Origin of the sequence: Synechococcus sp. R50.1 (genome assembly GCF_047462115.1) — a bacterium.
Classification (GTDB): domain Bacteria; phylum Cyanobacteriota; class Cyanobacteriia; order Thermostichales; family Thermostichaceae; genus Thermostichus.
Genome location: NZ_JANSIN010000003.1, coordinates 1 through 57284, shown reverse-complemented (window position 1 = coordinate 57284; position 57284 = coordinate 1). Strand labels below are relative to the sequence as shown.

General features: G+C 58.5%; 53 protein-coding genes (1 of these 53 running past the window's edge). 25 read left to right on the top strand and 28 right to left on the bottom strand.

The genetic code is table 11. The features are described 5' to 3' along the window. Nucleotides 1-1000, top strand: partial view of a ferredoxin:protochlorophyllide reductase (ATP-dependent) subunit N gene (locus NW870_RS01655; RefSeq protein ID WP_414373572.1) — the 3' portion only. It extends 401 nt beyond the left edge of the window; the window shows 1000 of its 1401 coding nt (coding positions 402-1401); its start codon lies off the left edge, out of view; its stop codon occupies nucleotides 998-1000. Here NW870_RS01655 and NW870_RS01650 read toward each other — a convergent pair. The 3 genes from NW870_RS01650 to NW870_RS01640 all read right to left on the bottom strand — a co-directional run bounded on the left by NW870_RS01650 (nucleotide 997) and on the right by NW870_RS01640 (nucleotide 2942). Then, nucleotides 997-1239 carry a hypothetical protein gene (locus NW870_RS01650; protein WP_414373570.1) on the bottom strand — a complete coding sequence of 81 codons (243 nt, stop codon included), beginning with the start codon at nucleotides 1237-1239 and terminating at the stop codon, nucleotides 997-999. The two genes, NW870_RS01655 and NW870_RS01650, sit on opposite strands and share 4 nt — an antisense overlap. A gap of 38 nt (nucleotides 1240-1277) precedes the next feature. Continuing rightward, a complete protein-coding gene (hemL, locus tag NW870_RS01645; RefSeq protein ID WP_011432645.1) occupies nucleotides 1278-2588 on the bottom strand; it encodes a glutamate-1-semialdehyde 2,1-aminomutase in 1311 nt (436 codons plus the stop codon). Between the two features lie 78 nt (nucleotides 2589-2666). Beyond that, a complete protein-coding gene (locus NW870_RS01640; RefSeq protein WP_011432644.1) occupies nucleotides 2667-2942 on the bottom strand; it encodes a DUF4404 family protein in 276 nt (91 codons plus the stop codon). 201 nt (nucleotides 2943-3143) lie between these two features. On the opposite strand from NW870_RS01640, the gene NW870_RS01635 reads away from it, so the two are divergent. The 5 genes from NW870_RS01635 (at nucleotide 3144) to NW870_RS01615 (ending at nucleotide 7279) form a co-directional block, all read left to right on the top strand. Further along, the gene (locus tag NW870_RS01635; protein WP_414373568.1) at nucleotides 3144-3455 is read left to right on the top strand and encodes a hypothetical protein; all 312 of its coding nucleotides are present in this window, start codon (nucleotides 3144-3146) and stop codon (nucleotides 3453-3455) included. A gap of 30 nt (nucleotides 3456-3485) precedes the next feature. Then, on the top strand, nucleotides 3486-4232 hold the full coding sequence (locus NW870_RS01630; RefSeq protein WP_414373565.1) for an SIMPL domain-containing protein: 747 nt from the start codon (nucleotides 3486-3488) through the stop codon (nucleotides 4230-4232). A 393-nt stretch (nucleotides 4233-4625) separates the two neighbouring features. Next, nucleotides 4626-5816 (top strand): response regulator, encoded by a 1191-nt coding sequence (locus NW870_RS01625; protein ID WP_414356583.1) that lies wholly within the window; start codon nucleotides 4626-4628, stop codon nucleotides 5814-5816. A 47-nt stretch (nucleotides 5817-5863) separates the two neighbouring features. Beyond that, nucleotides 5864-6367, top strand: a complete 504-nt coding sequence (locus NW870_RS01620) for a hypothetical protein (RefSeq protein ID WP_414344808.1) — start codon at nucleotides 5864-5866, stop codon at nucleotides 6365-6367. Between the two features lie 45 nt (nucleotides 6368-6412). Then, entirely contained in the window at nucleotides 6413-7279 is an 867-nt protein-coding gene (locus NW870_RS01615) for a shikimate dehydrogenase (RefSeq protein ID WP_414356614.1), read from the top strand. Between the two features lie 63 nt (nucleotides 7280-7342). On the opposite strand, the gene glnT is transcribed toward NW870_RS01615, so the two are convergent. Beyond that, the gene (glnT, locus tag NW870_RS01610; RefSeq protein WP_414373563.1) at nucleotides 7343-8641 is read right to left on the bottom strand and encodes a type III glutamate--ammonia ligase; all 1299 of its coding nucleotides are present in this window, start codon (nucleotides 8639-8641) and stop codon (nucleotides 7343-7345) included. 368 nt (nucleotides 8642-9009) lie between these two features. Between glnT and ribH the strand changes: the two genes are divergently transcribed. Beyond that, the gene (gene ribH / locus NW870_RS01605; protein ID WP_414349754.1) at nucleotides 9010-9594 is read left to right on the top strand and encodes a 6,7-dimethyl-8-ribityllumazine synthase; all 585 of its coding nucleotides are present in this window, start codon (nucleotides 9010-9012) and stop codon (nucleotides 9592-9594) included. On the opposite strand, the gene htpG is transcribed toward ribH, so the two are convergent. Continuing rightward, nucleotides 9588-11447, bottom strand: a complete 1860-nt coding sequence (gene htpG, locus NW870_RS01600; protein WP_414373562.1) for a molecular chaperone HtpG — start codon at nucleotides 11445-11447, stop codon at nucleotides 9588-9590. The genes ribH and htpG overlap by 7 nt on opposite strands. A gap of 107 nt (nucleotides 11448-11554) precedes the next feature. Next, nucleotides 11555-13018 carry an LCP family protein gene (locus NW870_RS01595; RefSeq protein WP_414373560.1) on the bottom strand — a complete coding sequence of 488 codons (1464 nt, stop codon included), beginning with the start codon at nucleotides 13016-13018 and terminating at the stop codon, nucleotides 11555-11557. Nucleotides 13019-13043: 25 nt separating this feature from the next. Between NW870_RS01595 and NW870_RS01590 the strand changes: the two genes are divergently transcribed. The 4 genes from NW870_RS01590 to NW870_RS01575 all read left to right on the top strand — a co-directional run bounded on the left by NW870_RS01590 (nucleotide 13044) and on the right by NW870_RS01575 (nucleotide 18295). Beyond that, nucleotides 13044-13766: a 4'-phosphopantetheinyl transferase family protein gene (locus tag NW870_RS01590; RefSeq protein WP_414373558.1), complete on the top strand. Its 723-nt coding sequence runs from the start codon at nucleotides 13044-13046 to the stop codon at nucleotides 13764-13766. 105 nt (nucleotides 13767-13871) lie between these two features. Further along, complete coding sequence (locus NW870_RS01585) at nucleotides 13872-14321, top strand: plastocyanin/azurin family copper-binding protein (protein WP_414356592.1); 450 nt, start codon at nucleotides 13872-13874, stop codon at nucleotides 14319-14321. A gap of 66 nt (nucleotides 14322-14387) precedes the next feature. Beyond that, nucleotides 14388-16874: an HD family phosphohydrolase gene (locus NW870_RS01580; protein WP_414373556.1), complete on the top strand. Its 2487-nt coding sequence runs from the start codon at nucleotides 14388-14390 to the stop codon at nucleotides 16872-16874. Nucleotides 16875-17071: 197 nt separating this feature from the next. Next, a complete protein-coding gene (locus tag NW870_RS01575; protein ID WP_414373553.1) occupies nucleotides 17072-18295 on the top strand; it encodes a glycosyltransferase in 1224 nt (407 codons plus the stop codon). Between the two features lie 111 nt (nucleotides 18296-18406). Here NW870_RS01575 and NW870_RS01570 read toward each other — a convergent pair whose 3' ends face one another. Next, nucleotides 18407-20152 (bottom strand): peptidoglycan D,D-transpeptidase FtsI family protein, encoded by a 1746-nt coding sequence (locus tag NW870_RS01570; protein ID WP_414373550.1) that lies wholly within the window; start codon nucleotides 20150-20152, stop codon nucleotides 18407-18409. A gap of 636 nt (nucleotides 20153-20788) precedes the next feature. Between NW870_RS01570 and NW870_RS01565 the strand changes: the two genes are divergently transcribed. Then, entirely contained in the window at nucleotides 20789-22375 is a 1587-nt protein-coding gene (locus tag NW870_RS01565; RefSeq protein WP_414373547.1) for an ArnT family glycosyltransferase, read from the top strand. A 24-nt stretch (nucleotides 22376-22399) separates the two neighbouring features. Here the strand turns inward: NW870_RS01565 and NW870_RS01560 are convergent, their stop codons facing one another. From NW870_RS01560 to NW870_RS01540, 5 genes are all read right to left on the bottom strand, one after another. Next, nucleotides 22400-23764 carry a gluconeogenesis factor YvcK family protein gene (locus NW870_RS01560; RefSeq protein WP_414373544.1) on the bottom strand — a complete coding sequence of 455 codons (1365 nt, stop codon included), beginning with the start codon at nucleotides 23762-23764 and terminating at the stop codon, nucleotides 22400-22402. Beyond that, on the bottom strand, nucleotides 23757-24740 hold the full coding sequence (gene rapZ, locus NW870_RS01555; protein ID WP_414373542.1) for an RNase adapter RapZ: 984 nt from the start codon (nucleotides 24738-24740) through the stop codon (nucleotides 23757-23759). The genes NW870_RS01560 and rapZ overlap by 8 nt, the downstream gene beginning before the upstream one ends. Before the next feature lie 110 nt (nucleotides 24741-24850). Then, nucleotides 24851-25555: an endonuclease III gene (gene nth / locus NW870_RS01550; RefSeq protein WP_414373540.1), complete on the bottom strand. Its 705-nt coding sequence runs from the start codon at nucleotides 25553-25555 to the stop codon at nucleotides 24851-24853. A 6-nt stretch (nucleotides 25556-25561) separates the two neighbouring features. Beyond that, nucleotides 25562-26659: an RIP metalloprotease RseP gene (rseP, locus tag NW870_RS01545; RefSeq protein ID WP_414373538.1), complete on the bottom strand. Its 1098-nt coding sequence runs from the start codon at nucleotides 26657-26659 to the stop codon at nucleotides 25562-25564. 124 nt (nucleotides 26660-26783) lie between these two features. Continuing rightward, nucleotides 26784-27026, bottom strand: a complete 243-nt coding sequence (locus tag NW870_RS01540; protein WP_414373537.1) for a NifU family protein — start codon at nucleotides 27024-27026, stop codon at nucleotides 26784-26786. Nucleotides 27027-27243: 217 nt separating this feature from the next. Between NW870_RS01540 and NW870_RS01535 the strand changes: the two genes are divergently transcribed. From NW870_RS01535 to sppA, 5 genes are all read left to right on the top strand, one after another. Then, a complete protein-coding gene (locus NW870_RS01535; RefSeq protein ID WP_414373535.1) occupies nucleotides 27244-28377 on the top strand; it encodes a PIN/TRAM domain-containing protein in 1134 nt (377 codons plus the stop codon). A 44-nt stretch (nucleotides 28378-28421) separates the two neighbouring features. Next, nucleotides 28422-30161, top strand: a complete 1740-nt coding sequence (locus NW870_RS01530) for a sensor histidine kinase (protein ID WP_414373533.1) — start codon at nucleotides 28422-28424, stop codon at nucleotides 30159-30161. After that, a complete protein-coding gene (gene rsmA / locus NW870_RS01525; RefSeq protein ID WP_414373532.1) occupies nucleotides 30158-31054 on the top strand; it encodes a 16S rRNA (adenine(1518)-N(6)/adenine(1519)-N(6))-dimethyltransferase RsmA in 897 nt (298 codons plus the stop codon). The genes NW870_RS01530 and rsmA overlap by 4 nt, the downstream gene beginning before the upstream one ends. A gap of 105 nt (nucleotides 31055-31159) precedes the next feature. Beyond that, nucleotides 31160-31864, top strand: a complete 705-nt coding sequence (fabG, locus tag NW870_RS01520; protein ID WP_414373529.1) for a 3-oxoacyl-ACP reductase FabG — start codon at nucleotides 31160-31162, stop codon at nucleotides 31862-31864. A gap of 74 nt (nucleotides 31865-31938) precedes the next feature. Beyond that, nucleotides 31939-32751: a signal peptide peptidase SppA gene (sppA, locus tag NW870_RS01515; RefSeq protein WP_414355892.1), complete on the top strand. Its 813-nt coding sequence runs from the start codon at nucleotides 31939-31941 to the stop codon at nucleotides 32749-32751. 338 nt (nucleotides 32752-33089) lie between these two features. Here the strand turns inward: sppA and NW870_RS01510 are convergent, their stop codons facing one another. Further along, nucleotides 33090-33581 carry a hypothetical protein gene (locus NW870_RS01510; protein ID WP_414355894.1) on the bottom strand — a complete coding sequence of 164 codons (492 nt, stop codon included), beginning with the start codon at nucleotides 33579-33581 and terminating at the stop codon, nucleotides 33090-33092. A gap of 335 nt (nucleotides 33582-33916) precedes the next feature. On the opposite strand from NW870_RS01510, the gene NW870_RS01505 reads away from it, so the two are divergent. From NW870_RS01505 to NW870_RS01495, 3 genes are all read left to right on the top strand, one after another. After that, entirely contained in the window at nucleotides 33917-35053 is a 1137-nt protein-coding gene (locus NW870_RS01505; protein ID WP_414330694.1) for a citrate synthase, read from the top strand. Between the two features lie 67 nt (nucleotides 35054-35120). Next, complete coding sequence (locus NW870_RS01500) at nucleotides 35121-36188, top strand: permease (protein ID WP_414341727.1); 1068 nt, start codon at nucleotides 35121-35123, stop codon at nucleotides 36186-36188. Between the two features lie 331 nt (nucleotides 36189-36519). Beyond that, nucleotides 36520-36954, top strand: a complete 435-nt coding sequence (locus NW870_RS01495) for a DUF29 domain-containing protein (protein WP_011433505.1) — start codon at nucleotides 36520-36522, stop codon at nucleotides 36952-36954. A 158-nt stretch (nucleotides 36955-37112) separates the two neighbouring features. Here the strand turns inward: NW870_RS01495 and NW870_RS01490 are convergent, their stop codons facing one another. From NW870_RS01490 to purB, 7 genes are all read right to left on the bottom strand, one after another. Then, nucleotides 37113-38480, bottom strand: coding sequence for an FAD-binding oxidoreductase (locus NW870_RS01490; protein WP_414373527.1), 1368 nt, complete (start codon nucleotides 38478-38480; stop codon nucleotides 37113-37115). 112 nt (nucleotides 38481-38592) lie between these two features. Then, nucleotides 38593-39390 (bottom strand): phosphate ABC transporter ATP-binding protein PstB, encoded by a 798-nt coding sequence (gene pstB / locus NW870_RS01485; RefSeq protein ID WP_099883872.1) that lies wholly within the window; start codon nucleotides 39388-39390, stop codon nucleotides 38593-38595. 70 nt (nucleotides 39391-39460) lie between these two features. Beyond that, a complete protein-coding gene (gene pstA, locus NW870_RS01480; RefSeq protein WP_011433508.1) occupies nucleotides 39461-40354 on the bottom strand; it encodes a phosphate ABC transporter permease PstA in 894 nt (297 codons plus the stop codon). A gap of 38 nt (nucleotides 40355-40392) precedes the next feature. Next, a complete protein-coding gene (gene pstC / locus NW870_RS01475) occupies nucleotides 40393-41376 on the bottom strand; it encodes a phosphate ABC transporter permease subunit PstC (protein WP_414373526.1) in 984 nt (327 codons plus the stop codon). Between the two features lie 148 nt (nucleotides 41377-41524). Further along, entirely contained in the window at nucleotides 41525-42586 is a 1062-nt protein-coding gene (gene pstS, locus NW870_RS01470; RefSeq protein ID WP_414373524.1) for a phosphate ABC transporter substrate-binding protein PstS, read from the bottom strand. A 510-nt stretch (nucleotides 42587-43096) separates the two neighbouring features. After that, complete coding sequence (locus tag NW870_RS01465) at nucleotides 43097-44077, bottom strand: aspartate carbamoyltransferase catalytic subunit (protein WP_011433512.1); 981 nt, start codon at nucleotides 44075-44077, stop codon at nucleotides 43097-43099. A gap of 9 nt (nucleotides 44078-44086) precedes the next feature. Further along, a complete protein-coding gene (purB, locus tag NW870_RS01460) occupies nucleotides 44087-45382 on the bottom strand; it encodes an adenylosuccinate lyase (protein ID WP_414373522.1) in 1296 nt (431 codons plus the stop codon). A 133-nt stretch (nucleotides 45383-45515) separates the two neighbouring features. Between purB and NW870_RS01455 the strand changes: the two genes are divergently transcribed. Together NW870_RS01455 and NW870_RS01450 are read left to right on the top strand one after the other, a co-directional pair. Further along, nucleotides 45516-46097: a Uma2 family endonuclease gene (locus NW870_RS01455; RefSeq protein WP_011430559.1), complete on the top strand. Its 582-nt coding sequence runs from the start codon at nucleotides 45516-45518 to the stop codon at nucleotides 46095-46097. A gap of 291 nt (nucleotides 46098-46388) precedes the next feature. Next, a complete protein-coding gene (locus NW870_RS01450; RefSeq protein WP_414373521.1) occupies nucleotides 46389-46838 on the top strand; it encodes a tetratricopeptide repeat protein in 450 nt (149 codons plus the stop codon). Here the strand turns inward: NW870_RS01450 and lipB are convergent. Then, nucleotides 46835-47569, bottom strand: a complete 735-nt coding sequence (gene lipB / locus NW870_RS01445) for a lipoyl(octanoyl) transferase LipB (protein WP_414373518.1) — start codon at nucleotides 47567-47569, stop codon at nucleotides 46835-46837. The genes NW870_RS01450 and lipB overlap by 4 nt on opposite strands. Nucleotides 47570-47603: 34 nt before the next feature. Next, entirely contained in the window at nucleotides 47604-47924 is a 321-nt protein-coding gene (trxA, locus tag NW870_RS01440) for a thioredoxin (protein WP_414373515.1), read from the bottom strand. A gap of 236 nt (nucleotides 47925-48160) precedes the next feature. Here trxA and NW870_RS01435 point away from each other — a divergent pair, with 236 nt between their 5' ends. Then, nucleotides 48161-49420, top strand: coding sequence for a hypothetical protein (locus NW870_RS01435; protein WP_414373513.1), 1260 nt, complete (start codon nucleotides 48161-48163; stop codon nucleotides 49418-49420). Here NW870_RS01435 and NW870_RS01430 read toward each other — a convergent pair. The 4 genes from NW870_RS01430 to NW870_RS01415 all read right to left on the bottom strand — a co-directional run bounded on the left by NW870_RS01430 (nucleotide 49398) and on the right by NW870_RS01415 (nucleotide 53156). Then, entirely contained in the window at nucleotides 49398-51212 is a 1815-nt protein-coding gene (locus NW870_RS01430; protein WP_414373510.1) for a SulP family inorganic anion transporter, read from the bottom strand. The genes NW870_RS01435 and NW870_RS01430 overlap by 23 nt on opposite strands. Next, nucleotides 51209-51784: a rhodanese-like domain-containing protein gene (locus NW870_RS01425; protein ID WP_414373507.1), complete on the bottom strand. Its 576-nt coding sequence runs from the start codon at nucleotides 51782-51784 to the stop codon at nucleotides 51209-51211. Before NW870_RS01425 ends, NW870_RS01430 begins: the two co-directional genes overlap by 4 nt. A gap of 56 nt (nucleotides 51785-51840) precedes the next feature. Next, nucleotides 51841-52308, bottom strand: coding sequence for a DUF29 domain-containing protein (locus NW870_RS01420; protein WP_414355907.1), 468 nt, complete (start codon nucleotides 52306-52308; stop codon nucleotides 51841-51843). 131 nt (nucleotides 52309-52439) lie between these two features. Then, nucleotides 52440-53156, bottom strand: coding sequence for an MBL fold metallo-hydrolase (locus NW870_RS01415; protein ID WP_414373504.1), 717 nt, complete (start codon nucleotides 53154-53156; stop codon nucleotides 52440-52442). Between the two features lie 129 nt (nucleotides 53157-53285). Here NW870_RS01415 and NW870_RS01410 point away from each other — a divergent pair, with 129 nt between their 5' ends. After that, nucleotides 53286-53666, top strand: coding sequence for an ArsR/SmtB family transcription factor (locus NW870_RS01410; protein WP_414373502.1), 381 nt, complete (start codon nucleotides 53286-53288; stop codon nucleotides 53664-53666). A gap of 49 nt (nucleotides 53667-53715) precedes the next feature. Here the strand turns inward: NW870_RS01410 and NW870_RS01405 are convergent, their stop codons facing one another. Together NW870_RS01405 and NW870_RS01400 are read right to left on the bottom strand one after the other, a co-directional pair. Beyond that, entirely contained in the window at nucleotides 53716-54663 is a 948-nt protein-coding gene (locus NW870_RS01405) for a UDP-glucuronic acid decarboxylase family protein (RefSeq protein ID WP_414373499.1), read from the bottom strand. Nucleotides 54664-54686: 23 nt separating this feature from the next. Then, nucleotides 54687-56093 carry a UDP-glucose dehydrogenase family protein gene (locus NW870_RS01400; protein WP_414373498.1) on the bottom strand — a complete coding sequence of 469 codons (1407 nt, stop codon included), beginning with the start codon at nucleotides 56091-56093 and terminating at the stop codon, nucleotides 54687-54689. Nucleotides 56094-56228: 135 nt separating this feature from the next. Here NW870_RS01400 and NW870_RS01395 point away from each other — a divergent pair, with 135 nt between their 5' ends. Continuing rightward, complete coding sequence (locus tag NW870_RS01395; protein ID WP_414373496.1) at nucleotides 56229-57134, top strand: cation diffusion facilitator family transporter; 906 nt, start codon at nucleotides 56229-56231, stop codon at nucleotides 57132-57134. Nucleotides 57135-57284: the final 150 nt, after the last annotated feature.

Here is a 57284-nt window from a genome sequence, read left to right as displayed (position 1 = left end):
GGTGGCCCGGGCCAATGGCCTCGACTACGCCTTTACCCAAGGGGAAGATACGGTTTTGGCCTCGATGGCTCAGCGCTGCCCAGAGCAGGTGCGGGCAGAGGAGCAGGAAACCCGCGGGGGTCTCCAGGCCCTTTTCTACGGGCTCCGCTCCGGAAAAAAGAAAGAGGAGGAAGGCTTCCACAAGCATCCCCCCTTGGTGATCTTCGGCTCGGTGCCCGATCCGGTGGTGACCCAACTCACCCTGGAGCTGAAAAAACACGGGATCCGCGTCTCCGGCTGGTTGCCGGCCAAACGCTATGGGGAGCTGCCGGCCATCGAGCCGGGCACCTACGTGGTGGGGGTGAATCCTTTCCTCAGCCGCACGGCCACCACGCTGGTACGCCGTAAAAAGGCTAAGCTCATCACCGCTCCTTTTCCCATCGGGCCGGATGGCACCCGCGCCTGGATAGAAGCCATTGCCCGCGAATTGGGGATCCCAACTCAAGGCTTGGCAGAGCGGGAAGCGGAAGTGTGGAGCCATCCCCAAGTTCGGGATTATCTGGAGCTGGTGCGAGGCAAAAGCGTTTTCTTCATGGGCGATAACCTGCTGGAGATCTCGCTGGCCCGTTTCTTGGTGCGCTGCGGCATGACGGTGCAGGAAATCGGGATCCCTTACATGGACAAACGCTACCAAGCGGCTGAGCTGGCCCTCTTGGAGCGCACCTGCGAAGAGATGGGAGTGCCCAAGCCCACCATCGTAGAAAAGCCGGATAACTACAACCAAATCCAGCGCATCAAGGCCCTGCAGCCGGATCTGGTGATCACAGGTATGGCCCACGCCAACCCCCTAGAGGCGCGCGGGATAACCACCAAGTGGTCGGTGGAGTTTACCTTCGCTCAGATCCACGGCTTCGGCAACGCCCAAGCTCTGCTGGAGCTGGTGACCCGACCGCTGCGGCGCAATGCAGCCCTCAAAGGCTTGGGTTGGGAACGGCTGGTGCGAGAAGAAGCCCCTATCTAACCTTCCGGCTCCTCATTGTCAAACAGTAGACCGTCTAGGTGATCTGGCAGTTGCTGCCGGTCGATCCAGACCATGCCCGCCAGAATAGCTTCGGCCTCGTTTTGAAAGTAGCCGTAGGCTTTGGTGCCAATCTCCGACTCGCAAGAGCCATCTTGCTGGAGCAGCCGGCAGCGAAAGATAAACCCCTTCTCTGTAGCTTGGGTGGTGATGCTCCAGTTGCGATGGATATGCTCGGCCATAGCAGGGATCCCGCCTCGAAAGAGGGTGAATTGCAGACTCAGAGGGTGCTCAACACCTCTCGCGCGGCGGCTAGAGTTTTCTCCACATCGGCCTCTGTGTGGGCCAGGGAGGTGAAGCCGGCCTCAAATTGCGAGGGCGCCAGATAGACTCCCCGCTCCAACATGCCGCGATGGAAGCGGGCAAATTTCTGCAGATCGGAAGTCTTGGCCTCTTCGTAGTTGCGCACCGGGCCGGCAGTAAAAAAGAAGCCAAACATGCCGGGCAGATAGCCCCCACACATCTCATGCCCTGTTTCCCGTGCGATCTGCAATAGCCCCGTCGCCAACTTCTCGGTAATCCGCTCCAGGTACTCGTAGGTGCCCGGACGACGCAAAATATCCAGCGTCTGGATCCCTGCTGTCATGGCCAGGGGGTTGCCGGAAAGAGTCCCTGCCTGATACATCGGCCCCGCTGGAGCCACCATTTCCATAATTTCTCGCCGACCGCCGTAGGCCCCCACCGGCAGGCCGCCGCCGATGACCTTGCCCAGGGTCGTTAAATCGGGGATGACCCCAAACTTGGCCTGTACACCGCCATAGCTGATGCGAAAGCCGGTCATCACCTCATCAAATACCAGTAGGGCTCCGTACTTTTGGGTGAGATCCCGCAACCCTTCCAAAAAGCCCGGCTGAGGGGGAATGAAGCCGGCATTGCCCACCACCGGCTCTAGGATGACTCCGGCAATGGAGTCGGGGTGCTGTTCAAACAGGGCCTTGACTGCCTCCAGGTCGTTGTAGGGAGCCGTCAGCGTAGCGCTGGTAGCTGCCTTGGGCACCCCAGGCGAGTCTGGCAAGCCCAGCGTGGCCACCCCCGAACCGGCTTTCACCAAAAACATATCCGCATGGCCGTGGTAGCAGCCCTCAAACTTGATCACCTTTTCCCGACCGGTATAGGCCCGCATCAAGCGCAGCACCGCCATGCAAGCTTCGGTGCCGGAATTGACAAAGCGCACCATCTCCACACTGGGCACCGCCTCAATGACCCGCTCCGCCAGCTCATTTTCCAGAACGCAAGGGGCGCCGAAGCTGGTGCCTTTCTCCAAAGCTCGGCGCAGAGCCTCAATGACCTCGGGGTGAGCGTGGCCAACAATCGCCGGCCCCCAACTGCCGATGTAGTCGATGTATTGGTTGCCGTCCACATCCCAGGCGTAGGCCCCTGAGACGCGGTCGAACACTACGGGATCCCCGCCCACCGACTTGAAGGCCCGTACCGGAGAACTAACCCCCCCCGGCATGAGGCTTTGTGCCCGGGCAAAAACCTGCTTGGAGCGGGTGGTGTTAAACGAGGTGGAGTGGAGAGTGCTGGTCATAGAGCAGGAGCTTTCAACGCATTACCAAGGCTAGCAAGCAAGGGAGCTTTCTGGTGAGCCCTTTTACCGACCATGAACCTACAAACCCATTCCCGCCAGCGTGTCGATCACCTGCTCCAGGATCAGGGTGAGGTTGGGATGGGAGGTCTCGAACAGGCCCAGCGCCTCTCCAATGCGATCTCTATGCCCTTGGCTCTGTTTGCTCTCGGTTCGGGATCCCAGCTCGGCCAGCACCGCTTCCACTTCCTGGCGAATGGTGGCAATGTGCTGCCGCTGCTTTTCGTCCAGGCCAGGGGTTTTTTGCAGCTCAACATCCAGATCGCGCAGCAGTTGTCGCAGTTTCGATTCCGCCATTCTTAAAGAGACCTTAACAAATTGAGAACAAATTAAGTTTTGACCACCCTGCCTCGATCATACGGCCTGATGGGTTGAAGCAGGGATCCCTCTATCTAGGGTCTAAGAGCGGGTAAGCGGCGAAGGTTAACTTTTGCAGCCGGGGATCCCAGCATTGGAGCAACTCACATAGGATGGGCAGTAGCCTTGCTGTCTACCCCCATGTCTGAGCTGGCATTGACCCTAGTATGGGTAGCGGTTGCTGTTGCCCTTTTCATGGGAATTTTTGTCTGGGAACAAAGACGCAGCCAAGAGCTGCTGCAGCGGTGGGCGGCAAAGCATGGCTACTCCATTTTGAGCCAGGAGGCACGGTACTGGCGGCTGGGGCCTTTTTCCGGGAGCACTTCCAAGTATCGACGGGTATTCCGTGTGCGGATACGGGATCCGTGGGGGCAAGAACGCACCGGCTGGGTGAGGTTAGGGAACTGGTGGCTGGGGCTTTTGTCGGATCAGGCTGAGGAGCGGTGGGAGTAGGCTGGGATTAAACCACAGAAGGGGAAAGCAATGAACGGGATCAGGGGTTGGAAAGGGCTGAAGGGGGTGGCGTGGCTGGGCCTGGTACTGGCGGTGGCCCTGTTGGGTTGGAACATAATCGCCGGAGGTGGAGCGATGGCCAGTCCCGCTGAGGGATCCCGAATGTTGACGGTTACAGGACAGGGATCGGTCTCTGTAGAGAACTCCATTGCCCTCATTCGCTTGGGGGTGGTGATCCAGGGGGAGACGGCGCAATCGGTACAACAACAGGTGGCAGAACGCTCAGAGCGGCTGGTCAATCGCCTCAAGGAGCTGCAAGTAGGCGCTCTACAAACCACCGGCATTTCCCTCTACCCGCAATACGACTACCGGGATGGCCAACCTCGCCTAACGGGTGTACAGGGGCAAAACAGTCTGCAATTCGAGGTGCCTGTGGCCAGAGCCGGGCAAGTGCTGGACGAAGCTGTGGCCGCCGGAGCCACCCAGGTGGAATCGGTCAGTTTCCGGGCCGATGAAGCCACCCTGTTGGAGGCGCGCAGCCGCGCCCTAACCCAAGCCGTGAAAGATGCCCAACGTCAAGCCCAGGATGTGCTGGGGGCCTTGAACCTGAGCATCCGTTCCGTCGAGCGCATCCAGATTCAGAGCGATGGCTACATGATCCCGCCGCCGATCCCCTTTGCCCGCGCCGACTATGCCCGTCTAGAAACGGCATCCACACCGGTGGAGGGGGGACAGCAAACCGTGCGCGCCCAAGTCACCCTCGAGATCCGTTACTGAGCCTCTGCTTTGCTGCCTCGAATAATTCACAAATGTTCACCACATAGATTTCAGCTCTCCCGCCAAAAGATTCCTACTCAGGGCAAGCCTTGGGCAGCAACAGACAGCGGCTCTGGACGAGCGAAGTCTCAGTGATTCAAGAGTGATTCAATCCATCTAACCAACTCGGCAAAGTGGAAGCGGCTGCTGTTTGCTACCGCATTAGAATAACGATGGAAAGTTGCGGGTAGTTTGCTTTCCCGGATTTTCTCGCCATCCTGCCTCAGTTTGTCTATGGATCCCAGACCGGAGAGCGCTAGTGCAGCTCCTGCGCCTGAGAAGGCGAAACTCGGCTCTGGCAGAAGCCAAGACGGCAGTCTGCAAGCCCGTGTACTGATCGTGGATGATAGCTACATGGTGGCAGAGATGCTGTCCAACTTTTTGGGCAAGCAGGGCTGCAGTATTTCTTATGCTTTGGATGGCCTCTCCGCGCTGGAGCAAATTCGCCGCCAACCCCCAGATCTGATCATTGCCGATTGGGTCATGCCCTCCCTGAACGGCCTGGACCTGTGCCGTCAACTGCGGCAACTGCCGGAATATGCTTGGGTGTACTACATCATTATGACTGCCCGCGAGGGCAACGATAGCATGGAGCGGGCTTTGGAGGCAGGCGCCGATGAGTTTCTTTCCAAACCCTTTCAGGCTGCAGAGCTGCTGACGCGGGTGCGGGCAGGGCTGCGCATTGTAGAAAGTCGCCGCCAGCAATATCTGCTCAAAACTGGGCAAAAATCTCCTCCCTCTCCCCCCAAGTCGATTGGTTTGGAGGTGGGTAACCGTCAGGATTTGGTGGCTCGTTTGCCGCTGCGGGTGGCCCAGGCCCGTGCCCAATCGGAACCCCTCAGCTTGTTTGTGCTGCGCTTGGCCAACCTCGGTTCTCTGGCACAAGGGCTGGATGCTGACGGTCGGGCTGATCTGCTCAAACTGTTTAGGGAGCGTTTGGCCAATAACCTGCGCGATGGAGACGACCTGTTTTGCTACGACGAGGGGCAGTTTATCATTCTGCTCTCCGGGAGCACCTTGGCTGCTGCGCAAATGGCTGCCGAACGCTGCTGTCAGCGGATGATTCAGGATCCCTTTGTGGTGAATGGGCGGGCGCTGCCGGTGCAGCTCCAGTTTGGAGCGGCCAGCCTCATGGACAGCGATGATCCCAAGGGGGTGGCTCTGTTGCGTCGGGCTGCCCAGGCTATGCGAGATAGCAGGAATGTGCACAGCTCGGTGGTGACTGCTCCCCATCCCATCCCAGTTTCCGACCGCGTCAGCGGAACGGAGTCCTCAGAGCTGCTGAAACGCCTGCAGCGTCTGGAAAAAGAAAACGCCGAACTGCGCCGAGAGCTGGAGACTCGCCTCAGGCAGATTGAGGATCTCCGCCAACACCATCAAGAGCTCAGCCAAAAAATGCAGGCTTCTGCACCGGAACTGTCCACAGCGGGATCCCTGGCCCATAGACCCTTGCGCTTGCGGCGGCGAAAACTCCGGCAGCTTTGTCTGAAGCGTCAACTGAGCCGTAGAAGACCGCGCCTGGCTTTGGGACGGCTGAGCAGGTAGCGATGGGCTGAGCGAACGGGAGAGACGGAAGGGAGGTGCAAAAGGCTATGATGGGCATTCTTCAGGGTCAAGTGGCCGGATCTGGGATCTGGAGACCAGCAGGAAGATGGTTCCTAAACAACATTGAGCTAGTCTTGACAGCGGTGGGAATAGGGGTGATTCTGCTAAGTGGTTTTGTGGCCAGCCGCAGCGCTTTTTCGCTAGAAACGGCAACGGCGGTCAGCGCCACTTTGGTGGGGGTTATCCACGGGATCCTCTTTTGGCTGTTGCGACGGCGGCAGAGACAGGTGAGGCGGGAGGCAATCGGGCAAATTCGGGAAATGCTGGAAGATTTGGGCAAAAACCGCCTGCAAACCATCAAGATGAGCTTGTACATGGTGCAGGCGCGTCAACCGGAACAGGAAGAGCGAACCCGACAAAGCTTTGACCGCGTTTACCAGATCCTGGCGGAGATGAGCACCTTGATCGACCACATTTCGGAAGAATCTCTGGCCGGCTGGCGCCATCGCTACCGGCAGACTCTGCAGCGGGTTGAGTCGGAGTCTCAGTAGTCTTTAAAGTGACTTCAGGGATCCCTTGAGGAGTTGGCTGAGCCGGTGGACGGTCGGATTTCGGGAAGCACCCAATTGCTCGGTCTAATCGGGGATCCGGTGGCCCACAGCTTATCCCCAGCCATGCACAATGCTGCTTTGGCAGCTATGGGGGAAAACTATTGCTATGTGCCGTTTCCGGTGGCTCCAAAACACTTGGCGGCGGCGGTGGCAGGGCTAGCGGCCATTGGGGTGCGGGGGTTTAATGTGACGATTCCTCACAAACAGGCCATTCTCCCTTTGCTCGATCAGATTGAATCGCGGGCAGCAGCGGTGGGGGCGGTGAATACGGTTTACCCCTTGCCAGAGGGCGGGTGGGCGGGCACCAATACCGATATCGATGGCTTTGTGCAGCCTTTGCTGGGTCTGGAAAAAGGGATCCCTACTCTCATTCTGGGATCCGGGGGGGCAGCGCGGGCGGCCATCCAAGGCTGTTTGGAGTTGGGGCTGGGGCCGGTGCGGGTGGCGGGGCGATCCCCCAACTCATTGCTGGCCTTGCAACAGACCTGGCCTCAGGTGGAGACGGTGAACTGGGCGGAGTTGAATTGCTACCTGTCTCAGACGCGGCTTTTGGTCAACACCACCCCCGTGGGCATGCACAAGCCGGGATCCCCTGGCGGTCAGGAGCTCTCTCCCCTGAGCCGGGAGCAACTGGGCCTGCTGTCTCCGGGTGCCATCGTCTACGACCTGATCTATGTGCCGGATCCCACTCCTCTGCTGCGGATGGCCGCCGAGTTGGGACATACCCCCATCAGTGGACTAGAGATGCTGGTTCACCAGGGGGCCAAGGCTCTATCGCTTTGGCTGGGAGGCAAGCCTGTGCCAGTAGAGGTGATGCGGCAGGCAGCTCAACACCAGTTGGCCCAGGTTTAGGGTCACTCCAGGCCAGTTGGAAGCCCTCTCTCAAGGTGTAATGAGATAACAACAACTACCGGGCTAGCAATCCAAGGTTGTTTCCCGCTCCCAGGGCGTGATCTGACGGTTGTATTCCTGCCACTGTTGGCGTTTGAGCTTGAGGTAGGCATTCACAAAGGGATCCCCCAGCCTGCTACGGAACAGGGTACTTTGGTCTAAGTGGTTGAGGGCTTCGACCAGAGAGCCGGGCAACGTTGGGGCATTGGGGAGGGGATCCGTGTAGGTGTTGTTGTCGCAGCGGGGGCCAGGATCCCGTTGGTGTTGGATCCCGTCCAGACCGGCGGCAATGAGACCAGCAGCCAAAAGATAGGGATTGGCGGCAGCATCGGCCAAACGCAATTCAAACCGCCCGGCATCCGGGATCCGAATGGCGTGGGTGCGATTATTGCCGCTGTAGCTGATCGTATTGGGAGACCAGGTGGCTCCAGAGAGGGTGACAGGGGCATTGAGGCGACGATAAGAATTGACCGTTGGGTTGGTGAGGGCACACAAAGCAGGTGCATGGTGCAGCACCCCGCCGATGAAGTGATAGGCCAGTTGAGAAAGCCCCAATTCCCCTTGGGGATCGGCGAATAGGTTTTGCTCCCCCTGCCAAAGAGAAATATGGGTGTGGCAGCCGTTGCCCGTCAGATGGGCAAAGGGTTTGGGCATGAAGGTAGCTCGATAGCCATGCTTTTCGGCAATGCTTTTCACCATGTATTTGAAAAAGGCGTGGCGATCAGCCGTAACTAGGGCATCGTCAAACCGCCAGTTCATTTCAAATTGGCCGTTGGCATCTTCGTGATCGTTTTGATAGGGATCCCAGCCCAGCTTCTGCATGCCATCGCAGATGTCCCGGATCACCGAGAAACGCCGCATCAAACTTTGCTGGTCATAGCAGGGCTTGGCCTGCTGGTCGCGCTCATCGGAAATGGCCCACTCTTCTGGCGACAGAAGCATGAACTCGCATTCGATCCCCGTCTTGACTTGAAAGCCCATAGCTTCTGCTTGGGACAACACCTTCTTCAATACCCAGCGGGGGGTTTGTGGCAAGGGATCCCCGTTGACCTGGACTAGATCGGCAGGCATCCAGGCCACTTCCGGCTGCCAGGGCAGTTGAAACAGGCGCTCGCGCTCCGGCTGGGCAAACACATCGGGATCCGCTGGAGTCAAGTCCAACCAGGCAGCAAACCCGGCAAATCCAGCCTGACCCTCTGCCATGAAGTCGATAGCTGAGGCAGGCACCAGCTTGGCCCGTTGGATCCCAAACAGGTCGGTAAAAGAGAGCAGAAAGTAGCCGATCCCTTGGGCGCGGGCAATTTCAGAAAGCGGCTGTGTCATGCACCCAAGCTAGGTCTTGGCCTCAGGTAGAGGTGTGTCTTTCCGCACAAAAATAGATCTTTATCAAAAGAAACGGCCAGGAAGACAAACACCGCCATTTGTATTCGCCCAGGGTTGCGCAGCAATGGGAAAATTCTCCCCTGGCCAACAATTACCCGTTGATGTTCCTTCCCGCTTTTGAGTCAGCCCAGATGGTTGCCAAGGCGGGGTGGAAGTTGAATGCCAAGAGGGCCAGCAAGCCATCGTTTCGAGCAGTACCTCTGGGCATGAAGGCCGGGGCGTCTGCGCCGTGGCTCCCTCAGTGAATTAGGATGGGAGAGCGTGGTTTTCCGCTTGTTCTTCTCTTGGGTAGATCTGGAGCAGCGTAGATGGCAGTTTACGAGGGCAATTTTGTTCAGACGGAGGATCTGCGTCTAGCCATCGTCATCAGTCGGTTTAACGACCTGATCACCGGCAAATTGTTAGAAGGGTGCCAGGACGCGCTGAAGCGGCATGGTGTGGATGTCGGCCCGGAGAGCAAGCAAGTGGACTACTACTGGGTGCCCGGCAGTTTTGAGGTGCCTTTGCTGGCTCACCAACTGGCCCAATCTCGCCGTTATGATGCCATCATCTGTCTGGGGGCAGTGATTCGCGGGCAAACTCCCCACTTCGACTATGTGGCAGCGGAGGTCTCCAAGGGCATTGCGGCGGCAGGATTTCGTACCGGCGTGCCGGTTATTTTCGGGATCCTCACCGCCGATACCCTGCAGCAGGCTCTGGAGCGGGCCGGGGTCAAGAGCAACAAAGGTTGGGAATACGCCATGAGTGCCCTGGAGATGGCGACGCTGATGCGCCAAGTTGCCCCCGTGCTCCAAGGCAGCTACGGCCACAGCGGCAACGGGGCCGGATCCCGTCCGTCTCTGCCCGGTGGAGCGGAAGCCCTGCAGTCTACCCTGGACAGCGCTGCCTATTGAGGGCGGGTGAGCCGAGTCAGCACTTCGTTGGAGCGCTGCACAAAGGCCCGCGCGGCTGCCGGGTCAAAGCTTTTCTGGGTAATCAAAGCCAGATCGTAGATGTGATTGCAGATGAGGTGAACCAAGTCGGGATCCCGACCCTGATCGGCAAGAGACTGCAGGTTTTGGATGAGGGGATGGGCCGTGTTCAGAACCAGGGTGTGCTCTTCCAGAAACTCCAGCGGCTTTTGCTGGATGACGGCGTTGAGCTCCTGCAGGCGCCGCAGCGTCTCCGGCAGCAAGATCATGGCCGGAACCGACTCCGATTTAAGGGCTTCTGCTTGGATCTGCAACTTGTCTTTGCCCAGGGCTTGTCGGAAGAGATCGACCAACTTTTGGCTGCGGGTTTTTTGCGTTACCGGGTCAACAATTTCGGCGGCTTTGTCTTTATCCACCAGCGTTTCATCCAGCTCAGAGTCCACCCGCTTAAATTGGATCCCTTCTTCTTTGTATTCCCGCTCCAAAAAGCTGCTGAAGTGGCTGTCGATCCAGCTATCCAGCATGATCACTTCCAGTCCTTGAGAGCGGTGGAGATCGATGTAGGCACTCTGGGCAGCCTCATCGGTGGCGTAGTAAACTCGCTTGTTTTGCTTGTCGCGGGTGCGCTCCAGGTACGCTTTCAGGGTCACATATTCGGGTTTGTCAGCAGGGGATCCGGCCACTCGGAAAATGAGAATATCCTTAATCTGGGCAAAGAACTTGTCGTTGTTCATCGCCCCAAACTTCATAAAGAGGCTGATGTCGGGCCAGACCTTGACGTATTTTTCGTAATCTTCCCTGTATAGTTCATTGAGACGATCCGCCACCTTTTTGGCAACGTGATCCCCAATGCGTCTTACGGTGCGGTCATTTTGCAAGAAGCTGCGAGAGACGTTGAGGGGAATATCCGGACTGTCGATGGCCCCCCGCAGAGGCAGGAGAAACTTGGGGATGACTTCCTCACAGTTATCTTGGACAAAGACTTGGTTGCAGAACAGCTTGACTTGACCCTTGGTGGGATCAATATCTGGGCGCAACTTGGGAAAATAGAGGATCCCTTGCACGATGAAGGGATAGTCGGTGTTGATGTGCACCCAGAAATGGGGATCCTCTTGGAAGGGGTAGAGGTAGCGATAAAACTCTAGGTAATCCTCATCTTTGAGTTCGGAAGGTGAGGTTCTCCACAGGGGCTTTTGCTTGTTGATCACTTCCCCGTTTAACTTGATGGGAACGGGGATGAAATCGCAGTATTTACGAACCAATTCCCGAATGCGGCTTGGCTCCAGGTATTCTTCGTTTTCGGGGGTGATGTAAAGGGTAACGGTGGTGCCGATGCTGGAGCGCTCGGAATCGGAGAGGGTAAAAGTAGTGGTACCGTCACAAGCCCACTTTACCGGCGTGCTGCCGGGCCGATAGGAGAGGGTGTCGATCTCCACCCGCTGCGACACCATAAAAGAGGAGTAGAATCCTAGACCAAAGTGGCCAATGATTGCTTGCTCTGCGTCTTTGCCCTTGTACTTTTGAATGAACTCTTCAGCGCTGGAAAAAGCCACCTGGTTGATGTATTTTTTCACTTCCTCGGCAGTCATGCCAATGCCGTTATCGGCCACCGCTAAGGTCTTGGCCTCCTTGTTGAGGGCAATCGTGATCTCCGGCTCTGGGAGATCTGCCACTTCGCCGGCAAGGCTGGCCATCTTCAGCTTGGTGATGGCATCAGCAGCATTGGAGATCAGCTCCCGCAAGAAGATCTCTCGATCCGAGTAGAGAGACTGCTTGATGATGGGAAAGATGTTCTCGGTGTGGATGGTGATGGATCCCTGTTCCAGCACGGTCATAGGTGGCTCAGCACTCAAACAAGCTCAGTGCTAATCTACAGAGACCGAAAAGTCCCCGACAAGCAGGCTCTTTTTCGGAAATCCGCACTCGCAACCGAACCGGCTCTCTAGAGCTGAGCGGCTCCGGGCGGAGCTTGGGCTTGGCCGTTCCCATCAGTGGTGCGGAGTGCTTCATCCAAAGCCAACTGTTGAGCCCAATCTTGGCCGACTCGAATGGTGACATCGGAGTTGAGAACGCCAGTAGATTCTACCCGCACTTCTCCCAGGCCAATGGCGGCGCGGATCTGTTTAGCCCCCTCCCGATCCCCGCTCTGGGCGAGGATCTCCGTTTGCTGCAGCACCTGGGTGCTGTCTTCCACAGCAAAAGCATGGACGTATCCTTGCCTCACCAATTCTTGCACCATACGGCGGGCCATCCCCGGCTCTCCGGTTGCGTTTTGCACGGCTATGCGCAGGCGGTGTGGAGGAATGCGGGCTACCTCTGCCTCCAGGCCAAAGTGGGAGACGGCCACCCGTCGGATCCCGGCTGGATCCGGCAGCCAGTAGCTGGTGGAGAATTCTCCCGGCTGGCTGAAGCGGCCCGGCAGCAGCACCAGGTCGATGCGATCGCCCCCAGAGGTGAGGACAAACTTGGCCAAGCTCAGAACCTCTTCCCAGGTGAGGTTGGTATCGAGGTTGGTGCGGATAACCTGCAAAATCTTTGGGATCCGCGGCCAGACAGCAGGGGAGAGCAGTTCCCGGCTCAAGGCCCGCAGCAATTCCTGTTGCCGTTGCACCCGACCGATATCCCCCAATCCCAGGTGATCGCGGCGAAAGCGGGCAAAGTGGTGGGCTTGTTCTCCGTTGAGGCGTTGCCAGCCGGGTTCCAGGTGGATGAACAACTGCTGGGTGTGATCCACGTATTGCATCGGTTCCGGCACGTAGATTTCCACGCCGCCCACCGCATCGATCAGCTCTTCCAGAGCATCGGTATTGAGGCGAATGTAGCGGTCAATCGGGATCCCACCCATCAAGTGGCTGACCACCTGGGCCGCCAGCGCCGGGCCCCCTGCCAAGTTGGCAGCATTGATCTTGGCCACACCAAAGCCAGGCAAGCGCACACGAGTGTCGCGGGGGATGGACAAAACGGTAATCCGCCGCGCCTGGGGATCAAAGCGGGCCAAGAGAATGGTGTCGGTGCGGGTGTTGAGGCGATCCCGTTCTGTGACCAGGCTGGGATCCGGGTTGTCCGTGCCGAGAATGAGGATATGCAACGAGCGATCCAGAGCCGCAGCCCGTAAGGCATCAGGACGGAAGGCTTCTTGTTCTGCAGGAGTGAGGGAAGTTGGGATCACCTGACGGGGCAACATCACGGCCAGGAGGGCACCGGCAGAACCCGCCAACACAGCCGTGAACCCCAACAACAGCCAGAGGATCCCCTGACGAATAGCCTGCTGACGAGCTGCGCGGACACGGTCAGGACGGGGGGGATAGTGGAAGGAGGGCATCAGGTCAGACCAGGTCTCGCGAGCGCGTACAGGAAAGGGTGTACTGTCTGGGTGGTGTTGCCAGCCCCACCAATTCAAGGCCATGTTATCCCATCCTCAGTTTTCAGAGTTGCCTGGATCCAACTTCAGCGAGGTAGCAGTCGCCACAGGGGGATCCCTGCAGCCGTTGTTGGGGAAGTCGGAGGCGCACCTTTGGCTGCAGACAGTCCCCCCGTTGGAGAAGTTGCTCCCCCAGCTCGACTTTCTTTCTCCTGAGGAACGTCGGCGGGCAGAGCGTTTACAACTGCCGGCGGATCGGTGCCGCTTTCTGGCCGGTCGTCTTGGGTTGCGGAGCTTGCTCAGCCGCTACAGCGGCATTCCACCCCAGGCGATCCCCCTCGACCACAGTTCTACCGGCAAACCCTACTGGCGGGATCCACCCCTGCCGCTGCAGTTTAACCTCAGCCACTCCCACGAGCGCGTCCTGATCGGCCTGAGATGGCAATACCGCATTGGAGTGGATCTGGAATGGGTTCGACCTGTGCTCCGCTGGCAGCGCATCGCCCAACGCTATTTTTCGGCTGCTGAGCAAGTCCGTTTGGCCAACTGTCCAGCTCCAGAGCGAGATGCCCTCTTCTTCCAAATGTGGACACAAAAAGAGGCACTCCTGAAGGGAACGGGCAGAGGTCTGGCCGGCTCTGCAGCTTTGGGCGAGGACTCCCGCTGGGTGACCTTACCGCTTCAGGTTGCCGGTGGCTACGTCGCTGCGGTAGCCCTTGAAATGAGGGGCGAAATACCCGAAGACGGAGGGGAAGCCCTAACTGTGCGGCTCTACACGGATGTAGAGGGCTAGACAGCCGCAGCGGCAAAATCTCTCCACCCACCGCTCGAGCTGCTATCTTGAGTTTCCAAGCTACTCCCCTCAGCGGGAGAGAGTTTTTGATTCCATGGTGTTGCCATGTTAAGCAGGTTCTGTCGTTTCCTGGTGTTGGGAATTTGGCTATCGGTTCTCATGATTGGGATCCCGCATCCGGTATGGGCGCGGGATCTCTCCAGACAAACGCCGCAGGAGAAGGTTATTGAGTTGGGTACTGCCGACAATCAGTTGGTGTTTGCGCCCAAGGAACTGTCTTTTCACAACGGCAGCCTCTACCGTCTTCGCCTGAGCAACCCCAGCCAATTGAAACATTATTTCAGCGCCAAAGATTTTGCCGATGCCGTTTGGACCCGTAAGTTGGAAGTGGCCGGTGTGGAAATCAAGGGCCAGATCCGAGAATTGGAACTGAAGCCAGGCGCTTCGGTGGAGTGGCAATTTATTCCCCTGAAATCTGGAGTCTACGCTTTGGTTTGCACCATTCCCGGCCATGCAGAAGCAGGTATGGTGGGGCAGATTACCATCGGCGATTGAGATCCTCTTCCTGGGCTACCCGGCCAAAAGGGGATAGAAAAGAGAAAGACGCTGCCAGGCCAATCCATGAAAAACCCGCTCACGCCCAAAGCCCTTCGCGCCACCGACGCGAACGCGGAACACTGGACTCGGCGACGCCAGGCAGCTTCCCCTCGAAAGAGCAGGCCCCCCCTTTCGGAGCGGATTGCCGGCTATGCCCTCGCGCTTCTCTCCCTCACTGCCGTCCACGGGATCCGCTACTACAACGAACCACAACTGACCGTCGGCAGCCGCTCCCCGCAGACGTTTCTCGCCCCTGCTGCGGCGGAGATTGAAGATGTGGAGGCTACCCAGGCCCGACAAGCTGAGGCGCGACGGCGGGTGGTTCAGGCCCTCAAAATCAACAGCACCGCCAACGACAGCATGCGGCAAAACCTGGAGGGTCTCCTGGCTGAGGTGGAGGCCATCCGCCAAGAGGCAGGGCCTCTGCCCTATGTTTCTGTCCAGTTGCTGTCTCTGCCAACGCAGATCTACCTGCGCCAGCTTTCCCCGGAGGAGTGGGAACCCTTCCAGGCTCGCGCCCGACAAGAGGCCATCCGCGGAGCCACCCCATCTCCTTCAGAAGAGCCCTCTTCTGGGCGACCGGAGCAGCTGGAGCAGCGGGCCAAGCAGGAGCTTGTTGAGGTTTGGCAGCGGGCTTGGTTGGATGGATCGGCCACCCAGATGGCGGGGACGGATCCCTATACTCAGCTAATTGCCCAGGTGGAAGCGGCGCAACGGCGCTATCAAGCGGCTTTGCCGGCTCTGGAGCAGCTCACCCCCCCTGTTCCGGCCACAGTTCTCAATTTGGCAGATGCGGATTGGCAGCATTTGCAAACCTTGAGCCGGCGGGTCTTGGAGCGCCTGCAGAAGATAGGGATTGTGGATGGCCTGCCCCGCGAAGTTCGCGCCGAAGGGATCCAAGCCCAACTGGACGATTTGATGTTTCCGGGCAGCGCCGCCCAACGACAGGAGCTGCAGGCCCTGGTCTATCAGTGGCTGCAGCAGGTGCTCATTCCCAACGTGGAGGTGGATCCCCAGCGCACCGAGCAGCGCATCCGCGCCGAGCTGGAAAAAGTCGAGCCGGTTCTGATCTCGGTTGCCGAGAACCAGGTGATCGTGCGAGCAGATCAGGTCATCACTCCCGAAATTTTTCTCATCTTGGATCACTTTGGGCTTACCCAGCGCGGGATCAACGTCTGGGGCTTGGTGGGGGTGGCCGGCGTGATGGGCCTGGGCCTGGCTGTCTTTGTGCCTCTGCAGCAACGCTTGCGGCCAGGGTTGCGCCGCCGGGATCGGGTGTTGATCCTCATAGTTTCCCTGACCGCTCCCCTTTTGGCGGCCTTGTTCAAGCTGGAGTTCAGCTCCTTGCCGGCGGTGGGGCTGTTGCTGGGCAGTTTTTACGGGGCAGGGCTGGGCCTGGTGGTGGTGGTGGGCCAGGCATTGTTTTTGCCCTTGGTCTCCTCTGCCAACCTGCTCACCCTTGTACCCTTGCTCTCCGGCAGTGTGGTGGCCTCTGCCTTGGCCGGGCGTTCCCGTTCCCGCGAAGAGCTGGCCTTGTTGGGAGGAGGAGCGGCAGCGGTGCAGATGCTGGCCTACGGGGCGGTTAGCTTGGCCACCACCGGTGGCATCGACCTGTTGGCTATGGCTTTGGCGGGGGGAACCAGCCTGGGGTGGAGCATTGTTGCCCTGGGAGCCAGCCCCTACCTGGAGCGCCTGTTTGACTTAGCCACCCCCATTCGTCTGATCGAGTTGAGCAATCCCAATCGCACGCTGCTGCGGCGGCTGGCTGCAGAGGCCCCCGGCACCTTCCAGCACACTCTGCTTGTGGCCACTTTGGCAGAACGGGCTGCCCAGAAGCTGAACCTCAACGTGGAGCTGGTGCGCACCGGCACTCTTTACCACGACATCGGCAAGATGCTGCAGGCCCGCTACTTCATCGAGAACCAGATGGGCAGCCTCAACCCCCACACCCAACTGGACGATCCCTATCGCAGTGCTCAGATTATCAAGGCCCACGTCAGCGATGGCTTGCGCCTGGCCAAGCAATATAATCTGCCTACCGCCGTCCAGGCGTTTATCCCTGAGCACCAGGGGACGATCCTGATTGCCTATTTCTACCATCAAGCCCAGATGAAAGCCGGGGGTCAGCCCGTACCCGAAGAGCCGTTCCGCTACGATGGCCCGATCCCCCAGAGCAAGGAGACGGGGGTGGTGATGATGGCCGATGCCTGTGAAGCCGCCCTGCGCAGCATGACTCTGAGCGATGGCTTCGGCCCCGATGTGGTCGAGCGGGCAAAAGCTGTTGTCCGCAAAATTGCCCAGGCCCGTTGGCAAGATGGCCAGTTGGTTGATAGTGGGCTGACGCTGGAGGATTTGGAGGTGGTGGCAGACGCTTTCGTGGAGGTCTGGCGGGAATCCAACCACGAGCGCATCCCCTACCCCAGTTTCACCCCTGCCCCCTCGCTGCCTGAGACTGCCTCTGCTCAGGCCCAGATCCCGGTGTTGATGAGCCCCTCTACGGGATCCCCTTAGCCAGGTGACCTCTCCCGTTCGCGTCAGTGAGACGGAGTCCTCAGAAGCTAAGTAGGTGGAGAAAGGTCTAGCCCTGCGGCTCATCGATCAGTACGATAGGGGATCGTTCTGTGGACCCAGTATGAACCAAGGCAGTCCTAGGATTTGCAGCCCTAGGCGGAGGATTTTTGTTTTATTGTTTTTGGATGGCCTGCTGAATGTTTCATGGAGCTCCTACTTCCTCTGCCGATCCCAAAGCTTCTGCAGCTCCTTTTCAGATTCCACCTCTGTCTCAGTCCAGCCCTGTCCAACTGTCGCTGGTCATTCCCACCTACAACGAAGCCTCCAGTATCTGCATCCTGATCCGGCAGTTGTGTGCCCACCTAGACACGATTCTGCCTGGAAGCTATGAGTTGATTGTGGTGGATGACAATAGCCCCGATTACACTGCCAAAGTGGCCCAAGGATTGCAAAAAGAATTCCCTCAACTGCAAGTCATCTGTCGCCACCACGAACGAGGCCTGGCCACTGCCGTGCTGCGGGGATGGCAAGCTGCCCGCGGCGAGGTGTTGGGGGTTATGGATGGGGATTTGCAGCATCCGCCGGAGATTGTCCTCAAATTGTGGCTGCTCATCCAGAAAGGGGCAGATTTGGTGGTGGGCAGCCGCTATGCGGAGTCGGGGGGGGTGAGCCACTGGAGCCTGGGCCGGCGCATTGTCTCCCGCGGGGCCCAATGGATTGGGCTGGTTCTGCTGCCGGGAGTTTTCAGCCGTGTTTCCGATCCGTTGAGCGGACTGTTTCTGGTCAGACGCCAAGCCATTGCCGGGATCCCGCTCAACCCCAAGGGTTACAAGCTGCTGATCGAGGTGCTGGCGCGGGGCCGGGTGAAAACCATTGCTGAAGTCGGCTACATCTTTCAGGAGCGCCAAAACGGGGAGAGCAAAATCCAACTGCAAACTTGTCTCCAATATCTCCACCACCTGATGGTGCTGCGCTTTTCGCTAGGGCAGGTGGGATCCTTTTTGCGCTTCAGCACGGTTGGCCTGTCGGGCACCTTGGTGGACATGGCTTTGCTCTATGTTTTGCACGATCCCACCAACTTAGGATGGGATCTCATAACCAGTAAGCTGGTTGCTTCGGAGGTGGCCATTCTCAATAACTTCCTCTGGAACGACCTGTGGACTTTTCGCCATGTGACCCGCTTGCAGCCGGGGCCCTGGAATCGCCTGAAGCGGTTGGCGAAGTTTAACGTTATCTGCTTAATTGGCTTGGTTCTCAACACTTCACTGGTGACCTTGCTGAGCGAGCGCTTGGGCATTCATTATTTGTTGGCCAACTTAATTGCCATCGGTATTGTTGTATTCTGGAACTTCTACCTCAACTCCAAGCTGAGCTGGAGGAGTGCAGAGGTTAAGTCGGACTCTGTGGGTGGCCAGTCTTGAGTATGGCTTTTTCCAGGAAGAGCCAATCCGGAGGTATGGGCATTTCGCTCATTTCCTCACTGTCTGGGCCCCCTTTGGCATCCACCTTCGCTCCTTGTTCCTATGGCTGCGCTAAGTAGAGTTAGGGCGGATCCCTTCCAGGGCGATGATCTCCTGGATGACCGAGCGAACAACGGGAGCAGCCGTCGTCGAGCCGAAGGCATCTTCCCCCTGGGGCTCGTCGATCACCGCCAAGATCACGTAATTGGGGCGAATGGCCGGGAAATAGCCCACAAAACTGGTGATGCGCTTGCCGGGCAAATAGCCCCCCCGTGGCCCGGCTTTCTGGGCAGTGCCGGTTTTGCCGCCGATCTCATACCCCTCGATCTTGGCCGATTGCCCGGTGCCAAAGTCCACCACATCCCGCATTTGGATACGCACTGCCAGCGTGGCTTGCTCGGATAGTACCCGCACCGGCTGCGGCTGCGGGGATCCCCAAACCAAAGTATCCGTATCCTTCTCCACCAAGCCTCGCACCACATGGGGCTGCACTTTCAGTCCGCCGTTGGCAATGATGCAATGCATGGCAGCCAACTGTAGAGGGGTAAGGGCCAGCCCCTGGCCGAAAGCGACAGTGGCCCGCTCCACCGGCACCGTAACAAACTGTCGCAGCGGTTTCAAACGGCTGGCCGGCTCAAAGGGCAAATCCACGCCACTGCGCTCGTTGAACCCCAGCCGCACCAAGGCATTGTAGTACTGGCGGGGATCCAGCTTGCGCATTAGATGTACCATGCCCACATTGCTGGATTGCCGCAGGATATCCGTGACGCTCATCCAGCCATGGGCCCCTCGCTGGTGGTAGTCGTAATTTTGAATGGGCCACTGACCGATGAGAATCCGACCCTCGTCATAGACCCGCTCATCTGCCCTGAAGGCTCCAGCATCCAACCCAATGGCAATGTTGATGGGCTTGAAGGTGGATCCCGGCTCATACAAATCCGTTACGGCCCAGTTGCGAAAAAGACCGGGGTCATACTCAAAGTAGCGGTTGGGGTCATAGGTGGGCTCGCTCACCAGAGCCAAAATCTCCCCCGTGTGGGGCTGCAAGATGATCACCGTACCCCGCAGCGCTCGAAACCGTTGCAGTTGGGCTTTCAGGGCAGCGCGGGCAGCTCTTTGCAGGCGCATATCTAGGGTAAGTTGCAGCACCGTCTCGCCAGATTGCAGCAGCCCTTCCGGCACCTCGGCAGCCAACAGTCGTCCGTAGCCATCGCGAGGAATAGTAACAGGTTGAACGGTACGCTCCAGCAGCTCTTGTCGGGAATATTCGACTCCTGCTTGGCCCTGATGATCCAGATCTACATAGCCTACCACCTCAGCGGCCATCTCTTTTTGGGGGTAAACGCGTTGCCGCTCGCTCACCAGCTCCAGGCCATCCAGATGCAGAGCCTGAATTTGATCTGCCACCTCCTGGGATACCCAGCGCTCCACCCGCACTGCCTGATTGGCCGATAGCCGCTGCGCCAGTTGCTCTACTGGACGCCGCAACAGGGGAGCAAGAGCGGTGGCCATTTCCTCTGGAGTGCGTTTGCCAAAGAGGCGGGGATGGGCCCAGAGAGTATAGACGGGGCGATCTACGGCCAGCAATTCTGCCTGCTGCTTGGCAATAGAATGACGATCCACAATTGAGCGACGAGGAATGAAGGGTCTTAGCTGGGCTCGCTGCTGGGCTTCGGCTCGCTGCTGCAATAGGGGTGCCTGTTGATGTTGCAAATAAACCAGACGTGCTCCTGTTACAAATAGGGCGATGATCAAAGCCAGTCCGGTCATGCCGGCGCGAAAGTCAAGCTGGCGGGCCGTCGGGATCCGCTCCCCCAAGAGCCATCCCAGCGCTGTTCCCCACTGCCTAGAGCTTCGCGGTGAAGGGATCCAAGAACCTCTGCGTCGGCGCCGTTGAGCAAGTTGCCGGCCATTTTGCCTTGTCTCCAGAGATTTCGGCACAGGCCGCCCTACCCTAGCCCTAGGTCTGCCTTCCATTGCAATCCTCACATAAGCACCACCGCTAGTTTGGCGCTCATCCCACTGTTATGCCACCCCACAGCTTCTGGGAAAGACCTTGGGATCCCGAAAAGCAGCCAGGACATTTTAGAGGTATTGGAGATAACATAATACCTCAGAACATGAATTAGGTGCGGGCAAGTCCTCAGACTTTTCGCACTTGGATCCACAGTTTTAAATCACATTCAAAAGAAACTGGGAGGACATGAAAAACCCAACTCACTTGCGTACATTCAACAGCTCAAACCTTTAACTTGCTTGATTTAAAACCTCTTCCTGGCGCTTTGTGATGACAGTGAATCAGAGGCGCGGGCAGAGGCCGAGAAGCTGGGTCAATTTTTGGGGTGTCCGGTCATTTTTTTGCGGGAAACAAAGTCATAGTGCTAGAGGGACGTAGCCCCGAGAGGTATTCAAGGTAAGTTAGATCTGTCCATCTGCCCATAGGGATCCCCTCCATTGCCTAGAGCGGTTTGGCTAATCCTGGGGTTGGGCTTGTTCATGCGGGGCCTGGTGGCTGCCCTTTTGCCGCCGGGCTTTGACGAAGCCTACTACTACCTCTACACCCGCCATCTGGATTGGAGCTATTTTGACCATCCGCCGCTGGTGGCCTGGACAACGGGCTTGGGGCCTGCCTTGACCGGTCAGGTGTCGGCTTTTTCTATTCGACTGGGATCCCTGCTGCTCTATTCTGGCTCTTCCCTACTCCTTTACTACACCGGAGCACGCCTTTTCTCTGATCAGGCAGGACTGATCAGCTTGGCGGCCATCAGCATCGCGCCGATCCTTTGGATTGGGTTTGGGGTGCTGACCTTGCCGGATAGCCCGCTGATCTTTTTTACGGCAGCAACCTTGTGGGTGGCCGCTCAGGAGTTTTTTCCGGCTCCTTTGGGGCAGGGGAAATTGGGAGTCTATGGGGCGGCTCGCTATCGGCCAGGGCCTAGGCTAGCGCTCATAGGTCTCTTGGTGGGGCTGGCCTGCTTGGGGAAGTACCACGGCTTGGCTTTGGGGTTCGGCCTGGTACTCTTTTGTCTGCTCAGCCCAGTTCATCGCTGTGCCTTGAGGTCGGGCTGGACGGTGCTGGCGGTGCTGGGTTTTGTGCTGGCCTTCAGCCCGGTGCTGATCTGGAACGCCCAGCAGGATTGGGTCTCCTTTCACTTTCAGGCGGGGCGGGCGGTGCCGGAGGCAGGGTATCAACTGCAAGCGCTGGGGCTGACGATCCTTTCTGAAATCTTTTACCTGTTCCCCAGCTTGGGGATCCCTTTGGGGTGGGCGAGTTTGGCAGGGACGGGTCGGGTGGCCCTGCAGATTCTCCGCGGGATGCGGCTGACGGATGAAGAGCTCAAGCACCTTTTGATCCTGGCCTGTGGATTACCGCTGGTGTTGGCCTTTACCTTGATGGGAGGCTACCGGCCCATCTTGCCCACCTGGCCCATGCCGGGGTTTTGGGTGCTGACGCTGCTGCTGGGATCCTTCTGGGAACGGTGGCCGGGAGCGAAGCGAACCTTAGTGGGGACGGCAGTGATGGTGAGTTTGGTGGTGGGGGTGGGGCTGGCCCATGTGCGCTATGGCCTGCTGCAGGCTCCTGGCGGGCTGGGCCTGTGGCCCGTGGAGCAGGATCCCTCTACTCAGCTCATTGAAATTGAGCAGTTGCGGCAGCGGTTTCGGACGGATCCCCACCTGGCTCAAGCTCTTGAGGAGGCAGAGTTCGTTTTTACCAATGTCTATTTTTTGGGCGGTCAGATCGCCATGGCCCTGGCTCCGCTGACGGACAAGCCTCTGACCTGCCTGGATGCAGATTTGCGGGGCTTTGCCTTTTGGTCGCAGCCTCAGGATTGGCTGGGGCAGGATGGGCTGCTCATCACTTCCAAGCTGTTCCAGCCGAGGGCAGGGATCCCAGCCACCTATGGCGACTACTTTGCCCAAATCGAGCCTGTGGCCGAGGTTCCCCTGGTGCGGGCAGGGGCGGTGGCGCAAACCTTTCAGGTGTACCTGGCTCGACAGATGCGCAAGCCCTATCCCCGCCCTTATTCCCGCCTGCAATAACAGCAGAGGACATCCTGGGCAAAGCTAGAGGGGGCGATGTCTGTCGAACCAGCGCATCAGCATTGCAGCCAAGCGTTCGGGGTTGTGGCGCACCAAGCCGGTCTCTGGATCCTCTTGCATGACGTTAGCCAAAACGGCACGGCAGCCCAGGTAAGCCAGTTTGTCGGGATCCAGCACCACAAACTCAGAACCGCTGCGGCGGTAATGCTCCAAAGCGCGCGGGGAGGGTGGCTCCCGCTGCACCAGCACGCCGTCAAATAGGCGCACTCCTGCCACCCGATCCAAAGCCATGACGTGATCCCCAACGGTATAGCCGTCCGTCTCCCCCGGCTCGGTCATGATGTTGCAGACGTAGATGTGGGGGGCCATATTTTTGGCCAGAGCTTCCACAATTTCCGGTACCAACAGGTTAGGGATGATGCTGGTGTAGAGGCTACCCGGCCCCAGCACCACAAACTCTGCCGCCTCAATAGCCTCGATGACCTCTGGCAAGGCCGGAGGGCTGGGAGGGTCGCAGCCGATTCGGCAAATGCGTCCTCCGGCTTTGGCAATGTTGGACTCTCCCACCACGCGGCGGCCATCGCTCAGCTCCGCCCAGAGGGTAACATCCGCCAGGGTGGCCGGCAGCACCCGCCCCTGAATGGCCAAGACTTGCGAGGTGGCAGTGATGGCCCGAATCAAGTCGCCGCCGGTTACCGCGGTGAGGGCAGTGATGAACAAATTGCCGAAGCTGTGGCCGCTCAACCCTTCCCCCGACTGGAAGCGATATTGAAACAGCTCGGTGAGCAGCTTTTCTTCGTTGGCCAGAGCAGTGAGGCAGTTGCGGATATCGCCGGGGGGCAAAACGCCGATCTCCCGCCGCAGACGCCCTGAGGATCCCCCGTCATCGGCCACCGTGACAATGGCTGTGATGTTGGAGCTGTAGCGCTTCAGACCCCGCAGCAGGTTGGAGAGGCCGGTGCCGCCCCCCAGTACCACAATGCGGGGACCACGGCTGAGACGCCGCCGCGACAACAGCTTATCCACCAGCGCTTCATCTCCCTCGGGGATCAGCACATCCTCGATGGAGCGCATGGCGCTGCGAAACCCCAGCACCACCATCACCAGCCCGATCCCAGTCACCAGGGGGCCACTGATGTTGTTCGGGATCCAAGTGGTGATCAGGCGCAGGGTGATGTCGATCAGCCGCTTCAGGCGAAAGATGGGGGTCAACTCCGTCCAGATGGCAATGCCCAGCACCATCAGCAGCACGCCCCCAACCGCCAGGCTCAGCCAGCGTTTAACGGCTAAACCGGGAAAGAGCCATTTCCAGCCACTTCCCGGCCAAGCAGCCTTGCGGCGGCGAATGCCCCAAGCGGCGGACTTGTTGCTGGGCACAGGCTTAGGCATGGGAAGGTGCAGGAACGCCGGCCAAAGGGATCCTAACCTGTTGCTGGGCAACGCCAACTTCGCCGGGCGCCGGGCCAAAGCGGGCTTCCAGCTCCCGCTGAGAGTCGAGCAGATGGCGATGCTGAACCTGAACATTCAGGTCGGGAAGAACGTGGTTGCCGGCAGGGACAGTCCAAGGCTGCAAATCCTGGGCCAGGCGCTCCACCAGGGCCACCGAGCGGTGCTGACCGCCGGTACAGCCGATAGCCAAAGTCAGGTGGGGGCGACGCTCTGCGCGGTAGTGGGGCCAAAACGCTTTGATCAGGGACAAGATGTGCTGGTAGGTGGATTGTGTGATGGGATCCGCAAACAAGAACTCCTGCAGCAGGGGATCCTGCCCGGTAAGGCGGCGCAGATGGGGCTGAAAGAAGGGGTTGGGCAAAAAGCGCACATCGAACAGCAAGTTGGCATCGGGGGGAACGCCGTATTTGAAACCGAAGCTGACCAGCCTTAGGTTGAGGGGCTGGGGGATCCCTTGCACCAAAGCTTGCAATTGCTGCCGCAGTTGCTGGGCATTGAGGTCGGAGGTATCCAACCAGTGGGTGCAGCGTTCCCGCACCGGGGCCAGAGCCAGCCGCTCTTGCTCAATGGCCTCCAACAAACCGGCAGCTTCCCCGTAGGGATGGGGACGGCGGTGGGCGCTGAGACGGTTGAGCAACACTGGGGAGCGGGCCTCCAAGAATAGGAAAGGGATCCCTTGCGATTGCACCCAAGCAGCCAGGGTGGGAACTTGATCCCGGTACTCCTGGGCGTGGAGATTCAAGCTGATGGCCAAAGCAGCGTGATGGGTCCGCATCGCCTCAACCAAGGGGATCACCTGGGCAGGCGGGATCCCTTCTAGGCCGGTGTACCCCAGTTGTTCCAACTGCTGGATGGCCAAGGTTTTCCCGGATCCCGTCAGGCCGGCAATGACCAAAACGGGGGTCGCGACTGACATGGGTTTATCCTGCATGGAGCTTATTCTAGGGCGAGGGGCGGCCAAAACAAGTGCTGCAAGGGAGGGATCCCTGCCGGCTCAGCCATACAGGGCGCCCAGAAACCATCCTCTCAGGTTGGCGAGGCTTTGGTAGCTTTTTTATCCATTTTCTCATCCGGTGCCGCCGGTCTCAGGAGGGGAGCGCTGGGGCAGAGATCCACCAAAAAACATTGCTCGCACAGAGGCTTGCGGGCAGTGCAGACGGCCCGCCCGTGGTCGATCAGACGGATAGACCAGTTCTCCCAATCTGCCTGCGGCAACAACTGCATCAGATCCTTTTCGATGCGCACGGGATCCTCGTGCTCAGTGAGGCCGAGGCGGCGGCTGAGGCGCTTAACATGGGTATCGACGGTAACCCCGGCATTGATGCCAAAAGCATGAGCCAACACCACATTGGCCGTCTTGCGGGCTACGCCGGGTAGGGTGAGCAGCTCCGGCATGGTGCGGGGCACTTGGCCACCGAAATGGCTCAAGATCTTGCGGCAGGCTTCCTGAATGTGCTTGGCCTTGTTGCGATAGAAGCCGGTGGAATGGATGAGAGCCTCGATCTCCTCTCGCGGCGCTGTCGCCAGGGCCTGGGCATCCGGGAAGCGACGAAACAGCTCTGGCGTTACCTGATTCACCCGCTCATCCGTACACTGAGCCGAGAGGATGGTTGCCACCAAGAGCTGCAGCGGCGTCTGGTAGTGGAGGGCACAGGTGGAGTTGGGGTAGTGGCGCTTCAGCCGGAGCAGGATCTCCAAAGCTCGCTGGCGCAAGGCCCGTTTGCTGGCCATCTTCCCCTAGCCCGACCCGGTGACAATGGCGAGGGTGTCTTTGAAGAGCAGCACCACCCCCAATCCCAGCAACAACACCAAGCCCGTCTGCATCACCCGCTCCTCCAGATGCTTGGGCAGCCGTTTGCCGCGAATCGCCTCCAGGATCAAAAAGGCAATGTGTCCCCCGTCCAAGGCGGGCAGGGGCAACAGGTTGAGAAAGGCCAGGTTAATGCTAATCAAAGCGGTGAAATTAAACAGGCTGGCGGCGTCATCGCGGGCCAGATCCGCCCCGATCTTGACGATCCCCACCGGGCCGGAGACCTGAGCAGCCGTGCTTTGGAAATTCTGCAGCAACTGCCGCAAGCCGTTCAGATTGAGCATCACCACCCGCTGGTAGGCATTTCCCGCCTCCGTGAGGATCTCGGCCACGTTCTGGGCGGGGCGCAAGGTCACCTCTTGATTGGGGGCCAAGGTCACTCCAATGGCCACCGTCTCTCCCCGCACCTCTGGGATCACCGTCAATTGCAGGGGATCCCCTTCCCCACGCTGCACCTCCAGGGGAATGGGCCGGTTCTCGCTGCTGCGGATCAGCACCTGAAAATCGTTCAGAGCTGCCAAGGCCGCCGTCTCGTCGGCAATCCCCCTGTAATCGCGATCGGCTGCCTGCAACACCACATCCCCTGCCTTCAGGCCGGCCCGCTCCGCCGGGCTATCGGGCATCACCTGAGGGATGAGAATGCCGGGATGGATGCGCGTTACCGAGGGGATCCCCACCCAGGCAAACATCAACACCAGCACCAGATAGGCGAAGATCAGGTTGGCCATCACCCCTGCACTCATCACCACCAGGCGATCCAACACGGGGCGGTTTTTCAGCAGATCCGGGTCGTCGGGGGGGTAGGGAGAATGTTCATCCTCGTCAGGAAAGCCCACGTAGCCCCCCAGCGGCAGGGCGCGAATGGCATACTCTGTCTCCCTGCCCTGGTATCGCCACAGCACCGGCCCAAACCCCAGCGAGAAGCGGTTGACGTGGATCCCTTGGAGTTTGGCTGCCGCAAAATGGCCTGCCTCATGCACCAGGATCAGCAGGGCGAGAATGGCGATGGAGAGGAGAACAGACATGCGCTAGCTCTGAAAAGGCACAGAAGTGGGGAGCAGAGAGCCACCCGAGGCTATTTATCAAGGCACATAATCCAACACATGATAAAGAACCCTAAAGGAATCTCACAAAAACCTACAGGGCCCCTCAGAATACCTGCTCCACCTCCAAAATATCGGGAATGCTCTCCCGCAACTTGCGCTCAATGCCCATCTTTAGAGTCATGGTTGAGCTGGGGCAGGCTCCACAGGCCCCTTGCAGGCGCAGCTTGACCACCGGGCCATCGATTTCCACCAGTTCCACATTGCCCCCATCGGCCATCAAGTAAGGACGCAGCTCGTCCAGGACTTTCTCGACGTTTTCGGTATTGAGTTCCAGTGCCTGTGCCATGGTTGCTTTCAGCCTCGTTGAGATTTGGATTGTAGCGGTTTCTCCACAGACCCCTCAAGTCGGCAAGGGATCGCTATGATTTCAGCATAGTCTGAATCCTTCTGGGGGAGGGCTGGTTGGGTTGTCCGGATCCCTCCAACGCCAGACGACTAGAATAGGAAGCAGATTTGCCTATTCCCAGCAGCATCACCCACTCAGCAGGGCCGTCTTTTTCCTTATGCTAGACGCTTTACTGGTCATGATCTTCATGTTGGCGGGAGCTGGCCTCGGGTTTTATGGCCTGGATCTGCTCCCTCCTGCCGCCATTCAGGGGGCCAATGTGGAAGGAGCCCGTGTCGTCACCAGCGGCTTTGGCCTGCTGGCAGGGCTGGCTCTGGGATCCCTGGTGCGCTGGAGCTACCGTCGCTTTGAGGCCAATGTGCGCTCCTTGCCGCCGGACGTGTTGATCAGCCGCTCGGTGGGGTTGGTGATCGGCTTGGTGATTGCCAATCTGGCCATGGCTCCTGTCTACTTGCTGCCCCTGCCCCCCCAACTCAATAGGTTCCTCGAGCCGCTGGCTTCGGTCTTTTTCAGCTTGGCCTTTGCTTACCTGGGGGTCAGCCTGGCCGATACCCACGGCCCCTCGCTGCTGCGGCTGTTTAACCCCAACTATGCTTTACAAGCAGCCCTCTGGGCGGAGGGCAATGTGGTGGCTGCCAGCGCCAAGGTTTTGGACACCAGCTCCATCATCGATGGCCGAGTGGCCCAGTTGATCGAGACGGGCTTCTTGGAAGGAACCCTGGTGGTTCCTCGCTTTGTGCTGACGGAATTGCAAACCATCGCCGACAAGGCCGATGCCCAAAAACGAGAGCGGGGCCGCAAAGGTTTGGATACGCTGCAGGCTCTACGAGAAGCCTACCCCGATCGTTTCGTCATTCACGAAGCCAACTATCCGGATCTGAGCACTGTGGACGAAAAGCTGGTGCGCCTCACCCAAACCGTGGGGGGAACGCTGCTCACCACCGATTACAACCTGAAGAAGGTGGCGGCTCTGCAGGGGGTCAAGGTGCTGAATGTGAATGAGTTGGCCGAGGCGCTGCGGCCTCTCTACGTTGCCGGCGATAGCTTTGATATCAAGATCACCCGCGAAGGAAAAGAGCCAGGTCAAGGGGTGGGCTACTTGGAAGACGGCACCATGGTGGTGGTGGAAGAAGGGCAGCGCTCTGTGGGCAAAACCCGCTCTGTAGTTGTGACCAGCGCCATTCAAACCTCAGCAGGCCGCATGATCTTCGCCCGCCTCAACAAGGATCCTGCCCCACTAACCCGCCCGGCCTCTGATCCCGCCAGCCCGGCTTCCTCTGGAAAAACCTGAGTTTTGGCCTGTGTTCCCCTAACGCAATGGTGGTCTCCTCCCCCATGGGTGTGCTCCGACCCACTCCGATGTTCTACACGCAGGATCGCCAGAGGCGCTTCTGGAGTTTTTACTGGGAAGATGCCGAGAAGTACGGCATCCACCCTCAGCACATCGTGAGCGGACAGCAAGTTTGGGAGGTGACCAACGCCGGGGAGTATGAGGCTAAGCTCAACCAGGTGTTTGCAAGCGGGGATCCCCTCTCCTACGAATGCCAGGTGCTCTCGCCCCGCTACAAGTTGCATCTCCATCTTTCGCTCAACCCTGTACGGGACACGGAAGGGGAGGTGGCGGCGATTTCGGTGGTGGGCAAGTTGCTGGGGGCCACGCCTTTTGCGCTGGCCGGAGGAGCCAGCAGCCCCAACAGCCAGCCCCATCCTGTCCTGGCCGACCCGGTACAGGGGATCACGACGCAGTTGGTGCGCAACATCCGGCATTCCCTCGATATCCGGCAACTGTGCCAGCAGACCGTGGAGCAGTTGGGGCAACTGTTTGGGGTAGACCGCTGCCTAATGGCCCTCTACGAGGTGGGGCAGGACTCCCTCACGGTCAATGCCGAGTATCGCTGCCACCCTGGGGATCCCTCCCTCCTCAACCAGACCCTGCGGCTGGCAGATTACCCCCATTTGCTACAGGCCCTCAGACAGGAAGAGCCGGTGGAGGCAGGGCGACATCTGGCCATTGCCATGTCTTACCAGGGCTATGCCAACAGCTTGCTCTGGCTGGAAGTATTGGATCTGAACAGGGTTCCTGTTTGGCAGCCAAGCCATATTCAGGTGCTCCAGAGCATTGCCACCTACCTGGGCGCAGCCATTGCCCACGCCATTTTGCTGGATCAAAGTCGCCAACTGGCAACCCGCTTGCAGTTAGCCAACCAGACGCTGCGCCAGAAAAATAAGGAGCTGGAGCAGGCCCGTGCCCAAGCAGAATCGGCCAACCAGCTCAAAAGCCAATTCTTGGCTAACACCTCCCACGAGCTGCGCACCCCTCTCAACGGGATCATCGGCTTTATCAAGCTGGTGCTGGACGGGATGGCCGAAAACCGCGAAGAGGAGCTGGACTTCTTGCAGGAGGCCTATCGCTCTGCCCTGCACCTGTTGGCCCTGATCAACGATGTGCTGGATATTGCCAAGATCGAGGCGGGCAAAATGCAGTTGGAGTTCCAGCCCTGCGACCTGCGAGCCTTGTTTAAGGATGTGGAGGCCAAGACCAGCTTGCAGGCCAGCCAGAAGGGCTTACAACTGAGCTTTCACTTGCCCAACACTGCAGATCAGATTTTGCTCTTGGGAGATTATCAGCGTCTGTTGCAGGTGATGCTCAATTTGGTGGGGAATGCCATCAAGTTTACCCCCAAGGGCTCGGTAACCGTGCGAGCGGATATCCTGCCCGGCAACCCGGGTTTGGCCCGCATCCGCGTCATCGACACAGGGATCGGGGTATCGCTGGAAAAGCAGCAGAAGCTGTTTCAGGCTTTCACGCAGGTGGATGGTTCCACCACCCGCCAATATGGAGGAACCGGCTTGGGCCTGGCCATCAGCCAACGCCTGGTGGAGGCGATGGGAGGGGAGATCAATTTCTACAGCTTGGGCGAAGGGCTGGGATCCACCGTCACCTTTACGGTGCCCCTCTACCGCAAGCCGCTCCTGAGCGGGGATCCGAACCCAGAGGCAATCCCTGTCAAGCCAGAGAAACCTGAGGATGCGGATCCCAACTTGATTTCTGTTCCCAACTCAGCCAAGCGATGACCCACCCGGCAATTGCTCCTGCAACCCCTCTGGGTACCGCTCGGTTGCCCTATCCTCGTAAACGGTTTGGTCAGCATTGGCTCAAGGATCCCGCTGTTCACGAGGCGATTGTGCGGGCTGCCCAGTTGAATGATCTAGAGGGAGACGCGGATCCCACTTGGGTGCTGGAGATCGGCCCCGGCACCGGCCAACTGACGCGGCGATTGCTGGCCCAGGGTGTCCAGGTGGTGGCGGTGGAGATCGACCGGGATCTGTGCCGACTGCTGCAAAAACGGTTCGCCGGCCAACCCCGTTTTCACCTGCTGGAGGGAGATTTTCTCCGCCTGCCGCTGCCTCCTCAACCCCGCCTGCTGGTGGCCAATATCCCCTACAACCTGACCGGCCCCATTTTGGAAAAGGTGCTCGGATCCCCAGCCCAGCCAGTTCGGCAATTCGAGCGCATTGTCCTTCTGGTGCAAAAAGAGCTGGCAGAGCGCCTTCAGGCAAGCCCCGGCAGCAAAGCCTATGGTGCCCTCAGCCTGCGGACGCGCTACTTGGCCGATTGCGAGCTGATCTGCAGGGTGCCCCCAACCGCTTTCAAGCCAGCCCCCAAGGTGGAATCTGCCGTGATTCGCCTCACCCCCCGCCCCGCCCCCACCCCCGCCCGGGATCCCCGCTGGTTTCACCAACTCCTCCGGCAGGGGTTCTCCACCCGTCGCAAGAAGCTCGTCAATGCCCTGGGAAGCTTGGTGGAGCGAGAGGTGGTCGCAGCAGCTTTGGCTCAGCTCCGCCTCAACCCCGATGCCCGCGCCGAAGAGCTGGATCTGCCCCACTGGCTGGCCTTGAGCGATCTGTTGCTGGAGAAAGCGCCCAAAAGGGCTGTTGTTCCTCAAGAGGAGCAGGAACCAGGGTAGGGTAAGAGAGGGAAGCTCAGTTGGATGGATCTCAAAATCCTCTGAGTTTTTTTGCACTCCCCTCCCAATTTGTTTTGGATCCCCTTCGCCAATGCAGGTGCATCCATGCAAAGCAACCAAGGCAAGCAAATCCTCTTGACCGGCGGCACAGGCGGGCTGGGTTTGGGGGTGGTTCCCGTGGTGCTGGCCAGCGGCGCAGAGCTGACCTTGACCTATCGCCAAGAGAAAGATCTTGCCATTTTGCGGGAGCGCCTGCCGGCCAATGCTCTGGATCGGGTTCGCTTTGTGCAAGTGGATTTAACAGATGAGGCGGCGGTTGCCCGCGTCATTGCCGACCTACCCCGCGTGGATGGGCTGATCCACCTGGTGGGGGGCTTTGCCATGGGCCCCACCCACGAGTACAGCTTGGCGGACTGGTATCGCGACTTCGACCTCAACCTCACCACCACATTCCTGACCTGCAAGCACAGCCTGCGCAGAATGTGGCAACAGGGCTATGGGAGGATTGTAACGGTGGGATCCCGAGGAGCGGTGGAGCCGGGCCCGCAATTGGCCGCCTACTGCGCTTCCAAAGCGGGGGTGGTGGCCCTGACCCGCACCATTGCCGCCGAAACCCAAGGCACCGACATCACGGCCAACGTCATCCTGCCCAGCATCATCGACACGCCGGCCAACCGAGCTGCCATGGGATCCGAGCGAGCCAAGCTGTGGGTCAAGCCAGAGTCCATCGGGCAGGTGATCGCCTTTTTGGTCTCAGAAGCAGCGCGGGATCTGCGAGGGGCGGTGATCCCGGTGTATGGCAACGTCTAGGCAACTGGTTGACCAAGCCATGAGCCGCCATTCATGATACAGAATATGCACTTATCCCTATCCAGTTCTTTTCCATGCTGAAGCGATTATTCTTGGGTGGTTTGCGCCGGCAAATCGGTCGCATTGAGGTGGCAGGGGCCATTGATGGCAAAACTCGCGAGCGGGTTCTCAAGGCCCTGAAAGAGGTGGAAGAAAACCAGATCCCTGCTGTGGTGCTGCGCATCGACAGTCCAGGCGGGACGGTGGCCGACTCCCAAGAAATCTACAATGCCCTCTTGCGTTTGCGGGAGAAAAAGGGCACCCGTATTGTCGCCAGCTTTGGCAACATTGCCGCCTCTGGGGGGGTTTATATTGCCATGGGAGCCGAAAAAATTGTCGCCAACCCAGGAACGATCACCGGTAGCATTGGCGTGATCATTCGAGGCAATAATATCGAACGCCTCCTGGATAAGGTGGGGATTTCATTTAAGGTGATTAAGTCTGGCCCCTACAAAGATATTCTCTCGTTTGATCGCGAGCTAACCCCGGAAGAGCGAAACATCCTGCAAGAATTGATCGACATTACCTACGGCCAGTTTGTGCAGACGGTTGCCGCTGCCCGCAAGTTAAGTTTGAATGTGGTCAAAACTTTTGCCGATGGTCGCATTTTCAGCGGAGAGCAGGCCCTTCACTTGGGTGTGGTGGATCGCTTGGGCACAGAGGAAGATGCCCGCCTTTGGGCGGCAGAGCTGGCCGGTTTGCCGACGGATGCGAAGTTCTACGACCTGCTCCCCCGGCGCAGAGGTTGGTCTCGGTTTTTGCCGGCAGCAGAAGCCTTGGCCCGTCTGCAGTTTGAAGTGAGCACCTCGGGCTTGCCCCTGTGGCTTTACCAAAAAAACTGGGTCTAAAGCCCCGCCCTAGGGCCTACGGCCCGCTGACGCGACTAGGGCGGCTTTGTGCTGTGCTACCCGCAGCGGCAGGGTAGTCAACCGCTTTAAAAACCCAACAGTCTCACGACTGGATACAGCCTCAATAGGCTTTGTAGTTGTTCTTTGCAACGGTACCTTTGGGCAAAAGGGAACCGCCCTGGATGCCAGCACGCGCGTAGCGCTTGGGGAAACGCCTGGGGAGACGAGCACCGCTGCCGTAGAGGGGCAACCCGATACGGTAAGTGCTGTCGCAGAACCAGGAACCAGAATCTCCTGCCTTTGGGCAGGGGAGTATGTCAACCGTACAGCCCAGCGAGTCAGAGCCGTTGATGGGTGTGGGGGTGCTGTTTGATGTTGTCGGCATCCTTTACCTCTACAACTGCATTGAGGATCCGTCGCGGCTCAACGCTGTGATTGAGCCTGAACACCCCCCGCTCTGGAGTGCAGGTTTGGTGTAAGGGGATGTGGCGAAACTGGGGCTTGTTGCGATAGGTGCGGGCCGCTGCTTGCACCCGTTCCACGAAGTTTTCCCCCAACAGCACCCCCGGCGGGAAAACATCGGTGGGCAAGGTGGGGATCCCGTTGTTCACGATCTCGGCGTAGGTTGTGGCGTAGAGGAGAACATAGGAAGTGCTGCGGCGTTCTTGGGCTAGGCAGTCCAAATCGGCAGCAGGCACCGGCTCGGCCACCAAAACCTCTACCAGGCGACCTTCCTGATCCTGCTGGAAGCAAGTGGCCACTCCCAGCACCACGTACTCCAGTCCTTGCACTGGGCTGGAGCCAAGGTGAGTTTGAGCAGTATCCGACATCGATGCCGATCTCCAAGCGGGGGAGCGAACTTTCACGGCTCCGGCAGGCGCCAAGATCCCTCAAGCCGGGCGCAGTTCTCACCATAGCAACAATTTTTGCGTCGGGCAGCGGGAGCTGTTGCAAGATAGAAGGCGGATCCCAGCCTAGCTCTCTGTGAAGGATGACAGGGGCAGCATTTGGCTACAGGGATCCAAAATTTGCTTTACTGTAGCGAAGCGGGGTCAGTACTGCCCGAGGGGAGCAAGGGGTTGGGTTCCAGGCACCTTTGGCAACCCTTGATTCATCATTATTGATTCATCATTATCTAGGAAATACTTGCTCTAAGGATCCGACCATGGCGGATGGCGAATACAGACCAGGCTTGGAAGGCGTTCCGGCCACACGCTCCAACATTAGTTTTGTGGATGGCCAGGCGGGGATCCTGGAATATCGGGGCATCCCCATCGAGGAATTGACCGCCCACAGTACCTTTCTGGAGACAGCCTACTTGCTGATCTTTGGAAAGCTGCCGACCCAATCGGAGCTGGACAACTTTGATCAGGCAATCCGCAGTCATCGACGGGTGAAATACCGCATCCGCGACATGATCAAGTCGTTTCCGGAGTCGGGCCACCCGATGGATGCTCTGCAAACCTGTGTGGCGGGCTTGGGGCTGTTTTACCCGCTGCGGGAGATGGATCCCGACTATGTATTCGGCACCGTCACCCGCTTGCTCTCCAAGCTGCCGACCATGGTGGCCATGTTCCACCAGATGCGACAGGGCAATGATCCCATTCCCCCGGACGATAGTCTGGATCACGCTTCCAACTTTCTGTACATGCTCTCGGGCAAGAAGCCGGATCCCTGGTTGGCCCGCATTTTTGACATCTGCCTGATCCTGCACGCCGAGCACACGGTCAATGCCTCCACGTTTGCCCTTCTGGTGAGCGCTTCCACGCTGGCTAACCCTTACAGCAGCCTGGCCACGGCGGTGGGTACCCTTTCGGGGCTGTTGCACGGGGGGGCCAACCAACAGGTGATGATGCTGCTGCGGCAAATTGGCTCGGTGGAAAATGTGCGCTCGTTTATCGAGGAGAAACTGGCCAAAAAACAGCGCATCATGGGCATGGGGCACCGAGTCTACAAGGTGAAGGATCCACGGGCCACCATCCTGCAGCGGCTGGCTGAGGAGCTGTTTGAGCGCTACGGCCACGACAAGTACTACGACATTGCCCTGGAAGTGGAACGGGTGTGCGAGGAGTTGCTAGGGCCGAAGGGGATCTACCCGAATGTGGACTTCTACTCAGGGTTGGTCTACGCCAAGCTGGGGATCCCAGAAGATTTGTTTACACCGGTGTTTGCCATTGCCCGAGCGGCGGGTTGGCTGGCCCATTGGCGGGAGCAGTTGTCCGATAATCGGCTTTTCCGACCCACCCAGGTGTACACAGGTGAACGCCAGCAACGCTACATCCCTATAGAAGAGCGGGGTTGAGAGCCGTTTGACAGGGCGCTGGGCCGGGATCCAAACTCAGTAAGGCCCAAATTGTGCGTGAGGCGGTGTGTTGAGCCTTTTAGACTCTCCCCTTTGGCGAGACGGGTTCACCCTGTTTCTGAGCCTTGTGGTGCAGGCAATGCCATTTTTGCTGCTAGGGGTGTTTCTATCGGGGCTGCTGGCGGTGTTTGTCGAGGGATCCCAGTTGGCCCGTTTCCTGCCCAAAGGCAAAATCGGCAGCGCGGTGGCCGGTGGCGCTTTGGGATTCTTTTTCCCGGTGTGCGAGTGCGGCAACCTGCCGGTGGCCCGTCAACTGGTGATCAAAGGGATCCCACCCCACGTGGCGGTGGCCTTTCTGTTGGCGGCGCCGGTGTTTAACCCGGTGGTGATCTTTTCCACTTGGATTGCCTTTCGCTCCATGCCGGAGCTGGTGATCTACCGAGTTCTCTTTTCCTTCGGCATTGCGGTTGTCGTCGGCTTGATCTTCAGCCTGCAAAAGGATTTCCAGCCTCTGTTGCAGCCGTCAGTCTGGCGGGAGCTGCAGCGCAATTGCTCCCAAGAAGCTGATCCGAAGAACATCTCCCGCTCGCCGTTGTTGCAGGGGGGCACCTTCTGGATTGGATCCCAGAGCCCTGCTCAAGGGGCCTCTGGCGGATCCCTGGCCACTTTACAAACGGCTGAAGATGTGTATCGCTCTGCTCTGGCCGCTGCGCCTTCTCCCTCCAGGGGACAAAAAGGAGTTCTCCTGCTGCAGACCTGGGCCAGGGAGATCCGCGAATTGGGATCCGTGCTCATCTTGGGCTCGGCGATGGCGGCCCTGATTCAAACGGTGATCCCGCGTTCGTTTGTGCTGGATTATGGCCAAGATGCATTGCTCTCAATCCTGATCATGATGGCCCTGGCCGGGATCATCTCCATCTGCTCGACGGTGGATGCCTTTTTCGCCCTCTCCTTTGCCGCCACCTTCACGCCGGGATCCCTGTTGGCTTTTATGGTGTTTGGGCCGATAGTAGACTTGAAAGCCATAGGCTTGATGCTCACTCTGTTCAAGCCCCGCGCCATTTTCTACTTCGTGATCTTGGTCTTTCAGCTTACTCTGGTGGGAGCTTTAGCCATCAACTACTATGGCAGTTAAAGCGTTTGTTTGAACCTTTCTCCACAGGGACACCCTCTCCATCCACTCTCCGTCAAATATTCGTCAAATATAGTTGCTTCAGTTTAGGGTAAGACGCCTGGGCTATTGAGAACAGCCTTCTGGCTCGGTGCACCCTAGGTGTGGGTGCAGTGTCCTGCTTTAAATCGAAATGACTATAGAAAGAGTTGCCTGGATAAGGTTTGTCACTAGAGGACTCTGCTCCCAGACGGTTGAGAACTCAGGTGTTACAGGTTTTATTGTAGTAAACTCAAGAAGGACGTAGTCTGGATTTCATAATTATCGCGACCCTATTTTTCAGCAGGACAAAGCTATGAGCAATCTATACTCGACAGACTTTAACTTGTGGATTGACCGAACAACCCGGCTATTGCGGGAAAGGCGCTGGCATGAAATTGACCTAACACACTTAATTGAAGAGGTTGAGAATTTGGGTAAGAGCGAACGACGAGGGATTACCAGTCAATTAACTCGCCTTCTGCTGCATCTACTCAAGTGGCAATATCAACCTCAGCGCCGTTCAGATAGCTGGCTAGATTCCATTACAGATGCGCGAACCCAAATCGGATTGGCCATAGAAGATAGCCCTAGCCTAAAAGGTTATCTGGTAGAGCAACTTGAAGAGAGTTATCAACGGGCGCGCCGCCAAGCAGCCAGGCAAACGGGGATAGAAATCTCGACATTTCCAGATGTCTGTCCCTACTCTCCAGAGTTGGTGCTTGCAGAGGACTGGCTGCCGGAAGTTTGACAGTCCACACCACAAAGCATTTAACGGTGGACAGCATTCCCACAGTACTGACTGTAGAGCTTTGGACTGGTGTTGTCCTGCCCAGACAATCCATCAGGGATTAAACATGGGCAATACAGATAGACCAAGGCCAATTGCTGTGCTACTGTTGCTATTCCTCAAGCAGAGGCGCGCTCCTGCCAGGTGCGCATCTTGCCCGGATTAAGCAACCCATAGGGATCCACTTCTTCTTTGAAACGAATCTGGCGCGGATCCATCACTTTGCGCCCGCCGTCTTCGATGATGAAAGTGTGGGGGTTGGCAATAAATACTCCCTGCTCTTCGTGGTAGCGCATGATCTCGTTTAGACGCTCTTCGGTGGTAAAGCGGACAATTTGCAGGCCGACAGGGGTAGCTTGCCCGTTGATGCGAATCCACTCCAGGTGCATCAGCACTTCGTCGCCAAAATACTCGTACATGTGCTGCACCAGCTTCAGCTCCCGATCGGCGGGAAAAGCCGATTGTAAATAAGTCAGGCTGGGATCCACGCTGCGGCAGTGCAAAGTGGTGTGGTTCCAAGAAAATTCCCCCAGCGAGATCCCCTTGCTGGCCTCCTGGGCCGTTTTGTTGTAAACCACTTGGCCCCCATGTTCCCGGACAAGCTCCAACAGCGGCTCCAGGCTGCATTCGGCCACCATCAACAGGGCCACAGCGGATCCTTCTGGCAAATGACCCCGCAGCGGTGCAAAGTAGCTGGGGATCGGCCAAGCGTGCAGGCTGACCAATTTCTTGAGGATCCCATCGGCATCTCCCAGGGCTTGGCCAAAATGGGCACAGGGCATAAAGCCCACTTCAGGGGGAAAGGCCACCACCAGCTCCGCCCAAGGATAAGCAGGCGCCAGCGGGATCTCCACCTCGGTGATGATCCCATTGAGGCCCCAGGCATGGCTTACTTTGAATACCTCATCTCCCCGCAGCTCCAGCACCCGGGGCTCTTCCTCCAGGGTGACCACCCGCAGCCCCAAGATGTTGCCCCGATCCCGCAGTTGGCCGTAAGTCACAGAACCAATGCCACCACTGCCGCCAGCAATGAACCCCCCGATGGTGGCCGTGCGATAGGTGGAAGGAGCCATGCGGATCTCCCAGCCCATCTCCCGGGTGTGTTTGTCGATGGCCATCAACTTGGCCCCCGCCTGCACCCGCGCCAAGCCCGGCTTTGCCCAAAGCACCTGGTTGAGCTTGCCCATGTCCAGGATCACACCCCCGGCCAGCGGGATACATTGGCCGTAATTACCGGTACCGGCACCGCGCACCGTAACCGGGATCCGCAGCCTGGCACAGGCCGCTGCCACCCGCATCACCTCGGCCTCATCGGCGGGGCGCACCACCACATCTCCCCGCTTGTCGCTCAGTTGTCGGCTCAGCACGGGGCTGTAGTGGTAAAAATCCAACGACAACTTGGCCACCTGAGCCGGATCAGTGATGATCTCAATACCCTCTAAGTCAGAACGCAAAGCCTGCAGCTTGTCAGGAGCGGCAACGATCATAGGTATCCGTATTTGGGTGCAACGGTTCTTCAGACTCCATCATCGGCAGAAATTGCCTGCAAAAGGGTTTGCCGAGAACAGTATGGGAAGGATCCCTGTCCGGCCAGGTCGATTAGCCGAAGCGGCCCTCCACATAATCTCTTGTGGCTTGCTTGGTGGGGCTGTTGAAGATGACTTCAGTTCTGTCAAATTCAATCAGCTCGCCCACACGGTTGGATCCCACCAGCTCCACACTGAAGAAAGCCGTCATATCCGAGACGCGGCTGGCCTGCTGCATGTTGTGGGTGACGATGATGATGGTATATTCCTCCTCCAGCTCCTTCATCAGCTCTTCGATACGGCGGGTGGAAATGGGATCCAGTGCCGAACAGGGCTCATCCATCAAAATCACATCCGGCTGTACCGCCAGAGCGCGGGCAATACACAAGCGCTGCTGCTGCCCTCCCGACAGCGACTGACCATTTTCTTTCAACTTGTCTTTGACTTCATCCCAGAGGGCAGCCCGTTTCAGCGAGGTTTCCACCACCTCGTCCAAGTCTACCTTCATCCCCAGCACCCGCGGGCCGTAGGCCACGTTGTCGTAAATGCTTTTGGGGAAGGGATTGGGTTTTTGGAAGACCATGCCGATACGCCGCCGCACCGCCACCGGATCGACCTCTTTGGCGTAGAGATCCTTGCCGTGGTAGGTGAGCTTGCCCTCTACACGAGCACCGGGGATCAAATCGTTGGTGCGGTTAAAACAGCGCAGAATCGTGCTTTTGCCACAGCCAGAAGGGCCGATAAACGCAGTAATCTGTCGGGCTGGGATGTCCAGAGTAACATTTTTTACCGCCAGATTGGAGCCATAGTAGACATTCAGGTTCTCGGTCCTGAAAACGTAAGAGGTCTGGTTAAGAGATTGAGTTTGCATGGCAGCACTCACAAAAAGAGCTAGAGTTCGACGAAGAGTTCGATTCAAGACTTTGTTGAGAATCCTCAGGCTATTTCCTGGTCTTGTACACCAAAAAGCGAGCGGTCAAGCTGGCCGCCAAAACAATGGCTAACAAAACCAAAGCGCCCGCCCAAGCCAGCTCCTGCTGCACCCTGTAGGGAATGATGGAGAAAAAGTAGACCATCACCGGCAAGGTAGCCACCGGGCCAAAGAGATTAGTAGACCAGAAATTGTTGTTGAAGGCGGTAAAGAGCAGAGGTGCAGCCTCGCCTGCCGCTCGGGCCAAAGCCAGGATTAGCCCGGTTACGATGGCCGGTGCCGCTGCCGGCAAAACAACGCGCATTGTGGTCTGAAAGCGATTTGAGCCCAGGCCAAGGGAAGCCAAGCGCATGTCGGGCGAAACCAGCAGCAACGCCTCCTCGGTGGAGCGGATGACAATCGGCAGCATCAGCACGCCAAAAGCCACCCCTCCCGAGAAAGCCGAAAAGCCGGATCCCCTCACCACCACAGCATAGGCAAACAGGCCGCAGAGAATGGCCGGTACCCCCGTGAGCACATTGCAGGAAAACTTAACCAGATAAGCCAAGCGGGTGCCGCGACCGAATTCAGACAAGTACACTGCCGCCAAGATGCCGAAGGGAAAGCTCAAAGCCGCCCCCGTAGCCAGCACCATTAAATTGCCGACAATTGCGTGACCAAAGCCCCCTTCCGCCAGGCCAGGGGCAGGGTAGCGGGTCTGGGTGAGGACATCCCAATTTATCCGCTGGATGCCTTCCTTGCCCACATCCCACAGCACCCAAGATAGGGAAGCTATGATCACCGCCACAAAGAGGCCACTCAGCAGGGTTAGGACAATGCCTGTGTAATTGCGGACAGGGGCAATGGCGGCACGAGTAATGTCGATGTCAACCTTCTCAGGGGCAAGCTGTGCTGAGTCGGACATGATAACAGTGCTCCTTTATCTTCTTTCTGCTTCCCAAGTTACTGCTCCAAGTTTCGAAACTTGCGGATGATGATCTCGGCAACAATGTTGACCAATAACGTCAGCACCATCAGCACCACGCCGGCATACATGAGAGCCGAAACCTGCAAGCGTCCTGCCTCGCCAAACTGAGAGGCAATCAAGCCGGTAATGGTGGATCCCGGCTGCATTAGGGAGATATTGATGCGGTTGGCGTTGCCGGAAAGCATGGCCGCTACCATGGTCTCTCCCAGGGCCCGCCCCAGCGCCAGCATGATCGAGCTGACAATGCCCGACAGGCCGGCAGGGATCATCACCGTTAAGAGGGTCTCCCAGCGGGTTGCCCCCAGAGCCAAAGCGCCCTCTTTTAGGCTGCGTGGCAGAGATTCAAGGGTACTGCGGGTAATGGAGATGATGATGGGAGAGATCATGATCCCCAGCACCACAGCCACTATCAACAAGCTGGGCCCCCGCGGAGCCGGGCCACCCAAGAAAGGGATCCAACCCAGCGTCTGGTTAATGGCTCGAAAGATGGGCCGCACTGCTGGAATCAGCACAAAGATCCCCCACAGCCCCAGCACCACACTGGGAGTGGCCACGATCAGCTCAACGGCAAAGCCAATCGGCTCCGTTACCCACTTGGGGGCAAAACCTTCCGTCAGGAAGATGGCAGTGCCAATGCCCAGAGGGATGGCAAAAATCAAAGCCACCAGAGAGGTTACCAAACTGCCATAAATCTGTGGTAGCACCCCGTAGATGTTTTCCACCGGGTTCCAGCGGGCAGTAACCAGGAAGCCCAAGCCAAACTGCTGAATCGCCGGCAGAGCCGCTTCGGTGGTTTGAAGAATCACCCAGATGAGGATAATGCCGGCAAACCCTGCCAAGGCCAGCGTCAGGCGGACAAAGCCCACATCAACAGCCCGAGACAGGCTCGCCTTTTTCTCAATGTCAACATCGATATCCGGGTTTGGTGGTGAACCATAACCCGTAGCCGCTGAAGTCATAGCCTCTCTCCCATGATCATCTTCGGTTCAAAATCTTTCCTAAAAATCCCACCGTGCAAGGTAAGCCCAGCAGCCGACCGAGAAAGCCTCATCTGCCTCCTCAGCCGGCCACCAGCTCCACTCTAGTGGAGTTCAGGCTGCAACCCAGTCATCGCACCGCCTTGGGGTTAACGGTGATGGCATCCAGCTCTGCAAAGATCCGCTGGATAGCCGCCTCAGGCATAGGGATGTAGTCCAGCTCCTTGGTGATGGCTTGACCCTCTGGCCCCTGGGTCCACTTCAGAGCCTCCACCAGCTTGGTCAGCTTCTGCTGATCGGGATACTCGCGGTACAGCATCACCCAGAACAAGCCCACGATTGGGTAGTCATTTGGCCCTTCAGGGTCGGGCACCAACAGCGCAAAGTCATCAGGAATGGGAGCATCAAGCGCCGAGGTAGCTGCCTCAGTCGAGAACCCAACAATGTTGCCCGCTTTGTTTTCCAAGCGAGCAGTGGTCATCTTTTCCAGCTTGGCATAGGACTGGTTCACGTAGCCAATTGCCCCTGGCTCCTGCTTGATGGTGGCGGCTACGCCCTCATTCCCTTGGGCTCCAATGCCAACAGGCCACTCGACAGAAGTACCAGCACCGGCTGTCCAATTAGGGCAAACAGTTCTGATGTGGTTGGTGAACACAAAGGTAGTCCCAGAACCATCAGAGCGGTGTACCCAGGTGATGTCCAGGGGTGGCAGCTTGTTTGCTATACCTGGGTTCTCGGCCTTGATGCGAATGTCGTCCCAGCGAGTGATCTCGCCGGTCACGATGCCGCAGTAGGTTTTCCGCTTCAGGATGAGCTCTCCGCCTTCAATGCCGGGCAGGTTATAGGCAAACTCGATGGACCCTCCCGCCAGAGGCAACTGTAGGGGCTCATAGCCGTATTTAGCTCGGAAGCTTTCCAGGCGAGCACCGGAGAAAGGCGCCTCGGAAGCGCCGAAGTCCACAGTGCCATTGATCACCTGCTCTAGGCCAGCACCACTACCGACAGACTGATAGCTGACTTGCACAGCGGGGTCTACGGTGCGGTTGTAGGCGTCAAACCAACGTTGCAGCAAAGGAGCCGCAAAGGTCGCGCCCGCCCCGGAGATTTGCACGGTTTGGGCTTGAGCCGAGGTCGCTGTTAGAAATCCTACTGTTAGAGCGGTGAGGGAGAAAGCAGAAAGCAGGGTTCGCATAGGTAATATCTGTGGCGAATCAACATCTTCAACCCTATAACCTCAAAGTTAACAGAGGGATATCTAAAGGTTAACTTTGGGTTAAGTCAAGAGAAAAAATCGATATTTTTTGAGTATACTGACTCGTTTCCAAACCTCGATTTTCCATCTGGTGGTCTTGGCCAGTTTGGATTTCAGCAAAATCAGGATCCTGGAGCCCAGGATCCGCGAAAAGGCTTATACTGCTGAACTTCTATCTCATTTGACAACCAATCAAACGGACACAACTTGAATAAGAGCTAAGCTTAGACGGCTGCAAAAAAACTCGATCCAGATCCAAGATGTGTAAAATTTGAGACAAAGATGTTGCTCACCTCTCGGCAAGCTTGGACATGATTTCAGCAGGGCGGGAAAAGCCCCGCCCAGAGATTCTTTCGGCTTTTGGCAGAGAGAATTGGTTAGAAGATAGACTCCAACCTTCTAGACGTGGGGCAGCTCTACATGTTCCCCGAGCAGAGAAAGATCTGGGCTCTAAGCTGGGATCCGCCCGCCCCCCATGAGGTACAGCAGAGCCATACGCACCGCCACGCCGTGGGTGACCTGCTGCTCAATCAGGTTCAAGCCGGGATCCTCCATCACCTCGGAGCTGAGTTCCACACCGCGATTGACCGGGCCGGGGTGTAAAACCCTCACCTCTGGGTGGCACAGGCGCAGCCGCTGCCGCGTGAGGCCGAAGAAATGGTGGTATTCCTGCAGGCTGGGGAGAAGGAACTCGCCCATGCGCTCCTGTTGCAGGCGTAGGGTGATAACAAAACGCGCCCCTTCTAGGGCAGGCTCTAGCTGCCAATGGATAGGGAGCGTATGGCCGGGCACAAACTGGGCAAAATCCTTGGGCAACAGGGTGGGAGGGCCGGCTAAGTGAACCTCAGCTCCGGCAGCCACCAAGGCATAGATATCGGAGCGGGCCACCCGCGAGTGGAGAATATCGCCGACAATGGCAATTTTGATCCCTTGCAGCAACTCCAGACGGGGACGCCGGGGATCCAGATGGCTGCAGAGGGTAAACAAATCCAGCAGGCCTTGAGTGGGATGTTCGTGCAGTCCATCCCCGGCATTGAGAACGCCCACAGGGGATCCACGGCGGTCGATCTCGGCAGCCAACTGCTGCGGCACCCCTGCCTGGGCATGGCGAACGATCAAGAGATCGGATCCCATGGCCAGAAAGGTGCGGGCCGTATCCAAGAGCGTCTCCCCTTTGCTCAAGGAAGAGGTGCCTGGGGAAAAGTTGAGCACATCGGCCGAAAGGCGCTTGGCCGCCAGCTCAAAACTGGTACGGGTGCGGGTGGAAGGCTCGAAGAACAGCGTCACCACCACCTTCCCCTGCAAGGTGGGCACCTTGGGCAACCGCCGCGTCAACACCTCCTGGAAACTGGCGCTGGTCTGCAAAACCATCTGGTATTCTTCGGGAGTAAAATCCGCCAAGCCCAAGACGTGCTGCCGCTGCCAAACCATAGGGGATCCTCAAATGCCCAGGCGGGCAAAGATCTCGTCTAGGTGAGTTAGGTGGCGCTGGGGATCAAAGCAGTCCTGCAGTTCTGCCTCGCTCAGGTGAGCCATCACCCGGGGATCCGCCAGCAGATTGGCGCGGAAATCCCCGCCGGGCTGGTTCCAGGCGCGGTGAGCATTTTCCTGCACCAGGCGGTAGGCTTCCTCGCGGCTAAGGCCCTTCTCCACCAAAGCCAGCAGCACCTGCTGGCTGAAGATGACGCCGCCGTAGAGGTTGAGGTTGCGCTCCATGTTGCCGGTGTGAACCTGCAGGTGGCGCACCAGGTCGGCCATGTTCACCAGCAGGTAGTGGCAGAGAATGGAGGCATCGGGCAGGATAACCCGCTCCACCGAGCTGTGGGAGATGTCCCGCTCATGCCAAAGGGGAATGTTTTCTAGGGCCGAGACGGCATACCCGCGCAGGAGGCGGGAAATCCCGGTTAGCTGTTCAGATTTGATGGGGTTGCGCTTGTGGGGCATGGCAGAGGATCCCTTTTGGCCGGGGGCAAAGTACTCCTCAGCCTCCAGTACCTCTGTTCGCTGCAGGTGGCGGATTTCAGTAGCAAAGCGCTCTAGGGAAGAGCCAATCAGAGCCAAGGTTTGCACGTATTCAGCGTGGCGATCCCGCGAGATTACCTGTGTCGAGGCTGTATCGGGCTTCAGGCCCAGGCGAGCGCAGGCCAACTGCTCCACCTGGGGAGGCACGTTGGCGTAGGTGCCCACGGCGCCAGAGATCTTGCCCACCGCCACCACTTCCCGCAGGCGAGCTAGGCGCTCTTGGTGGCGCAGGCACTCGGCCAGCCACCCTGCCAGCTTAAAGCCAAAGGTAATCGGCTCGGCGTGAACACCGTGGGTGCGGCCGATCATGAGGGTGTAGCGGTGCTGCCGAGCTTGGTCGCGGATAGCAGCGATGAGGTCGGCCAGGCGAGCTTGCAAGATCTCCACCGAGGCCACAAGCTGCACGGCCAGAGCGGTATCCAACACGTCCGAGCTGGTCAGGCCCAGGTGGATGTAGCGCCCTGCCTCGCCCACGTGCTCGTTGAGGTTGGTTAAGAAGGCAATAATATCGTGCTTCACTTCCGCCTCAATTTCCAAAACCCGCGCCGGGTCAAAGGCGGCTTTGGCTCTGATCTCCTGCAGGGCTTCTTGCGGGATCCGCCCCAGCTCCGCTTGCGCTTCACAGACAGCCAGCTCCACCTGCAGCCAGGTCTGGAGCTTGTGGGCAGTGGACCAAATCTGGCCCATTTCGGGCAGAGTGTAGCGCTCGATCAAGGTGCCTTTTCCGTCGGTACAGTAGGATGAGCTAGGCTATTTTAGCCTTTGGCGTCCCCCCTCGAGGAAAAGCCGCTGGGGGATCCCTGCGGGCTTGGCTTGCGGTGTCGAAGGAGCAGCAAGGAGTTTGCAGATGACCGTCGGAGCTGTGCCAACTCAGGGAAAAAGAGCTTGGACAGCCGAAGAATTCATGGCGTTGTCCAGGGAGGGACATCGCTACGAGATTGTTGATGGGAAGCCAATTGATATGGGAAGCGCGGGGGCACTCCATGGTTATGTCTGCAGCCTCCTATTGGCAGCTTTGACCCCCTACGTTTTGTCCAACAAGCTGGGGATCGTTTTAGATTCCAGCACTGCTTTTAAGATGAAGAGTGGAAATTGGCGCTCCCCTGACATCTCTTTTTTTGCTAAAGAACGCTTGCAGGGCATGGCTGAACTGCCCACAGGATTTTTGGAAGGCGCTCCAGATCTGGCTGTTGAAGTGCTTTCCCCCCGCAATACGGTTGAAGAAATTCATGACAAGCTGGTGGAGTACTTTGAAAATGGCAGCCGCCTGGTTTGGCTGGTTCACCCCAGCGAGCACTACGTCCTGGTGTATCGCAGCTCTCAAGAGCCTGACCGCCTCCTGAAATCGGTTGATCTTCTAGAAGGTGAAGAGGTTATTCCAGGATTTGCCCTGCCGGTGGCTCATCTATTCCAGAAGCTTTCCTTGTAACATCCCCCCGCCCTCACTCTAGCCAATAGAGCTTGGGCCTCCCAACCTTGCCATTGGGCATTCCTGCCCCGCGTCACAGAACGACTTGGCAGAGGAGTCGGTATCTCGACCCTGACTTTCCCGCCAGAGCGCGGAACTTGTAGCTCCCCGCACCCCTTGCAAGTTAAGTGCAGGGGGTTGCCCCTCTCGCCGACGGTCTATATTGAACTAGTTCGGGATCCGAAGAGGACGTCATTAGCGGTGCGGAGCACAATCAAGTGTCGATGGGGAAGGATAGCTCTGATAGGTTTCTTGGCAGCATTCCTCGCTCCTGCCCCTGCCATCTCTTTGCCTGCCTTCCCACCTCCTCCTGAGAAGACCTCGGCCCCAAACACCGCTTCCGAGTTCAACTGGCAGGGATCCCTCAAGTTGCTGCGGGGGGATCCCGTGGCTGCCCTGGCGGATCTGGATCGGGCGGTGCAGTTGGATCCCACCTATGCGCCGGCCTATGTGAACCGCAGCTACGTCTACAACCAGTTGCGCCAGCCGGAAGAAGCTCTGGCCGATGCGGAGCGGGCCATTCAGTTGAATGCAGGGATCCCAGAAGCCTACTTTAGCCGCGGGGTGGCCTATCTTCAGTTGGGGGATCGAGAAGCGGCGATGGCTGACTTTCGCCAGGCGTTGGCTCTCTTCTCCAAGAGTGGCAACTTTGCCGACCAGGCCACCCTGCAGCAACTGCTGCGCCAGTTGGGGGTGGATTAGCCTTGAGTCTTTAGAGACTTGCGTTCTCCCAACCACTCTGATAAGGAAACTTCCTGAGCTTGCAGCCCAAAGACCTGACAAAAGGACTTCACCACCACCGGGGCCACTGCCGCCATCGTTACTCGGGGACAAAACTGAACCAGGGATCCCACCGGGCGATCAGGGATCCCACAGGGCACAATCGCCTCAAAGGCCGACAGATCGGGGCAGACATTCAAGGCAAAGCCATGGTAGGTCACCCAGCGGGAAACCTTGATGCCGATGGCCGCCACTTTGCGCCCCTCCACCCAAACCCCTGTGAGGCCAGGGATCCGCTCCCCCCGCAGGCCAAAGTGGGCCACAGTTTCAATAAGCACCTGCTCCAGTTGGCGCAGGTACCAGTGGAGATCCAGACGGTGGCGCTTTAGGTTCAGCATCGCATAGCCCACCCACTGCCCCGGCCCATGGTAGGTCACTTCGCCGCCGCGCTCCACCCGCAGGATTTCCGGCTCTTGTTCAGAAGGAGATTCCGGGTGGATAGCCGGGGATCCTATCGGCTGAGAAAGGCTCTTGAGAAACTTGGGATCGGCTCCTGCCCCCAAGGTGTAAACCGCAGGATGGGTGAGCAGCAGTAATCCGTCCGGCAACTGGGGATCCCGGATCATATGGGCCAGTCTTGCCTGCTGCCAAGCCCAGGCAGTGCGGTAGGGCACTTCACCCGGCAGGTGAACCTGCAGAAGCGGCAGTTGCACGGGGGATCCAGAAAAGTTCACCTAGCTTACAGGTTTAGTTAACCTGCGCCCGCAACCGCTCCAACAGTGCCCGCGGCTGCAACAGCCCCTCAATGCGGTCAATCGGCTTCCCATCTTTGAAGAGGATCAGCGTTGGCACCGCTTGAATGCCCCAGCGAGCAGCGATGGTTGGGTACTTTTCGGTGTCAACCTTCACAAAAGTAACCGCATCCCCCACCTGAGGTTTTACCTGCTCCAACACTTGCGCCATAACCTGACAAGGGCCGCACCAGGAAGCATAAAAATCCACCAGGATCGGGGTTTTGGATCCCTGAATCATGTCGTCAAAGCTTTTGAATTGCTGTTTGTGCGCCATAGGAAACTCCCAGAGTGTTCTGAAAAGCCTGAGATGAAATCTATTTGTAAGCTAACTGTTTGAGATTAAAAATTGGTGTGGAGATCTCGCCGCAGCCTGCTTCGGTTTCCCGGTAGGATGGCTAGGGTTCAGGAGAAGAGCTAGAGCGTACCCGTAGTCTAGGGTGTTGTGGTGGACAAAGGGGCAGACTTTAGCAGGGCTTAAGCACTTGTCTTTTTTTGAGGAGTGGGATCCCGATGGCAACAAGTAGCAGCATGGTGAATCGTGGCGTGTTGGCTGCAGTGCTGGCTGGGGTAGGACTCAGCCTATGGGGGGCTTGGCGTTGGCTTTGGGATCCCTGGGGCTGGGCTCAGGTAGTGGCCGGGTTGCTGCTGAGTTTGGGCAGCTTGCTCTACTGGCTCAAGACCCGCCCCGCCGATCACCTGGTGGTGGAGCCCCAAGGCTGGCGCATCAGCCGCCACACCCCCGAGCACTGGGTCATTCAAGCGGAGTTTGTGGCTCGCAACCTCAACCCCCTTTTGGAAGTCACCTTGGCCCAGGTGGAGCCGCGACTGCATTTGCTCAGCGCCGGATCCCTAGAAGGCATTCACACCCGCCTACGCCTGCGCTCTCGCCATCCGGATCTTCCCCCCCGCCAAGACAACTACTGGCAGGCCTACATCATCACCCCCCAGAACCAGACTGGCCTAGAGGTTGAGATCGAGCTGAAGGGGGAAGGGCTGGCCCATTTGCGCTCTGCCTGGCTGGAGTTGGACTACATCCAGTACGGGCGGCAGCGGCGCACCCTCAAGACCAGCCACCTCATCCTGCCGTTGCAAGAGGTGGATCCCTTGCCAGAGCTGAACTGGCAGCAGCAGGGATCCCTCCTTTGGGCCCCTGTTCCCACCCACCTACTGACCCCCAGCGATGACTTGGCCGAGGTGCTGCAGCGGTACGTGAGCCCTCACGTCCAGCCTGGGGATGTGGTGGCTATTTCCGAGAGTGCCGTGGCCATTGTGCAGGGCAACTTTCGCCATCCTCTCCAAGTCCAACCCGGCTGGCTGGCCCGCACCCTGTGCTACTTCTTCCCCTCCAAGACCAGTCTTTCAAGCTGCTACGGGATGCAGACTTTGATCGACTGCTCCGGGGCCTGGCGGGTGGTGTGGGCTTTTGTGGTGGGATCCCTGGCCAAACTGCTGGGGATCTCTGGGGTGTTTTATGCCCTGGCGGGAGATCAGGCCGACCTCATCGACGACGTTACTGGCACTTTGCCTCCCTATGACCAGTTCATCGTGCTGGGGCCGCGGGATCCGGCCAAGTTGGTGGGGGATCTGCATCGGCAGACGGGCTACGAAGTGGCCATCGTGGATGCCAACGATCTGGGGCAGGTCAAGATCCTGGCAGCCAGCCCCGGCGTAGAGCGGGAGCTGGTGGAGCAAGCCCTGGGCAAGAACCCCGCCGGCAATGCCGCTGAACAAACCCCCCTTGTGCTGATCAGGAAGATGACACCTGACTGAGGCTCTGCTGGGATCCGAGGGCTTGCATCGCCTGGTGAGTGGAGAGGAAGAAGCGCTCAGCGCCCACTTTCTCCACAAACCCAGCCTTTTGGAGGCGATCCATTACCGGCCCCTTCACCTCGGCCATGGCAAAGCCCACCCCTGCCTGCTGCAAACGTTCCACCAACTGGGTCAGCACTTCCAAAGCGCTGCCGTCGATGAAGTTGATGGCGCTGGCAACGAGCAGCACCTGCTCTACTTCTGGCCGCGCCGCCACCTCCCGCAGTAGATACTCCTGCAAGTAGGCTGCGTTGGCAAAAAACAGGCTCTCGTCCACCCGCACTGCCAAGATACGGGGATTGGTAATCACCTCATGGCGCTGCACGTTGCGGTAGTGCTCCGTACCGGGCACCTGACCCACGATGGCAATGTGAGGACGGCTAGCCCGCCAAAGAAAGAGCAGGATGGAGACTAACACCCCTATTCCGATCCCCTGCTCCACTCCGATCCCCAGCACACTGGCAAAGGTTACCAACCAAACCAGGGCATCGCCACGGTCGTAGCGCCAGCTTTGCAGCAGGGGGTGAAAATCCACCAGGGCCAGCACCGCCACCAGAACAATGGCCGCCAGGGTGGTCTGGGGCAAGAAGGTGAACAGGGGCATCAGCCAGATGACCGTCAAAGCCACCAACAGGCCGGTGATTAGGGAGGCCAGGCCACTGTTGGCGCCTGCTTGAAAGTTCACCACCGACCGGCTGATGCCTCCCGTTACCGGATAGCCGCCACTGCAGGCTGCTGCCAAGTTGGCTGCCCCCAAAGCCACCAGATCTTGGTTGGGATCCACCTTCTGCCGCCGCTGGCTGGCCAAGGACTGCCCCACGGCATAGCTCTCCGTGAAGCCCACCAAGCTAATGGCCAAGGCGGTGGGCAGAAGCGCTGTCCACTGTCCCCAGCTCAACGAGGGAAAGCCCAAGGGGGGCAACCCGGAAGGAATGGAGCCAACAACGGATACCCCTGCCCTCTCCGAGAGGTTTAGGCCCCAGACCAACAGGCTGGTCACGAGCACAGCCGCTAGCGGTGCCCCCTTGGTCAAAATCAAGGCCCAACCTGGAGGCACACCCCAACGCCGCAGTTGGTGGGGCAACTTTCGCTGAGCGTACACCAGCAGGGATATGGCCAGCAGCCCCAAGCCAAAGGTTACCCAGTTCACCTTGTCCAGGCTTTGCCACAGCCGCTGCACCAACAGCAAGAAGGACTCCGTATTGGCGATCTTGACCCCCAGGAGGTGGCGGAGCTGGCTGAAGCCGATGATCAAGGCCGCCGCGCTGCCAAAGGCAGTCACCACCGTGTGGCTTAAGAAATTGGCCAAAAACCCCAGCCGCAACAACCCCATCGCCCCTTGAATCAAACCCACTTCCAAGGCCAGGCCTAAAGCCAACTGCCCGTACTCTGGGCTGCCCGGCAAGGACTCCGTCCCGCTGACGCGACCGGCCAGCGGCTCTAACCCTGCCGCCACCAAGAGGGAGATGATGGCCACCGGCCCTACCGCCAAGGCGCGGCTGGATCCCAGTAGTCCATAGACGATCACCGGCAAAATACTGGCGTACAGGCCCACTTGGGGGGGCAACCCGGCCAACAGGGCATAGGCCATGCTCTGGGGCACCAACAGAATGGCCACCACAAGGCCGGCGATCAGATCTCCCGGCAAATCTGATCGTTGATAGTGGAAGACCCAAAGGGACTCCTTAGCAAAGGGCAGGTACCGCGCCAGGATCCCTTGCCCCGAAGAGGAAGCAGAAGGGATCCCGTTCATAGAGACTGACCTCGGTTCCAGGGCATGCGAGCCAAGAGCAGAGCCATGCCACAGGTGTTGGTTACACCCGCAAACACCAGCCCAGCGCCCACAAAGCCACTCAGCAGCAGCCACCAGGAGTTGACAAACGCCCCCAAAAGAGTTCCCGTGAGCACCAGGGATCCCGCTGCAATCTGCACCTGCCGCATGATGGAGATGGGCGCATTTTGGGTGCGGGTAACGGGCAGCTTAGCCGCTTTCCAAGCCTCGATCCCGCCCTTGAGGCTAATCACCTCCGGCCAGCCGCGGTCTAGCAACTGACAACCGGCGCGGATGGAGCGGCTGCCCATGCGGCAGTGCAACACCACCGGCTTCTCTGGCGTGGAAGCAGGCACTTTGGCCGGGTCAAAGGTAGATAGGGGCATGTTGATGGCCCCCGGGATCCGCTCATCGGCATATTCTCCCGGCTCCCGCACATCAATGAGCTGGACTCGCCCCTGATCCAGCCACTGTTTTAAGGTCAGGGCATCGATCTCCTTGATACGGGGATCCCGTTCCTGAGAAGGCGTGGGGTTTTGCTGGGTTACGGTCATGGTTGTCTCCTTGCTTTTGGCGTTGTCTAAAATGCAAAATGCAGCGATTTTTGGGATTAATCCCCCTCCTCAAGCAAATGACTGGGCTCACCGGGGTAAAACCGGCTATCCAGGATTTGCTCTGAGGAATAAGGGCAGGTTTTGGGGAAAATCTTTCTGGGCAGCTTGGTCTCCTCCAGGGCCAGCTTCAGCGCCCCCAAGTAAGACTTGGAGATGGCCTCTGGCAAATAGGGCTTGAGACTTGGGCTTTCTTCAAGAAGCTCCAGAACTTCCTGCCGCTGCAGCTGGAGGGTGAGGAGCCAGCTTGCGGATCTCCCCTCTGGCTGGTACTCCCACTTGAGGAGATGCCCAACCAAAACTGCAAGTCGGTTTCGCAGTTCCTGCCGCTGTTGCCTGCCCAACGATTCAATCTCCTCGACTAAATTGGGCAGATCCAGCTTCTCCCAGGCCCGATCCCGCAGAAATTGAGCTTGTTGCTGGATCCAAGCGTAGAAATCGCTCTCATAGAGACTTTCTCGATCCACGCTCAAACTCTCCATTTCTGGCAAGCCAATTGAGAGAAGGTTACCCAGAGCAGCGGGCCCTCACCATCGGAGTTTCACATGGGCTCCCCAGCCGGCGGGGGCTTACCCTGCACCTCGCTGCCCAGAAGGAATTAAACCGCTGCTGCCACTTGGCCGCACTGCTCGTTGGCCGGCACCGCTTCCTGGATCTTCTTGGGCTGGGGCAGGTTGAGGCTGTTCATCAGGGCAATGAAGCTCTCACGGGAACGCAGGTTGCCCGTTTCCAGATCCACAAAGCGCGGGTTCCAGCGCTTCTCCTCGCCAATGGTGGAGACGGTGTGCCCGCGATAGTCGTGGCCGGGGTAGACCAAAGTCTCGTCGGGCAGCGTAAACAAGTGCTGGGTAACATGGTCGTACATCAGGCCGGGATCCCCGCTTTGGAAATCCGTGCGCCCACAGCCGCGGATCAGCAGGGCATCTCCGGTAAGGACGCGATCCCCATTCACGCGGTAGGTCATGTGGCTGTCGGTGTGGCCCAGGGTAGCGATGGCTTCAATGACGACGGATCCCACTTGCAGCGTTTCCCCATGACCGATGAAACGATCTGCACATTGAGCCTTGGCCTGTACTGGCACCACCCCTTGGCAACCGGTCAGTTCCCGCAGCTTCCCGGTTCCCGTAATGTGATCCGCGTGAACGTGGGTTTCCAGGCAGTACTTCAAGGTTAGACCCAATTCCCGAATCAGCTTCAAATCCCGCTCCACCTGCTCCAGCACTGGATCCACCAGGGCGGCCTCGCGAGTTGCCGGATCCGCGATTAAATAGGTGTAGGTGCTTGTTTCTGCGTCGAACAGTTGGCGAAATAGCATAGTGCCCTCCTGTCTGGTATCGAAAGCCCGACGTGAACTTGGACTTTCTAGGAACACTATATAACTATCTAGTGTTAAAATCAAGTTGCATGGACGGCGCAAGCAGGTTTGTTGATTGGGGAAAAGTCGGTGAGCAGAGCGGATGTGAATGAGTGTCGCACAATCCTGACGCCGCAGGTTCTCAACAGCGTGGCGGAGTACTTCAAGGTTTTGGCGGAACCCAGCCGGCTGCAGATCCTGTGTGAGCTGCGCTCTGGGCCGAAGAATGTAACCCAGATTCTGGAAGCCACCGGCATGGGCCAGGCCAATGTTTCCAAGCACCTGAAAATCTTGGCGCAGGCAGGGATCGTCAGCCGTCAGCCCAAGGGGGTGAGTGTTTATTACCAAATTGCGGATCCCATGTGCTTTGAGCTGTGCGAAGTGGTATGTCGGCAGTTGGTGAGTCGGCTACAACAGCAAGCCCGCCAACTGGAGCCGCTGGCAGCCATTCACCCAGGTCAATCGAGCTGAGGCGAAAATGGTTCTCAAACGGGTTGGGGTTGTCGGGAGCACCTGATGATTAGTCCAGCTCCAGCCGCTGACGAAAGTAAGGGATGGTCTGTTGCAGCCCAACCTGCAAAGGGATCCGAGGCTCCCAACCCAAGAGGGCGCGGGCTTTGCCAATATCCGGCTGCCGTTGTCTGGGATCGTCCGTCGGCAGAGGCCGGTAAACGATGGGAGAAGGGCTGCCGGTGAGGGCGAGCACCTGCTGGGCCAGCTCCAGGATCGTGAACTCCTCTGGGTTGCCCAAGTTAAAGGGGCCAGGGTAGGGGCTGTTCATCAGCCGGATCAAGCCTTCCACCAGGTCGGAGATGTAGCAAAAGCTGCGGGTCTGGGATCCATCCCCATAGACCGTCAGGGGATCCCCGCGCAGGGCCTGGACGATAAAGTTGCTCACCACGCGGCCATCGTCCTCCCGCATGGCGGGGCCGTAGGTGTTGAAGATGCGGGCCACCCGGATCTCCGTCTGGTATTGCCGCTGCCAGTCGAAGGTGAGGGTTTCCGCCAAGCGCTTGGATTCGTCGTAGCAGGCCCGCGGGCCGATGGGGTTGACGTGGCCCCAGTAGTCTTCCGGTTGGGGATGCACTTGGGGATCCCCGTACACTTCTGAGGTGGAGGCCAGCAGGAACCTAGCCCCTGTTTTCTGGGCCAGTTGCAGCAGGTGATAGGTGCCCCAGACGCTGGTGCGGATGGTGCGGATGGGATCCGCTTGGTAGTGGGGGGGAGAAGCGGGGCAGGCCAGGTGGTAGATCTGCTGGATCCCAGCCTCTGCCAAAGCGGGCGGCAAGGGATCCGCCACGTCGTGCCAGATGAGCTGAAAGGCGGGGTTGTCCAGATGGGCCTGGACATTGAGCTGCCGGCCTGTGGAGCCATTGTCCAGGCAAATGACCCAGTGGCCTTCTTGCAGAAGGCGGGTTACCAAGTGGGATCCGATAAATCCCAGGCCACCTGTAACCAAGATTTTCATGAATTCCCCTTGTTTCTCAGCGCCTACCAGCCCACTCCGATGAGGGTTATGCCCGCCTGCTGCACCGCCTCCCGATCCAGACAGTTACGGCCATCGATGAGCAAGGGCCGCCGCATGAGCTCTGCAATCCGTCGGTAATCCAGCGACAAAAACTCCGGCCACTCCGTCACCAGCACCAGGGCATCGCAGTCCTGGGCCAGCCGGAACACATCCGTTTCCACCACCACATGGGCCAACCCCTCCCGCATCCCCGAGGCGGATACAATCGGATCATATGCCTTGACCTTGGCCCCAAGGCGGTGGAGCTGCTCGATTAAGGTCAGGGAAGGGGCATCCCGCAGGTCGTCGGTGTGGGGTTTAAACGTCAGACCCAGTAGGCCAATGGTTTTTCCCTTGAGCACCTTGAGGGCTTGCTGCAGCTTTTCCACCAGGCGCTGCCGCTGTTCTCGGTTGACCTCCACCGTGGCCTGCAACAGCTTGGCCTCATAGCCATAGTCAGCAGCGGTTTGGATAAGAGCCGCCAGATCTTTGGGGAAGCAGCTTCCGCCCCACCCTATGCCGGCGTTGAGAAAGGCGCGGCCAATGCGCCTATCTAGGCCGATCCCTTCTGCCACCTGGGTGATGTCGGCGCCGGTGCGCTCGCAGATGTTGGCCATTTCGTTGATGAAGCTAATCTTGGTGGCCAGGAAGGCGTTGGCGGCATACTTGATCATTTCGGCAGAAGCCAGGTCGGTCACCAGCAAAGGCACGGGATCCCCTTGCAGGCCCTGCTGGCGGTTGAGGATGGGTTCATACAGCTGCCGCATGATTTCAATGGCGCGGGGGCTGTTAGAGCCAATCACAATGCGATCCGGGTAGAAGGTATCTTGGATGGCACTGCCCTCCCGTAGGAACTCGGGGTTGCTCACCACGTCAAACTGCGGCGTCCAAGGCGAGAGCTCCAAGGTCAGGGATCTGGCCTCAGGATCCCTCCCCACTTCTCGGCTGCTCAGCCGCTGCTTGGCGGCTTCGGCGGCCCCGTCCAAAATGAGCATGCGCACCCAGTCCCCAGAGCCAATGGGCACAGTGGATTTGTTGACAATGACCCGATAGTGCTCGTCCAGATGCTGGCCAATTTCCCGCGCCACTGCTTCCACGTAGCGCAGATCGGGATCCCCGCTGGGCAGGGCCGGGGTGCCCACGGCAATAAACACCACCTCGCTGGCCTGGATCCCAGAGCCCAGATCGGTGCTAAAGTGCAGCCGACCCGCCGCAGTTCCCTCCCGCACCAGCTCTTCCAGGCCGGGCTCGTAGATGGGCAGGCGACCCCGCTGCAGCCCTTCAATCTTGGCGGGGTTGTTGTCCACACAGATAACGCTATTTCCTAGGTGAGCCAGGCAAGCCCCTGTTACCAGGCCCACATAGCCAGCGCCTACCACAGCAACGTGCATACTCAGAGTTCGCTCCCCAATCGGCGGCCACTTGACTAAGCCTTAGCAGCTTGCTTTTAGGGTACCCTCCCTTACCCCTATTGAGGTCGGTGACAGAATAAAGCAGGATATCTGTGGATCCCCGCCCGAGCTGCAGTGAGCTTTCTGGATTCTGCTGCCATAGCCAGCCGCCGTCAGCGCCAAGTGCAGAGGGTGCTGTACGTCACGCTAGGGCTAAATGTCCTGGTGTTTCTGATCAAGTTAATCCTGGGGCTGACGACGGGATCCCTAAGCCTCATTGCCGATGCCCTGCACAGCTCCACCGACAGCGCCAGCAACATTTTGGGCTTGGTGGCCATGCGCTTTTCTTCGCCAGAGCCCGATGACGACCATCCCTACGGCCATCGCAAGTTTGAAGCCATTGGAGCGCTGGGGATCGCCGCCTTTTTGGGGATGGCCAGCCTGGAGATCCTGCGCACAGCCGTGGAGCGGTTTTGGGAGCCCCAGCCCCACCTGCAGATCGATGAGCTGACCTTGGGGATGATGGTGGGCGTGCTGGGCATTAACGTCTTTGTCACCCTCTACGAGCACCGCTGGGGCAAAGCTCTGTCCAGCTCGCTGCTGTTGGCCGATGCGCGCCATACCCTCAGCGACGTTGGGGTGACGCTGACGGTGTTGCTGGGGTTGGCCGGCGTGCATTACTGGGGGATCCCTTGGTTGGATCAAGCCCTGGCTTTGCCGGTGGCGCTGCTGGTGCTCCGAAGCGGCTGGGAAGTGCTGCAGGAGAATCTTCCCTACCTCACCGACCGGGTGGCGATCCCTGCCGAGGCCCTGCGGGATCTGATCCTGAGCGTGCCAGGCGTGCTTGACTGTCATGACATCACTTCCCGCGGGATCCCAGGGGAAATGGTCTTTATCGAGATGCACCTGGTGGTGGAGCCGCAGGATATCGAGTCCGCCCACCGCCTCACTGAGGAAGTCGAACACCTCCTGCAAGGGCGCTACGGGCCGGCGCGGATCCTCATCCACCTGGAGCCCCGCTCCCATATCGAGCAACCCTAGCAGGAGCATGACTCTAGTCAATAATAAGCTCAACTATACTGAAAATAATGTATAATATGTTCAGTACGGATTGCTACCAGTTGATCTTTCTGTTTACTTTCGAGTCTGCCAACATGGTAGCCAAAGCAAAGCAGAAAATTGGTAGTAAGA

Coding starts and splice junctions, on each gene's coding strand:
- ribH (WP_414349754.1), top strand. CDS start 9,010: ATGGCAGTTTACGAGGGCAATTTTGTTCAGACGGAGGATCTGCGTCTA.
- NW870_RS01620 (WP_414344808.1), top strand. CDS start 5,864: ATGATGGGCATTCTTCAGGGTCAAGTGGCCGGATCTGGGATCTGGAGA.
- NW870_RS01430 (WP_414373510.1), bottom strand. CDS start 51,212: ATGAACGGGATCCCTTCTGCTTCCTCTTCGGGGCAAGGGATCCTGGCG.
- NW870_RS01510 (WP_414355894.1), bottom strand. CDS start 33,581: ATGTCGGATACTGCTCAAACTCACCTTGGCTCCAGCCCAGTGCAAGGA.
- NW870_RS01595 (WP_414373560.1), bottom strand. CDS start 13,018: ATGGCCTTGAATTGGTGGGGCTGGCAACACCACCCAGACAGTACACCC.
- NW870_RS01425 (WP_414373507.1), bottom strand. CDS start 51,784: ATGACCGTAACCCAGCAAAACCCCACGCCTTCTCAGGAACGGGATCCC.
- NW870_RS01640 (WP_011432644.1), bottom strand. CDS start 2,942: ATGGCGGAATCGAAACTGCGACAACTGCTGCGCGATCTGGATGTTGAG.
- NW870_RS01625 (WP_414356583.1), top strand. CDS start 4,626: ATGGTGGCAGAGATGCTGTCCAACTTTTTGGGCAAGCAGGGCTGCAGT.
- NW870_RS01465 (WP_011433512.1), bottom strand. CDS start 44,077: ATGGTTTGGCAGCGGCAGCACGTCTTGGGCTTGGCGGATTTTACTCCC.
- pstB (WP_099883872.1), bottom strand. CDS start 39,390: ATGCAAACTCAATCTCTTAACCAGACCTCTTACGTTTTCAGGACCGAG.
- NW870_RS01635 (WP_414373568.1), top strand. CDS start 3,144: ATGTCTGAGCTGGCATTGACCCTAGTATGGGTAGCGGTTGCTGTTGCC.
- fabG (WP_414373529.1), top strand. CDS start 31,160: ATGCAAAGCAACCAAGGCAAGCAAATCCTCTTGACCGGCGGCACAGGC.
- NW870_RS01585 (WP_414356592.1), top strand. CDS start 13,872: ATGTTAAGCAGGTTCTGTCGTTTCCTGGTGTTGGGAATTTGGCTATCG.
- rseP (WP_414373538.1), bottom strand. CDS start 26,659: ATGTCTGTTCTCCTCTCCATCGCCATTCTCGCCCTGCTGATCCTGGTG.
- NW870_RS01630 (WP_414373565.1), top strand. CDS start 3,486: ATGAACGGGATCAGGGGTTGGAAAGGGCTGAAGGGGGTGGCGTGGCTG.
- pstC (WP_414373526.1), bottom strand. CDS start 41,376: ATGACTTCAGCGGCTACGGGTTATGGTTCACCACCAAACCCGGATATC.
- NW870_RS01535 (WP_414373535.1), top strand. CDS start 27,244: ATGCTAGACGCTTTACTGGTCATGATCTTCATGTTGGCGGGAGCTGGC.
- glnT (WP_414373563.1), bottom strand. CDS start 8,641: ATGACACAGCCGCTTTCTGAAATTGCCCGCGCCCAAGGGATCGGCTAC.
- NW870_RS01455 (WP_011430559.1), top strand. CDS start 45,516: ATGACCGTCGGAGCTGTGCCAACTCAGGGAAAAAGAGCTTGGACAGCC.
- NW870_RS01405 (WP_414373499.1), bottom strand. CDS start 54,663: ATGAAAATCTTGGTTACAGGTGGCCTGGGATTTATCGGATCCCACTTG.
- htpG (WP_414373562.1), bottom strand. CDS start 11,447: ATGACCGTGCTGGAACAGGGATCCATCACCATCCACACCGAGAACATC.
- pstS (WP_414373524.1), bottom strand. CDS start 42,586: ATGCGAACCCTGCTTTCTGCTTTCTCCCTCACCGCTCTAACAGTAGGA.
- trxA (WP_414373515.1), bottom strand. CDS start 47,924: ATGGCGCACAAACAGCAATTCAAAAGCTTTGACGACATGATTCAGGGA.
- sppA (WP_414355892.1), top strand. CDS start 31,939: ATGCTGAAGCGATTATTCTTGGGTGGTTTGCGCCGGCAAATCGGTCGC.
- NW870_RS01505 (WP_414330694.1), top strand. CDS start 33,917: ATGGCGGATGGCGAATACAGACCAGGCTTGGAAGGCGTTCCGGCCACA.
- pstA (WP_011433508.1), bottom strand. CDS start 40,354: ATGTCCGACTCAGCACAGCTTGCCCCTGAGAAGGTTGACATCGACATT.
- NW870_RS01580 (WP_414373556.1), top strand. CDS start 14,388: ATGAAAAACCCGCTCACGCCCAAAGCCCTTCGCGCCACCGACGCGAAC.
- NW870_RS01490 (WP_414373527.1), bottom strand. CDS start 38,480: ATGATCGTTGCCGCTCCTGACAAGCTGCAGGCTTTGCGTTCTGACTTA.
- NW870_RS01415 (WP_414373504.1), bottom strand. CDS start 53,156: ATGCTATTTCGCCAACTGTTCGACGCAGAAACAAGCACCTACACCTAT.
- rapZ (WP_414373542.1), bottom strand. CDS start 24,740: ATGTCAGTCGCGACCCCCGTTTTGGTCATTGCCGGCCTGACGGGATCC.
- NW870_RS01575 (WP_414373553.1), top strand. CDS start 17,072: ATGTTTCATGGAGCTCCTACTTCCTCTGCCGATCCCAAAGCTTCTGCA.
- NW870_RS01650 (WP_414373570.1), bottom strand. CDS start 1,239: ATGGCCGAGCATATCCATCGCAACTGGAGCATCACCACCCAAGCTACA.
- rsmA (WP_414373532.1), top strand. CDS start 30,158: ATGACCCACCCGGCAATTGCTCCTGCAACCCCTCTGGGTACCGCTCGG.
- NW870_RS01435 (WP_414373513.1), top strand. CDS start 48,161: ATGGCAACAAGTAGCAGCATGGTGAATCGTGGCGTGTTGGCTGCAGTG.
- hemL (WP_011432645.1), bottom strand. CDS start 2,588: ATGACCAGCACTCTCCACTCCACCTCGTTTAACACCACCCGCTCCAAG.
- NW870_RS01495 (WP_011433505.1), top strand. CDS start 36,520: ATGAGCAATCTATACTCGACAGACTTTAACTTGTGGATTGACCGAACA.
- nth (WP_414373540.1), bottom strand. CDS start 25,555: ATGGCCAGCAAACGGGCCTTGCGCCAGCGAGCTTTGGAGATCCTGCTC.
- NW870_RS01540 (WP_414373537.1), bottom strand. CDS start 27,026: ATGGCACAGGCACTGGAACTCAATACCGAAAACGTCGAGAAAGTCCTG.
- NW870_RS01400 (WP_414373498.1), bottom strand. CDS start 56,093: ATGCACGTTGCTGTGGTAGGCGCTGGCTATGTGGGCCTGGTAACAGGG.
- NW870_RS01530 (WP_414373533.1), top strand. CDS start 28,422: ATGGGTGTGCTCCGACCCACTCCGATGTTCTACACGCAGGATCGCCAG.
- NW870_RS01560 (WP_414373544.1), bottom strand. CDS start 23,764: ATGCCTAAGCCTGTGCCCAGCAACAAGTCCGCCGCTTGGGGCATTCGC.